Origin of the sequence: Brumimicrobium oceani, from assembly GCF_003143775.1 — a bacterium.
GTDB classification, from domain to species: domain Bacteria; phylum Bacteroidota; class Bacteroidia; order Flavobacteriales_D; family Crocinitomicaceae; genus Brumimicrobium; species Brumimicrobium oceani.
The window spans coordinates 173,015-230,685 of the sequence record NZ_QFRJ01000006.1 but is presented as its reverse complement, the minus strand read 5'-3'; the positions used below and the strand labels follow the sequence as shown (position 1 = coordinate 230,685).

38 protein-coding genes (2 of these 38 running past the window's edge) are annotated in these 57,671 nt (G+C 36.2%); 26 read left to right on the top strand and 12 right to left on the bottom strand.

Annotated elements, in window-relative coordinates:
• From DIT68_RS09715 to DIT68_RS09670, 10 genes are all read left to right on the top strand, one after another.
• On the top strand, positions 1-598 hold the 3' portion of the coding sequence (locus DIT68_RS09715; RefSeq protein WP_109359600.1) for a DUF58 domain-containing protein. It extends 275 nt beyond the left edge of the window; 598 of the gene's 873 nt are visible here — the last part of the coding sequence; the start codon falls outside the window, past its left edge; the stop codon is at positions 596-598.
• Positions 595-1,542 (top strand): protein BatD, encoded by a 948-nt coding sequence (locus DIT68_RS09710; protein ID WP_146194179.1) that lies wholly within the window; start codon positions 595-597, stop codon positions 1,540-1,542. Before DIT68_RS09715 ends, DIT68_RS09710 begins: the two co-directional genes overlap by 4 nt.
• The gene (locus tag DIT68_RS09705) at positions 1,532-2,566 is read left to right on the top strand and encodes a vWA domain-containing protein (RefSeq protein WP_109359598.1); all 1,035 of its coding nucleotides are present in this window, start codon (positions 1,532-1,534) and stop codon (positions 2,564-2,566) included. The genes DIT68_RS09710 and DIT68_RS09705 overlap by 11 nt, the downstream gene beginning before the upstream one ends.
• A complete protein-coding gene (locus DIT68_RS09700; RefSeq protein ID WP_109359597.1) occupies positions 2,559-3,722 on the top strand; it encodes a VWA domain-containing protein in 1,164 nt (387 codons plus the stop codon). The genes DIT68_RS09705 and DIT68_RS09700 overlap by 8 nt, the downstream gene beginning before the upstream one ends.
• Positions 3,715-4,473 (top strand): tetratricopeptide repeat protein, encoded by a 759-nt coding sequence (locus DIT68_RS09695; protein WP_109359596.1) that lies wholly within the window; start codon positions 3,715-3,717, stop codon positions 4,471-4,473. The genes DIT68_RS09700 and DIT68_RS09695 overlap by 8 nt, the downstream gene beginning before the upstream one ends.
• The gene (locus DIT68_RS09690) at positions 4,467-6,185 is read left to right on the top strand and encodes a BatD family protein (protein WP_109359595.1); all 1,719 of its coding nucleotides are present in this window, start codon (positions 4,467-4,469) and stop codon (positions 6,183-6,185) included. The genes DIT68_RS09695 and DIT68_RS09690 overlap by 7 nt, the downstream gene beginning before the upstream one ends.
• On the top strand, positions 6,182-6,922 hold the full coding sequence (locus tag DIT68_RS09685) for a hypothetical protein (RefSeq protein WP_109359594.1): 741 nt from the start codon (positions 6,182-6,184) through the stop codon (positions 6,920-6,922). Before DIT68_RS09690 ends, DIT68_RS09685 begins: the two co-directional genes overlap by 4 nt.
• A gap of 422 nt (positions 6,923-7,344) precedes the next feature.
• A complete protein-coding gene (locus tag DIT68_RS16430) occupies positions 7,345-8,628 on the top strand; it encodes a hypothetical protein (RefSeq protein ID WP_199223405.1) in 1,284 nt (427 codons plus the stop codon).
• A gap of 71 nt (positions 8,629-8,699) precedes the next feature.
• Positions 8,700-11,591 (top strand): TonB-dependent receptor, encoded by a 2,892-nt coding sequence (locus tag DIT68_RS09675; protein ID WP_158276159.1) that lies wholly within the window; start codon positions 8,700-8,702, stop codon positions 11,589-11,591.
• A gap of 426 nt (positions 11,592-12,017) precedes the next feature.
• The gene (locus DIT68_RS09670) at positions 12,018-13,391 is read left to right on the top strand and encodes a saccharopine dehydrogenase family protein (protein ID WP_109359592.1); all 1,374 of its coding nucleotides are present in this window, start codon (positions 12,018-12,020) and stop codon (positions 13,389-13,391) included.
• A gap of 184 nt (positions 13,392-13,575) precedes the next feature.
• Here DIT68_RS09670 and DIT68_RS09665 read toward each other — a convergent pair whose 3' ends face one another.
• The 3 genes from DIT68_RS09665 to mnmD form a co-directional block, all read right to left on the bottom strand.
• Positions 13,576-14,175, bottom strand: coding sequence for a hypothetical protein (locus tag DIT68_RS09665; protein ID WP_109359591.1), 600 nt, complete (start codon positions 14,173-14,175; stop codon positions 13,576-13,578).
• 6 nt (positions 14,176-14,181) lie between these two features.
• Positions 14,182-15,228 carry a tetratricopeptide repeat protein gene (locus DIT68_RS09660; RefSeq protein ID WP_158276158.1) on the bottom strand — a complete coding sequence of 349 codons (1,047 nt, stop codon included), beginning with the start codon at positions 15,226-15,228 and terminating at the stop codon, positions 14,182-14,184.
• Positions 15,229-15,332: 104 nt separating this feature from the next.
• Complete coding sequence (gene mnmD, locus DIT68_RS09655; RefSeq protein WP_109359589.1) at positions 15,333-15,998, bottom strand: tRNA (5-methylaminomethyl-2-thiouridine)(34)-methyltransferase MnmD; 666 nt, start codon at positions 15,996-15,998, stop codon at positions 15,333-15,335.
• A gap of 263 nt (positions 15,999-16,261) precedes the next feature.
• Between mnmD and dnaB the strand changes: the two genes are divergently transcribed.
• The 7 genes from dnaB (at position 16,262) to DIT68_RS09620 (ending at position 26,421) form a co-directional block, all read left to right on the top strand.
• Positions 16,262-17,806, top strand: coding sequence for a replicative DNA helicase (gene dnaB / locus DIT68_RS09650; RefSeq protein WP_199223409.1), 1,545 nt, complete (start codon positions 16,262-16,264; stop codon positions 17,804-17,806).
• A 48-nt stretch (positions 17,807-17,854) separates the two neighbouring features.
• Positions 17,855-19,114, top strand: a complete 1,260-nt coding sequence (locus DIT68_RS09645; RefSeq protein ID WP_109359587.1) for an asparagine synthetase B — start codon at positions 17,855-17,857, stop codon at positions 19,112-19,114.
• A 5-nt stretch (positions 19,115-19,119) separates the two neighbouring features.
• Positions 19,120-19,572 carry a hypothetical protein gene (locus tag DIT68_RS09640; RefSeq protein ID WP_146194178.1) on the top strand — a complete coding sequence of 151 codons (453 nt, stop codon included), beginning with the start codon at positions 19,120-19,122 and terminating at the stop codon, positions 19,570-19,572.
• Positions 19,573-20,208: 636 nt separating this feature from the next.
• Positions 20,209-23,805, top strand: a complete 3,597-nt coding sequence (locus DIT68_RS09635; protein ID WP_109359585.1) for a S8 family serine peptidase — start codon at positions 20,209-20,211, stop codon at positions 23,803-23,805.
• A 12-nt stretch (positions 23,806-23,817) separates the two neighbouring features.
• The gene (locus DIT68_RS09630; RefSeq protein WP_146194177.1) at positions 23,818-24,570 is read left to right on the top strand and encodes a hypothetical protein; all 753 of its coding nucleotides are present in this window, start codon (positions 23,818-23,820) and stop codon (positions 24,568-24,570) included.
• Positions 24,571-24,592: 22 nt separating this feature from the next.
• Positions 24,593-25,453 (top strand): hypothetical protein, encoded by an 861-nt coding sequence (locus DIT68_RS09625; protein ID WP_146194176.1) that lies wholly within the window; start codon positions 24,593-24,595, stop codon positions 25,451-25,453.
• The gene (locus DIT68_RS09620) at positions 25,450-26,421 is read left to right on the top strand and encodes a TolB-like translocation protein (RefSeq protein WP_109359582.1); all 972 of its coding nucleotides are present in this window, start codon (positions 25,450-25,452) and stop codon (positions 26,419-26,421) included. Before DIT68_RS09625 ends, DIT68_RS09620 begins: the two co-directional genes overlap by 4 nt.
• A gap of 201 nt (positions 26,422-26,622) precedes the next feature.
• On the opposite strand, the gene tsaB is transcribed toward DIT68_RS09620, so the two are convergent.
• The gene (gene tsaB, locus DIT68_RS09615) at positions 26,623-27,300 is read right to left on the bottom strand and encodes a tRNA (adenosine(37)-N6)-threonylcarbamoyltransferase complex dimerization subunit type 1 TsaB (RefSeq protein WP_109359581.1); all 678 of its coding nucleotides are present in this window, start codon (positions 27,298-27,300) and stop codon (positions 26,623-26,625) included.
• 125 nt (positions 27,301-27,425) lie between these two features.
• On the opposite strand from tsaB, the gene metK reads away from it, so the two are divergent.
• Positions 27,426-28,682 carry a methionine adenosyltransferase gene (gene metK / locus DIT68_RS09610; RefSeq protein ID WP_109359580.1) on the top strand — a complete coding sequence of 419 codons (1,257 nt, stop codon included), beginning with the start codon at positions 27,426-27,428 and terminating at the stop codon, positions 28,680-28,682.
• Between the two features lie 189 nt (positions 28,683-28,871).
• On the opposite strand, the gene DIT68_RS09605 is transcribed toward metK, so the two are convergent.
• On the bottom strand, positions 28,872-30,902 hold the full coding sequence (locus DIT68_RS09605) for a S9 family peptidase (RefSeq protein WP_109359579.1): 2,031 nt from the start codon (positions 30,900-30,902) through the stop codon (positions 28,872-28,874).
• Between the two features lie 540 nt (positions 30,903-31,442).
• Between DIT68_RS09605 and fbaA the strand changes: the two genes are divergently transcribed.
• The 4 genes from fbaA (at position 31,443) to DIT68_RS09585 (ending at position 40,166) form a co-directional block, all read left to right on the top strand.
• Complete coding sequence (fbaA, locus tag DIT68_RS09600; RefSeq protein WP_109359612.1) at positions 31,443-32,510, top strand: class II fructose-bisphosphate aldolase; 1,068 nt, start codon at positions 31,443-31,445, stop codon at positions 32,508-32,510.
• A 51-nt stretch (positions 32,511-32,561) separates the two neighbouring features.
• Entirely contained in the window at positions 32,562-33,407 is an 846-nt protein-coding gene (gene accD, locus DIT68_RS09595) for an acetyl-CoA carboxylase, carboxyltransferase subunit beta (RefSeq protein ID WP_109359578.1), read from the top strand.
• 236 nt (positions 33,408-33,643) lie between these two features.
• The gene (locus tag DIT68_RS09590) at positions 33,644-36,712 is read left to right on the top strand and encodes a glycine-rich domain-containing protein (protein WP_146194175.1); all 3,069 of its coding nucleotides are present in this window, start codon (positions 33,644-33,646) and stop codon (positions 36,710-36,712) included.
• Positions 36,713-36,902: 190 nt separating this feature from the next.
• Positions 36,903-40,166, top strand: a complete 3,264-nt coding sequence (locus tag DIT68_RS09585) for a T9SS type A sorting domain-containing protein (RefSeq protein ID WP_109359576.1) — start codon at positions 36,903-36,905, stop codon at positions 40,164-40,166.
• A 118-nt stretch (positions 40,167-40,284) separates the two neighbouring features.
• Here the strand turns inward: DIT68_RS09585 and DIT68_RS09580 are convergent, their stop codons facing one another.
• A complete protein-coding gene (locus tag DIT68_RS09580) occupies positions 40,285-41,766 on the bottom strand; it encodes a cation:proton antiporter (protein ID WP_199223404.1) in 1,482 nt (493 codons plus the stop codon).
• 386 nt (positions 41,767-42,152) lie between these two features.
• Between DIT68_RS09580 and DIT68_RS09575 the strand changes: the two genes are divergently transcribed.
• Entirely contained in the window at positions 42,153-43,229 is a 1,077-nt protein-coding gene (locus DIT68_RS09575; RefSeq protein ID WP_109359611.1) for a cytochrome-c peroxidase, read from the top strand.
• Between the two features lie 72 nt (positions 43,230-43,301).
• Positions 43,302-44,474, top strand: coding sequence for an oxygenase MpaB family protein (locus DIT68_RS09570; RefSeq protein ID WP_109359575.1), 1,173 nt, complete (start codon positions 43,302-43,304; stop codon positions 44,472-44,474).
• Between the two features lie 775 nt (positions 44,475-45,249).
• On the opposite strand, the gene DIT68_RS09565 is transcribed toward DIT68_RS09570, so the two are convergent.
• The 5 genes from DIT68_RS09565 to DIT68_RS09545 all read right to left on the bottom strand — a co-directional run bounded on the left by DIT68_RS09565 (position 45,250) and on the right by DIT68_RS09545 (position 54,265).
• Complete coding sequence (locus tag DIT68_RS09565; RefSeq protein WP_109359574.1) at positions 45,250-46,125, bottom strand: pirin family protein; 876 nt, start codon at positions 46,123-46,125, stop codon at positions 45,250-45,252.
• A 53-nt stretch (positions 46,126-46,178) separates the two neighbouring features.
• Positions 46,179-46,778, bottom strand: coding sequence for a Crp/Fnr family transcriptional regulator (locus DIT68_RS09560; RefSeq protein ID WP_109359573.1), 600 nt, complete (start codon positions 46,776-46,778; stop codon positions 46,179-46,181).
• 110 nt (positions 46,779-46,888) lie between these two features.
• On the bottom strand, positions 46,889-47,527 hold the full coding sequence (locus tag DIT68_RS09555) for an HdeD family acid-resistance protein (RefSeq protein ID WP_109359610.1): 639 nt from the start codon (positions 47,525-47,527) through the stop codon (positions 46,889-46,891).
• A gap of 524 nt (positions 47,528-48,051) precedes the next feature.
• Positions 48,052-48,876, bottom strand: a complete 825-nt coding sequence (locus tag DIT68_RS09550) for an ion transporter (protein WP_109359572.1) — start codon at positions 48,874-48,876, stop codon at positions 48,052-48,054.
• Positions 48,877-49,147: 271 nt separating this feature from the next.
• Positions 49,148-54,265, bottom strand: coding sequence for a T9SS type B sorting domain-containing protein (locus tag DIT68_RS09545; RefSeq protein WP_109359571.1), 5,118 nt, complete (start codon positions 54,263-54,265; stop codon positions 49,148-49,150).
• 129 nt (positions 54,266-54,394) lie between these two features.
• Between DIT68_RS09545 and DIT68_RS09540 the strand changes: the two genes are divergently transcribed.
• The gene (locus DIT68_RS09540) at positions 54,395-55,879 is read left to right on the top strand and encodes a tail fiber domain-containing protein (protein WP_109359570.1); all 1,485 of its coding nucleotides are present in this window, start codon (positions 54,395-54,397) and stop codon (positions 55,877-55,879) included.
• Between the two features lie 238 nt (positions 55,880-56,117).
• Here DIT68_RS09540 and DIT68_RS09535 read toward each other — a convergent pair whose 3' ends face one another.
• Entirely contained in the window at positions 56,118-56,687 is a 570-nt protein-coding gene (locus DIT68_RS09535) for a pentapeptide repeat-containing protein (protein WP_109359569.1), read from the bottom strand.
• Between the two features lie 73 nt (positions 56,688-56,760).
• On the opposite strand from DIT68_RS09535, the gene DIT68_RS09530 reads away from it, so the two are divergent.
• A protein-coding gene (locus DIT68_RS09530) for an AAA domain-containing protein (protein WP_109359568.1) crosses the window boundary here: on the top strand, positions 56,761-57,671 show its start. 1,021 nt of this gene lie beyond the right edge of the window; the window shows 911 of its 1,932 coding nt (coding positions 1-911); the start codon lies at positions 56,761-56,763; its stop codon lies off the right edge, out of view.

Here is a 57,671-nt window from a genome sequence, read left to right as displayed (position 1 = left end):
AACTAAAACGAAATCTAAAAGGGAATTAATGCTGGAAGTTGCTGCAGTTCTTGCTTTTTCAGCAATAGCAAACAATGATAAGGTGGGGGCAATTTTCGTTTCCGATCATGTCGAAAAGTTTATTCCTCCTAAAAAAGGCCGATCACATGCTTTGATGATTTTGCGAGAGTTAATTTTGTACACTCCTAAAAGTAAAGCGACACACTTAAACGAAGGTTTAAAATTCTTTAGAAACGTCGTGAAAAAACGCAGTATTTGCTTTTTAATCAGTGATTTTTATGACGAAAATGATTATTTCGAAGGATTAAAAATCGCCAATAGAAAGCACGATATGGTGGCACTAAGATTATTTGATCCGGCGGAAAAAGAATTGCCTAATTTAGGATTAATTAAAATGTTTGATGCAGAAAAAGAAGTCATCAGATGGGTGAACACAAGCTCGAAAAAAGTGAGAGAAAATTACACTAACCGATTTGTAGAGTGTCAAAAGGATTTGAATACTAAGTTCAGAAAGGCAGGTGTTGATTATGCTTCTCTATCCACCGATGGGAAATATTTGGCTGAATTAAGTAAACTCTTTTTAACCCGAAGTAGATGATGAGGTGGAGCTTACATATCATTTTTTTATTTTGGATATCATTTTCCTTTGGTCAAAAATTAAACCTTAATCTAGACAAAGAAGAAGTGCTTATTGGTGAACCTTTTACATTGACCTATTCCGTAATTAGCGAGGTGGAATTGGATAGTATTGTCTATTTTGACTACAACGATTTTTTTCCTGGAAAAAACAGCCAAAACAGTCAAACTGATGAGGTAAACAGTTCTTATGAAATTGAAATAAGCGCTCCTTTCGAGGACACTGTATATCAAGAAGGAGATGAGTTTATTTGGAAAGGGAAATACAAACTCGTGGCTTGGGACAGTGCTTACGTCATTATTCCGCCAGAGGTCATCTCAATTAAGGATAGTATGCATGTTTTTCCGGCAGGATTAATTCATGTTCTGAGTCCTGCCATAGATGGTACAAAACCAATTTATGATATAAATGAAGTCTTTACATCTCTTCCTGAGAAAAACCCTATTTATTTATTTTTAGAAAAGCATTGGTGGTGGCTTGCTATTGCTTCGGTAGTGCTAATAGCGATAGGACTTCTTCTCCTAAGAAACGCGCGAAAAGAGCCTACTCCCTTAAGTTTGAGAGAGAGAACGTTGGCGAAAATAGATGACCTTGAAAAGGCTAAGGGCTACGAGTCTGATTTAAAGGAATACTATTACAATTTGTCGGTGATTTTACGAAGATTTTTTGCATCACATTATCAAATTCAAATAATGGATAAAACGACATCCGAAATTGAAATTGTGTTGGCAAGAAATGGTCTAGATAAAGAAAAAATACTTTTGACACGCCAATTGTTAATGCAATCAGATATGGTGAAATTTGCGAAATCTACTCCAGAATTAAATGAGATTATGAGCGTGACCAATGATGCAAGAAAAGTAGTAAATGAAATAGTTGATTTAGACGAGGTCAATGAAAAATAGTTTGTTCTTCAATATCAATATTTGGGAGTATCAATTCTTCGCTCCACATTGGTTGTGGCTACTTCTGCTGGTTCCTGTACTTCTTTTTTTTAGGTACAATAAACTAGAGAAAAGCGAAGGTGTTTACAAGTTCTCTCAACCATTGAGTCAGTTAAAAAACATCGAGTTCAAACCAATTAAATGGTTGGTTTTAACCATTTACACTTTTCTTGGAATAGGTCTGTCCTTGTTCATTTTAGCGATGGCTTTGCCAGTTTCGCCGTTTTCAAATGACAACAATAATCAATATGATGACGGTATAGATATCATGATTTCAATGGATGTCTCTTTGAGTATGTTGGCTACTGATTTTTTGCCCAACAGATTGGAGGCAGCCAAAGAAGTAGCAAAGGAATTCGTGGATGGAAGAACTTCTGACAGGATTGGATTTGTGGTTTTTGAAGGAGAAGCATACACGGCTTGTCCGCCTACAAGGAATTACGACTACTTGAAGCAAACTATTGATGAAATTCAGTCGGGTAAAATGGAGCCCGGAACTGCGATTGGGACAGGTTTGGGAACAGCCGTTGCACGATTAAGAAGCGATACTATCACTTCTAAAGTAATTATACTCCTAACAGACGGAGATTCAAACCGGGGAGAATTGTCTCCTTTATCTGCTGCTGAGTTGGCGAAAAATAAAGGAATAACAGTTTATACCATCGGTGTTGGAAAGAAAGGAATCGTAAAAATGCCAATTAACACCCCGTTTGGTCAAATTTACCGAGAAACTCAAGTTAATATTGATGAAGACTTGTTAGAGGAAATAGCAAAGTCTACTGGAGGTGCGTATTTTCGGGCAACCGATAAAAACTCTTTAAGGTCTATTTACGATACCATCGACGAAATGGAAACACGAAAAATGGTAAATAATACAACGAAAAGAGAACCACCCTATGAGCCTAAAAACTTCCTTTTATTTGGACTGCTATTTATTTTTGTAGGTTTTGTTACAGAACAGTTATTATTAAAGAAAAATGCCTAAAAGAAAACTAAGATATCGCTATCGTTTGCCATTCTTTACGGGATTAGTACTGGGGTTTGAATTACTTTTTTGGTTCATTACCTGGCAGTTTTTGAGAATATTTGGAGTTTTTTCCCCAGATTCTGCTGCGGAGAGAATATCCTTTATTGCCCCAAATTACGTTTGGTGGTTTCTCTTGCTGCCGCTCATCGTTGCTGTTTTCTATTTTCAATTGTATAGAAGGAATCAATTGGTGGAAAACATTGGAAGTTTAAAAACACTACATACTTTTCTGAAGCCTGTTTATACCAAAAAAGTGTTTTGGAGGTATTTTTTTATAAGGAATGCAGTGGTTTTTGCTGTTTTCGCCTTGATGCAGCCCGCCTTGGGTAAAAAGAACGTAAAAGGACAAAGCAATGGAGTGGAAATGATCTTTGCTGTTGATATCTCTAACTCCATGAATACCCGAGATATTAAAGGCGGAGAAACCAGGTTGGAAGTGGCAAAAAGAGCAATGAATCAGTTGGTTAATCAATCCACATCGTCGCGTGTTGGTTTGTTGATTTTTGCAGGAAACGCCTATCCTCAATTACCTTTAACCGCGGACAAGGAGGCTGTCAAAATGTATGTTGATGAGCTAAATACTAATTTTATTTCTAATCAAGGAACAAATATAGCCGCAGCTCTAGAAGAATCAAGTCGATTTTTCTCTAAACAAGAAGCTAAAAAAGTCTTGGTTTTAATTACAGACGGTGAAGACCATGAAGGAGGTATGAAAGAAGCTTATGCAGCGATTAGAAAGAAAAATATTGACGTTTTAATTTTAGGGATTGGTACTCAGGAGGGAGGAATTGTTCCACGAAGTGATGCGCCCAACTCCGTTTCATTAAAAGACGATTTGGGAAGATCTGTTATTTCAAAAGTTGATTTAGCCATGCTTGAGGAGATTTCTAAAAAGCTAAAAGGTAAGGTAATGTTGTCCAATGATTCTTTTCCGAACGTTTCTAAACTTTTAACTCAAATTAACAGCACATCAGCTTCTAACACCGTAAATTTGGACTTCAAAGTGAAAGAGAATAGATATCAATGGCCTTTATCATTCGCAATTTTATCGATACTGATTTTATTTTTCGTTGAATCTGTTCCACGATCAAACAAAAAAACAAATAATGCGTAATTTTTTACTTATTGCTTTAGTTTTCTTAATGACAGGGTTCTCAATAGGGCAGTCATGGGAAGATTCTTTGCGTTTGGGTAAAAAATACTATCAAGAAAAACAATTTGATAAAGCATATAGTGCCTTATTAGAGGCTCAAAAGTTGGCCCCAAGTCATATTGATTTGTCTCAAGATATAGGAAATGCCGCCTACAGAAACGAAGACTTTGAAATGGCGGAAAAGGCCTTTCGTGCAGCTGCTTCCAAAAAGACAGATCCCACCTTAAAGGCTAAAAATTGGCACAACCTTGGAAATAGTCAAATGAAGGCGAAAAAGTATAAAGAGGCCATTGAAAGTTACAAGCAGTCTTTACGCGGAAACGCTAACGATGATAAAACAAGGTACAATCTCGCCGAGGCACAAAGAAGATTGAAGATTCAAGAAGAACAACAAAAAAAACAGAATCAGGAAAATCAAAAGGCGAACGAAGATCAGCAAAACAAACAGAATTCTCAAGAAAGTGAACAGTCCCAGAAGGGAGAGGAAGGACGTGAAGGAGAAAAAAATGAAAGCCAGAATCAAAATCCTACGCCGAAGGGAGGAAACCCAAATGAACAATCAGAAGCCAAACCAGAATCAAAATTGTCTGACCGTAAAACGGAACGCTTATTAGAAGATTTGTTGAAGCAAGAAATGCAAACGAAAAAGAAGGTGCGAGGGGCAGAATCTGGTCAGAACCAAGAACAAATTAAATCAGGAAAAAGATGGTAAGGGCATTTATCTTACATATCATTTTGTTTTACACTATTGGTTTCAGTTTTGCACAACAACCCATAGTAGAGTTGGAGATAAATCCAAAAACTGTCGAAAGTGGCCAGTCTATTGCTATAACGATAAAAAGAAATATTGACGGCCAGTTAGACATGAAACTACCCGATGAATTTATCCAGTCGGGTGCGGTTCAGTCAGGGATGTCTTCTTCTTTTGTAATTATAGATGGAAAACAACAATCTGTTCGTTTTCATTACCAATCTTTCACCGGATATTTTGAAGGTGTTGGAACCTATGAAATTGGTCCCGCAAAAATAATTACAAGGAACGGTGAGTTTTCGTCCGAATCTCACAAAGTAAAGGTCATTAAGCGTCAGAACATGATCAGCGAGGACCCAAGTAAGAACATGCACCGAATGATTTTCGGAACAATACAACAATCCAAAAAAGAGCTTTGGGAGGGCGAGCCGCTTGTATTAGAAGGGAAAGTTTATTCCCAAGTTGAGGTGTTAGAGGTGCAAGGCTTTAAACCATTTGAGTTTGATGGGCCATCTGATGATCACGTGATTGGTAATCCAAATCAGACCAACAGCTCTTATGACGTAATAAACGGAAAGAATATTCAAACATTCAGAATTGGAAAGCAAGTTATTTTCCCTGAAAAGATTGGGACTTATGCAATAAAACCTTTTCAATCTGTTCTTTTGTATAACGATCCACGCACCAATTATCCCGAAAGAGCCAAAATTGTTTCTAATGAAGCAGCGGTAACCATCAAACCACTACCAACAGGAATACCTAAACATTTTATAGGAGGAGTAGGGAAGTTTGGTATTTCTGCACATCTTTCCAATACCCGATTGGATCAAGGAAAGGTGGTTGAACTTCGAGTAAAGGTGAGCGGAACAGGAAATTTACATAATATTGAAAAACCAAAAATTTACTTACCAAGTGGACTTGTTTTTTATGGCGATGCAGAAGTTGTAGATTCAATTGTTTACTCTTCTAGAGGTTCGGAAGGTAGCAAATCTTTTACTTACTATATTCAAGCCAATCGCGCTGGAAATATTCAGATTAATCCGATAAAGATTGCTTATTTTAACCCCAAGACGGAAAAGTACGAGCTTGCTGAGTGCAGCGTAAAAACCCTAAATATCAAATCTAATGGTGAGGAGGTTATTCCACTTCCAAAACCCAAACGAGAGGAGGTAAGAGAACCAAGTATGCAACCTTATATTACAGATAAAATTGGTGTAGATCGTTCTACCAATCCATTGTTCTGCGGTTGGAAGGGCGCAGTTTTAATTTTCTCACCAATTATGTTAGGTCTCTTTTTAGGTTTAGGTGTGCGCATTAGAAAGGAAAAAGTAGAGAATACCATCACCAAAAAAATGTCAACACAGCACAGATACGAAGCGCTGGCTGGAATTGGGAAATTGAGAGAAGAGAATAATAATTCAGATAAAATTAATGAGCTAACCCGTTTATTAGTTCGGTTTTTAGCCAGTGAATTTAAAGTGAATAACGGTGAGATTTCTAGAGACTTTCTGAAAAATAAGGTGCCTGACGAACTTCCAGAAACAATCTTCGATAAAATAATTTATGTGTTCAATGAGTTAGATGAGATTAAATACGGAGGGAAAATTGAAAATTCTGATGTTACACTTTTGAAAGATGAAGTGGAGTTCATCGTAAAATCATTTGAAGAATGAGAAATACAGTATCATTTATATTGGTTTTTTTAGTTTCGTTTAGTAGTCTAGCCATCGACTCTTTGTTCGAGGAGGGCTTGGATAATATAATGAAGAAAGACTTCAAAAAAGCACAAATGGGATTTTTGAAGGACGCAGAGAAACAACCCTCTTTTTCTGCATTTTATAATCTTGGAGTAGCTTCTGGTAGCTTGGGAGAATGGAGTAAAGCAAAATGGGCTTTTGAATCTTCATTGAAGTACAAACCCCTGAGCGGTGACGCACAGTTTAATGCGAAGTTTGCTTCACAAAAGCTAAGTCAAAATAATCTTTGGGAACATCCCTACCCATGGCATGAACGCCTTATACTTGGTTTTGGTGCTACAACTTGGAGCGTTTTAGCGATAGTTACCTCCTCTTTTCTGGGCTTGCTTATTTTTAATATCCTGACAAAGAAAAAGTCGAAACTTAGAAAATGGTGTTTGCGTTTAATTGCACCCGCAATATTGCTTTTTTTAGTTTCTTTTTATGGTGTAAATTCCATAAACAAGCATTATAACGAAGAACGCTACGGAATTATGAAAGCTGTGGATGTTCCTTTTTATATCTCTCCAAATGGAGTCCAAATTCAAAATGAAGTTGATCCAGGGAGTCGATTGGAAATCAAGAAGTATTTTAAAGATAGCACTTGGGTTCAAATTAAAGCTCAAAGCAGCAACCTGTTGTGGATTGAAAACAAGAATTTGTACACTTACTAAAATGATTGTCTTTAACCTTTAGATAGTGATTGGTCCTAGCGCTTCCTTATTCACGCTTGTACCAAATTTAAAAATAATAATAGCTCCTACTTTTGCGTATGCCTTGAAGCCCTTAAACTGGTACGAACGAATTGTATTCACCTATCTAAATACGAAGGAAATCCCCAATATCTAAGCCCCAATCCACCTGAAAAAGCATTTCCACTTGCAGTCAATCGACATTCAAACTTCCCTTATTTGTAGAGTTCATCTGGTCTTTTAACACTATCCAGAGATTAGTTGAGTGATAATGGAGGCATTAAAATACTCAATATTGAATACTCAAGCCCTCTTAACATCAATTTAATATAGCTTTAATTTACCCTTAAAAGGAAAAGCGTTTTTCATCCGCACCTTTGTTCTAAATAATTAAAGAACGAAAAATGAAAACTAAAAAATTAAGAGTAGGCGGCTTATTGGTCTTGGCAACACTCACACTAGCAACTACATCTTGTAAGAAAGAAGGATGTACAGATGAAACAGCAATTAATTATAGCGAAGAAGCTAAAAAAGACGATGGTTCGTGTAAATACGAAGAAGTAATAAATGATGGTTCTACAATAATTGTTTCAGAAAATATTTCAGAAAATACTACGTGGACAAATGACAAAGTCTATGTTTTAAATACACGAGTTACTGTTCTGTCAGGAGTAACTTTAACAATAGAGCCAGGAACGATAATTAAAGGTGAAGTGGGTACAGGTCCAAATGCCACCGCTTTAATTATCGCAAGAGGAGGAAAGTTAATGGCAGAAGGAAACGCAACTTCACCGATTATTTTTACCACAATAGCCGACGAAATTCAACCAGGACAAATTGATAGTCCAAACATGAGTGCTGACTTAGATGGACTTTGGGGAGGGTTAATCGTTTTAGGAAACGCGCCAATTTCAGCAGATAATCCATCGGTACAAATTGAAGGAATTCCGCCATCTGACCAAAATGGATTGTACGGAGGTTCTGATGCAACAGATAATTCAGGAGTTTTAAAATATATTTCTATTCGTCATGGAGGAGCAAATATTGGAGAAGGAAACGAAATTAATGGATTGACACTTGGTGGAGTAGGTAATGGAACAGTTGTCGAAAACATAGAAGTGGTTTCAAACCAAGATGACGGAATAGAGTGGTTTGGCGGTTCCGTGAATGTGAAAAATGCAATTGTTTGGAATGCTGGTGATGACGCCTTAGACACAGACCAAGCATGGAGCGGAACATTAGATAATTTCATCGTTATTGCGGGAGAAACCACAGACCACGCACTTGAAATTGATGGTCCAGAAGGATCAGCCCTTGCTGCACATACGATTAGAAATGGTTCTGTAAAAGGAGCTTCAAATACTGAATTGGCAGACTTTAGAGACGGTGCAAGAATTAACTTAGCAAACACTTACTTCTTTGGTTTCCCAGACCCTGCAACTGATGGTCGAGGAGATTTTTCATTGAGTGGTCAAGCTTCTATAGATAATTTCACCAACGGAATTATCAACTTTTCAAATCTTGAAATTACACTTGAAAATGGAAGCATGTTAACAGATGTTTTTAAAGACGGAACTGATGCCAATGCTTCAAGTGTGATGCTCAATGCAAATACAGTAGGAGCGGATGTTACCCCTTTCTTAGGGTGGACATTGTCTGACAAACGCGGAGAATTATCAAATTTCTAAAACTTTAAACTCCAAAATGTCCCATTGCACTCAGGCTTTGGGATGTTTTGATTTTTTTAAAAATGATTTTTATGAAATTACATTTACTTTTTATCACTTTTATTTTTGTTGGGACATCTTTTGTAATGAATGCGCAACAAGGATTTATCACAGGTCAAATTACGGATGGAACAACAGGAGAGCTACTTCCTGGAGTTCGCGTAATGGTGAAAAACCATAAAATTGGAGCCTACTCAGATTTAGATGGTGGAATTTCTATTGCGGTGGAGCAGGGAATTTATGATTTGCAAGTGACTTACATGGGCTATGATACACTAATTGTAAATGCCATTGAAGTAAAACCTGAACAAACAACTGCATTAGATTTACTTCAAATTCAATCTGAAGCAAGTGACTTTGAGGAAGTGGTAATTTCTGCAAATCGAAAAACGAATACCGAAAATGCAATTCTTTCGTTAAAGCAAAAATCCAGCAATATGATTGATGGAATGTCTTCTGCGAAGTTTAAGAAAACAGGAGATTCTGATGCCGGTGCAGCTATGAGGAGAATTCCCGGTGTTTCTTTAAGCGATGGGAAATACATTTTCATTCGTGGAATTGGAGACCGATACAGTAAAACATTGCTGAATGGATTAGAAGTTCCAGGTTTAGATCCTGATAGAAATACTGTTCAGATGGATATATTCCCTACAAAAATGATTGATAATATTGTAGTTTATAAGTCAGCTTCTGCCGATTTACCAGCCGACTTTACAGGAGGACTAATTGACATTTCTTTAAATAGTGCAGCCACAGAAAGTACAAGAAGTATTGCGATGAGCACCGCTTTTAATCCGAATTATCATTTTAAGGACAATTATCTTACCTATGAAAAAAGTGGAGCTGATGCCTTGGCTTTCGGAAAAAACTCTCGTGAAATTCCAGCAGAAAATAATATCCCTTTTTTCGCAGAAACAATTGCCAACCCTGATGGAGCGAAAGCAAAACGATATCAGCAAATTTTAGGTTCATTTGACCCAACCCTTGCAGCAATGGAATCTAATTCCTTAATGGATATGGGAATCGATGCAAATGTGGGAGATTTATTTAAGAAAAAAGGGTACACAATTGGCTATAATTTTAATGTCTCTTATAAAAATGAAACCAAGTTTTATGAAGATGCTTTGTTCTCAAGATATGGCTTGTCGAATGATAGAAATGAAACAAGCATGGAGATGAGAGAAATTCAAGAAGGTAACTATGGAGAAAATAATGTTTTGCTGAGCGGAATGTTAGGTTTAACCTTGAATACAGCGAAATCGAAGTACAATTTTAATTTGTTACACTTACAAAACGGAACATCCACTGCAGGAATTTTTGATTATGACAAAACAGATCAAGGTGCAGTTTTCTCTGGATTTCAACACAATTTAGAATACGCAGAACGTGCTTTGTCAACAGTAATTGTTTCTGGAAGTCATAAATTGACCAACAAGAATCTTGAGTTAGATTGGGCTTCATCGACTTCACTTTCTTCAATTGATAATCCAGATATTCGATTTACACGTTACGAAGAAAGAAATGATGGAAGTTTTAATATTGGAACAGAATCTGGATTTCCAGAAAGAATTTGGAGAGAATTGGATGAAATAAATACTTCAGCAAAAGTTGATTTAAAGAAGAATTTAAAGCTTTTTGGAAATGAAGCGCAATTCAAGATTGGCGCAATGCAAAGTTATAAAAAGCGTGAATTTAAGATTCGTTCTTTCTCTATAAATGTCAGGAATGTGGAGTTAACTGGAGATCCTAACGAATTGTTTGCCGAGGAAAACCTATGGCCATACAACGGAGATATTTCGAAGGGAACAACTTTTGAGACTCCATTTATACCAGTAAATCCAAATCAATTTGAGTCTTCTGTTTCATCAACTGGTTTTTATGGTTTAACAGAAATTTCACCAGTTAAACAGTTGAAAATTATTCTAGGATTAAGAACAGAAATTTATTCTCAAAGATACACTGGAAGAGATCAATTGGGAACAAATGTCTTGAATGACGATGTTGTTTTAGAGGAATTGGGATTATTTCCTTCAATGAACTTGGTATATTCCGTTTCAGAAAAGCAAAACATTAGAATTTCTTACGGAAAAACTACGGCAAGACCTTCATTCAAGGAATTGTCTTACTCTGAAATTTTGGATCCAATTACAGGAAGAACTTTTATTGGTGGCTTATTTAGAGATGCCAACGATGTTTCCGGAGTGGAATATTGGGATGGAAACCTACAAAGTACTTCCATTCATAATTTTGATTTGAGATGGGAAATGTTCCATGGAAGAGGACAAACTTTCTCGATCAGCGGATTCTACAAGATGTTTGAAAACCCTATTGAAGTGGTACAGTTTGCTACGCAATCTGGCGCTTTTCAGCCAAGAAATGTAGGGGACGGAACTGTTTTAGGACTAGAGTTTGAAGCCAGACAGTTACTAGGATTTCTCTCGAAAAACTTAGATAACTTCGCTTTTGCAATGAATGTAACCCTAACACAGTCACAAATAGAATTGAGTTCAACAGAATACGAATCGAGGGTAAACAACGCCAGAGCAGGACAAGAAATAGAAGAGTACAGAGACATGGCTGGACAAGCACCTTGGATTGTGAATGGAGGAATCGAATACACGGGTGAAACTGGATTTGGTGAAAACTTAAATATTGGAGTTTACTACAACGTGCAAGGAGAAACGCTTTTGTTTTCAGGAATAACCGACCGACCAGATATTTATACGGTTCCTTTCCATGGAGTAAACATGAATATTTCAAAACGATTCGGAAAGAAAGATCAGTTTAACGCTGGAATTATGTTTAAAAACATCTTAAACAGTAAAAAAGAAGCAGTTTTCAAATCCTTTGAAGCAGAAGATGAACATTTCTTCTCACTTCGCCAAGGAACTACAATGAGTTTAAAAATGAGCTGGAATTTTTAAGCTCTTTTGCGCAAGCGCAAAAGCCTTCGCCCCGTACGGACGATTTGCAAATCGTCCGTCCAGGTGCGAAGGAAAACACCCCATCCCTAAAACCCAAATCCCCAAACCCATGCTACCGCGAGATTTTTATCTCGTGGTTCTAAACTACCGCGAGATTTTTTTTCTCGTGGTTCTAAACTACCTAGATTTTTTTTCTCATAGTCTCTAGCAACCCCTAATCTGCCACCACCCATGCTGCCGCGAGATTTTTTTCTCGTGGTAGCTAGTTTTTAACCATAAATTACCAAAACTAAAAACCAATTTACTTGATAAATACCTTGATTTTCCTTTGTTTTGTTACTTAATCAAATAGAGAATGCGTTTGAATTTTGAACTTCAAAAAATGGTTTTATTTTTAATACACGCAGGAACAAAAATTATCAAACAATGAAAAATATTTTAATATTAGGAGCAGGATTATCATCTTCCTCACTAATACGTTACCTTCTTCAAAATGCTGAAAAGGAACAATGGCACTTGAAAATTGTAGATCAAAACAAGGAAGTCATTGAGAAAAAAATCAACGGATCCAAGTTTGCAACTGCAATGGTTTTTAATGCTCTGGACCCTATCGAAAGAAAACCGGAAATTGAAAAAGCAGACATCGTCATTAGTATGTTGCCCGCTCGTTTTCATGTCGATGTAGCAAAGGATTGTATTCAAATGAAAAAAGATTTGATTACTCCTTCTTACGTTTCCCCAGAAATGAAAGCACTAAATGAAGAAGCGAAAGAGGCCGGAATTATCATTATGAATGAAATTGGTGTTGATCCGGGGATTGACCACATGAGTGCAATGCGTGTGATTGATGAAATTCGTGATGCGGGTGGAGAAATGAAGATTTTTGAATCATTTACTGGGGGGCTTGTAGCTCCAGAAAGTGACGATAATCCATGGAATTATAAATTCACTTGGAATCCAAGAAATGTTGTTTTGGCAGGGCAAGGTGGCGCAGCGCAATTTATTCAAGAAGGACTTTATAAGTACATTCCTTACTATAAATTGTTCCGCAGAACAGAAATTATCGATATCGAAGGATACGGTCGTTTTGAAGGCTATGCCAACAGAAATTCATTAATGTACCGTGAATTATATGATTTAGAAGGAATTCCAACCATTTATCGTGGAACATTGAGAAGAGTTGGTTTCTCTAGAGCTTGGGATGTTTTTGTTCAATTGGGAGCAACAGATGATTCTTACACTTTAGAAGGAAGTGAAAACATGACCAATCGTGATTTCATTAACTCATTTTTGCCATACAATCACAGTGATTCGGTTGAATTAAAATTGCGTCACTACATGAAAATCGATCTTGATGATTCCTTATGGGACAAGTTGGTTTGGTTAGGGATTTTCGATAACGAGAAAAAAATCGGATTAAAAAATGCCACTCCTGCGCAAATGTTACAACACATTTTGGAAGCGAAATGGCAATTGAAACCAGATGATAAAGACATGATTGTGATGTATCACAAATTTGTTTATAAACTGAATGATGAATTAAGAGAAATCACTTCTGAAATGGTGAATATTGGTGAAGACCAAACATTTACTTCGATGAGTAATACGGTAGGTTTGCCTTTGGGAATTTGTGTAAAGAAAATTCTAAACGAAACGATCCAATTAAAAGGAGTGGTTATTCCAACCCACAGAGATGTGTATAATCCAATTTTGAAAGAATTGGAAGACTATGGAATTGTGTTTAAAGAAAAACAAATTGATCCACCAAGATTGTACAACACAGAAGAAACATGGAAGTAAAGGTTAGACAGGAATGATATAATTGCAAAACAGTAGAGACGCGATGCATCGCGTCTCTACTGTTTTGCAATTTCAACCAATGTCTTATAATTTTCATACAAATAACTGTAAAAAAATCCGTGAAAATCTGCGTTGCTTGCATCCGCATCATCCGCGTTCCATTACAGCGTATAACAAACGCTCTCTAATGCGCTTGGCTTTTCAAGTCCACATAAAATTTCACTCCAACAATCACTAAAACATAAACATAACCAGGAAGCAAAATTAAGTTTGCTAATCCAATTGCCAAACCACCTCCAGCCAGTGCGATGAGCAAGGCTTTTCTTCTTGCGAAAATCAAGTTTTTCCATGACGACATCTGGTAGGCGCCTGTCTTCACAAACATGGCTTTGTATTGCTGGAAATTTCCTAAAACAACCAAAGGCAATAAAATATAACCTTGTGGAATAGGGATTCCCGCTTCTTCGTAGCTCAAGAATTCTATGATTTGATTCGGAAAATCTATACCTGGAAGGATAAAATAAACCGCAAGATGTGCAATTACAATGACTAAAAGCATCAACACGGAGTTGAATATTAACCTACCATAGCTTATAGAAAAAGGGAAGTTAATTTTTTGAAACTGAATGATTTTTTTGACTTTGATGTAGACAAAAACTTCGGTTGCAACTAAATCAATAAAATAGAACAGTAAAATGAAGTAAATACCCCAGTCAAAAAACACCAATCCCAAAATAGGAATTACCGCCTCACTAATCGCATGGATTAATTTAAAACGATGCATTGAAAACTAGTATTTACCACGCAGTTTTTGTGCTGCTTGTTTGGCTTCTTCAAAGTTTTCGTCTATCTTGATTGCTTCGGTGTAGGCTCTACCTGCTTCCTGAAATCTATCTTGTGCATAGTACAACTCTCCCAATTGAAACCAAGCCCATGGATATTCTTCTTTGACATCTAAAGTTTTATCATAAAAATAAGCCGCACTGTCTAGTTCCTTTTGGTAGTAATGCTTGATCACCCCTTGATTGTAGTATGTAATGTGAAATTCGGGTTCAATTTTTCCAAGTTTTCTGTACTCCTTCAATGCATTATCATACTCACCTAAATCTTGTAGACTTTTTGCAATTCCATAGATTGCGTTTAAGTTTTCTGGTTTTAATTCAACCGCGTTTTGGTAGTATTCAAGCGCTAGTTTATGATTCCCCATTGAAGTCAGTAACCAAGCTGTGTTTAAATGACCAATAAAAAATTCTGGATCAATTTGAAGTGCCGTTTGATAACTGGAAACGGCCAAATCGTTTTTCTCTAAAGTTTTATAAATTGAACCTTTCAAAACATATCCGTCTCGGTATCGTTCGTCCATTCTTAGTGCGTCATTGATATATTTTATGGCGGTTTTAAAATCTCCTGTTAAAGAATAAGTATTCGCCAATTCTACCAAAGTTTGTGGATCTTTGGGTTGAAGAGAAAGCACATACTGATAATGGCGTTTCGCTCTTTCAATGTCTGATCTTGGTGTTTCAGGTTTATTGATTAATGTCCAAGCATACAATTGGCGTGCTTTTATATTTGTTGAATCAATTCTAAAGGCTTTCGCTCCGGCATTTAAGGCACACGAAAAATTAAGATTTTCTTTACAAAGCTCTCCCTGACGAATCCATAAATCAATATTTTCAGGATTGTTTTCTAAACTGTCGGAGATTTCAGCTAATTCATCTCTTTCCGTGCTTACTTCCTCTTTTACAAAGAATTGTTCCTCTTCTGTGTTTTCTTCGGAGGTACAAGAGAATAGCATACCAAGTCCTAAAAGGGCAAATATATAACTGTTTTTAATCATAATTTTCATACTTAAAGGAGCAAAGATAAGTAAATCTTCACTCTTAGGGTTTACTTTAATTGCAGAAGCTTAACTGAAATCTACGTTTAACTCAATGGTTTGCTTTATCTCTTCCTCGCCCTCAACATCTCTCTTTTTCCTGGAGGTCCGGGGATTTTTTCTACTTCAAATCCTAAAGCAATCAAACTTCTGCGGACATCTCCCTTAGCACAATACGTAACAAAGATTCCATTGGTTGATAAAGCATCATACATTTTCGATAAAACTTCATCTGTCCACATAAAAGGTTGCGCTCTGGGACCAAATGCATCGAAATAAATAAGGTCGAAACTTTCCTTTTTGGGAACAAAATCTTCCATTTTTTGCTGAATTTTCTCCAAAGTAAACAATTCATTAATCTCCTCTGGAACATCCCATTTTGTAGCATGCATCTTGTTGAATTCCGTTTTTACGGGTTCAATATCTTCCAGTTCTGCATAACCCAATAAATCAACCTCTTCTTGTGTTACGGGAAAAGCCTCCAAGCCAGCGTAATAAACCTTTTTATTGTCTTTTAAACTTGCATTTACTGTGATTATTGCATTCAATCCAGAACCAAAACCCACTTCTAAAATATTGACATGATCCTTTTCAATTTCATCCCAACCACTTTTTATGAAAACATGCATTGCTTCTTGAAGCGCCCCGTGATTGGAGTGGTAATGTTCGTATAAGTCTGGAAGATAGAGCGTTTTTGATCCATCTTTTGTTGTAATTATTTGTCTTTTCATGTTTTAGTCTATTTCTAAAAATCAATTTTCCAATCTTTCTCTTTTCGAACTTGTTTATCGTAACTTTGTATGTGCAAAACTAATGATAGTTTTTTGTAATTATACTATTAGTTGAAAGCACAATCAAGGCTCTGGCGAAATAAAAGTTATACACCAAAATAGAGTTTTACACAATCTTAAAAGATGATACCCTTAAAGCCAACTTTCGAATTGGTTTTAAATATATTTGCAATATGGAGAAGCAGGATAAAAAAGAAGGAAAAATGACAATGAGCAGAAGCACACGTGGAGCGAAAAGCCCTATGGATGTTGGACGAATCCCACCACAAGCCACTGATTTAGAACAGGCTGTTTTGGGGGCCATGATGATCGATGGTACTGCCATGAATAACGTTATTGATATTCTTAGAACCAAAGACGCTTTCTATGATCCTAAGCATCAGGCCATTTTTGAAGCCATGACGGAATTGTACAATACAACAACTCCAATTGACCTTTTAACAGTCACTGAACAACTCCGTAAATTAGGAAGTTTAGAAATTGCTGGTGGCGCTTATTACTTGTCTACCTTAACCAATAAAGTTGCTTCAGCTGCGCACGTTGAACATCACGGTAGAATTATCATTGAGAAATATATTCAACGAGAAATTATTGGAATTTCTAGTGAGATTCTAAAAGAAGCTTACGACGAAACCAAAGATGTTTTTAGTGTGCTTTCAAAAGCAGAGGAAGATTTGTTTGCCATAGCTCAAAACAACATGAAAAAGAGCTACGACACCATGCAAACTGCTATGAAAGGTGCCATAGAAGAGATTGAAAGTGCACGTGGAAATCAAGATGGGGTTTCCGGAATTCCAACAGGTTTAAAAGCATTAGATAAGCTAACTTCTGGTTGGCAACGTTCGGATATGATTGTAATTGCCGCACGTCCTGCAATGGGGAAAACGGCTTTCGTACTTTCTATGGCAAGAAACACAGCGGTAGATTACAATATGGGAGTTGCCTTTTTCTCGCTTGAGATGTCAAGTGTGCAATTGGTAAAACGTTTGATTTCTTCAGAAGCGCAAATTGATGCTGAGAAATTAAGAAAAGGTAATATTGAAGACCATGAATTTCAAATGATTCATACCAAAATTGCGCGTTTATCCAAAGCACCAATTTATATCGATGACACGCCAGGAATTTCGATTTTCGAATTGCGTGCTAAGTGCCGTCGAATGAAACAAAAACACAATATTGAATTGGTAATCATTGACTACCTTCAATTAATGACAGCTGGAACAAATAAAGGTGGGGGAAACCGTGAGCAAGAGATTTCACAAATTTCTCGTTCGATTAAAGAAATTGCAAAAGAATTAAATATTCCTGTTATTGCCTTGTCTCAGCTGAGTCGTTCGGTGGAACAGCGTGGAGGAGATAAAAGACCAATTCTTTCTGACCTTCGTGAATCTGGAGCAATTGAGCAAGATGCCGATATCGTTTCATTTATTTACCGTGCCGAATATTATGGTTTGTTGGAAGATGAAAAAGGGCCAACACAAGGAATGGGAGATATTATTATCGCAAAACACAGAAATGGTTCTACGGATACAGTTCGTTTGAAATTTATAGGGAAATACGCCAAGTTTGCTAACGTTGAATCTTTCGGAATGGATGAAGAAGTTCCGCAACTGGGTGCAATGCCTGTTGGAAATGAGTTCGATACATCAGCTGCCGAAAATCGCATGGTAATTTCTAGTAGAATGGACGATATCGATGATGATGATTTTGATATTTCACACAATGATAGCGGTGAAGCTCCGTTTTAATTGTTGAGTCGGTAAATTTTTTATTACTTTGTTCTAAACGAAATAATTATGCGGTACATTTTTACAACAATAATAGCACTTTTAATAGGGTTTCAAGTTTTTGCAGCTTCCATTTTAGTGCCTATGGATAAAGCACAAGCCAATCATTTAAAAGCGTATGGAATCGCTTATTTCGTTTTAGAAAATGGTGTAACAATGGAGTGGTTGCTCAATTATAGAGGTGGTTCTTTTCTTCTGCCACAACTTTCAGCCATAGAAAATGAATTGGTCATTCGTGGGGTGAGCTATGAAATTTTAGCCGATGGACAAGTGAATAACATAAAAAGAAATATTTCTTCTCCTGAAGTAAATCAAGAAGTGGTGCAATTAGAAGTAGCACCAAAAATTGCAGTTTATACGCCAGGAGGAAAACAACCTTGGGATGATGCCGTGACTTTGGTTATGGAATATGCCGAAATTCCTTATGATAAAGTCTATGACAGCACTGTAATTGCAGGTGGATTAAAAGACTACGATTGGTTACATTTGCACCACGAAGATTTCACAGGTCAATACGGTAAATTTTATGCTGCCTACAGAAACGCACCATGGTACAGAGAGCAAGTTGCAACCCTAGAAGCCAGCGCAAAAAGCATGGGGTTTGCCAAAGTCTCTGATATGAAATTAGCAGTCGCAGAAACGATTAAAAGTTACGTTTTTTCAGGCGGATTTCTTTTTACAATGTGCAGCGGAACAGATAGTTTTGACATTGCTTTAGCAGCCCACAAAACGGATATCGTTGAACACATGTTTGATGGAGATGGAATGGATCCCAACTATAAATCAAAAATGGACTTTGAAAATGGACTTGCCTTTGAAAATTATGAAATCAAAGAAAATCCAATGGAATACGAATATTCTACTATAGACGGGACAGATAGGCACAGACGAATTGGAGAAAAAGACGATATTTTCACATTGTTTGAATTTTCTGCAAAATGGGATGTTGTACCTACAATGTTAACCCAAAATCATACAACGATTATCAAAAATTTCTATGGTCAAACCACAGATTTTGTAAAGGAATACATTAAGCCTTCTGTTACAATTATGGGAGAATCAAAAGCCATTGAAACCGTGAAATATGTGCATGGAGAATTAGGTTTAGGAACTTGGACTTTCTATGGTGGGCATGATCCAGAAGATTATCAGCACAGGGTTGGAGATCCGCATACAGATTTGAGTTTGCATCCCAACTCACCAGGTTATCGTTTAATATTAAATAACGTTCTTTTTCCAGCAGCGAAGAAGAAAAAACGTAAAACATAGAAATTTTGGGCTTCCTCTTTAAAAAAGAATACCGTTTAGGACTTTTTCTTGTGCTCGTATTTGGGATTTTCCTTTTTTACGCAGATCAAACCTCTGAGCAAATAGTCACCTATTTCACCAATACGATGTTTCGTTATGAAAAACCAGCCTTTTTGAAATTGGTCTATCTTGTTTTATTAGTGGTAACCATAGCAATGTTAGCGACCCTAAATAAAAGCGAAAAATCAACAATAGAAGAAAAGAAAGATGCTTTTAATTCATTTGTAATTTCCAGTGTTTCGTCCTTCTTTTCAGGCTGGGCTGTGCATTTATATTTTGTAGTAAAAACTGTAGAAAACAGAGCGAGTTTCATGCAACTCGAAGATCAATTCTGGATTTATCATTGCGCCGATTTAACCTTGGTGATTGGTTTTGCATTTGCAGGATTTATGAAATTGAGACCGGCGATACATAGGTAATTATGAACGGCGAAGCCCTCAACGAAGTTAATTACGAATTGGGGAGTAAGGGAGAGGATTTTTAAAGCAGTTGGTGGGTAATATTTTTAACCTTAATGAATTGCTTTTGGTGACACTCCTAAAAACTAAGTGTTTCGTTATCATTGGAACAATTTAACTCCGAAACTTCAGATAAGAATATCTTAAAGTTCAAATATCTGTATTAATGCAGCGGTTGATGATTAAGTGCAATTAAACTGACAAGCTCTTTAAAAGCACATTCGATTAAGCCAAACAATTGTCAATTTTGCACTCCATTACATCAAATAATTTATTAACAATTTTTAACAATTCTAAGTTATCTTTTAATATCTTTGGGTTTTGGAGTGTTATTATTGATTTAATAATTGAGGAATATAACGAATATTTAACTCTTTTTTAGGTTTTACCAAAAATGTGTTTTAGCTTTATAGAGAATTAAATACTACATATTATGAAAAATCTTAGCAATTTTGGTTCAAATTCTTTGAACTCAATACACACTGTTTCGCATTTATCAGAAACAACTCTTAGTACTGTATTTGACTGGACACACACACACACACACACAGCTTTAAGGAGCGAATTAAAAGGGTTTTACCATTAATCTTCTTACTTATGTTTACTCCATTTCTAGTTTTCGGACAAGATCAAGTTTACTTTTCTGAAACTTGGAATCAAGATGGAGGAGAATCTGCTTTGTTTTATAAAAACTCCAGTACAACAGATGATGCAGGGAATGTTTATATGGCTGGTTCTGCAATCAACATAAATAACAATCACGATATAATCATTCAGAAATTTGACCCAGATGGAGGTCTTCTTTGGGAAGAAATATTTGACGGAGCAGCAAATATGGATGATTTTGCAGCGGATATTTTTGTAGATGACAATTATGATGTTTTCATTACTGGGTCTTCTGTAAAACTAGCCGCAAATGATCAAGATTTGGTTGTTTTAAAATACAATAGCTCGGGAGTTTTTCAATGGTATTCTTATTATGATAATGGCGGAAGTCCAACTCCAAAAGATTTTGGAACTTCAATTACAGGTGACAACAATGGAAGTGTTTATGTGACTGGTGGAAGTTTTGAAGCTACAAGTAACTCAGATTTTATAACGATCAGCATTGCTTCAAATAATGGAGCTCAGTTGTGGGAAACAAGATATGATTTTGCAGCATTGCAAGATGTAGCAGCGAAAATTAAGTATGATGGAAATAACTTGTTTGTGTCTGGTGGAAGTCAAATTAATTTCAATAGATGGGAATTAGCCACCTTAACCTACAATCCTTTAAATGGAGATCAACTCTATGAAAGAAGAAGCCAAGGAAATGCAACCCAAGGAATAGATGAAGTATATGATTTAACGGTGGATAATCTCGGAAATGTTTACATTGCTGGAGCGGTTAGAAATTTAAATTCAGGCTACGACATGAGTGTTTACAAATTAGATCCACAACTAAACATAATTTGGGAAAATCACCATGATGGTTATGGAGCCGATGATAGAGGAAAGGGGGTTAAAGTTGACGATTTAGGTAATGTTTATGTTGCTGGATTTGTTTCCAACCCAAATGAAGGAAAAAACTATTCTCTTTTAAAATATAACTCTTCAGGAGTTTTGCAATGGGCTAGAGAATTTAATGGACAAGCTAATCTTGATGACGAAGCTGTTCAATTAGTAATCGCTAGTAATCAAGACATTTTTGTTACTGGAACAGCTAGAAATAACGCTAATGCAGATTTTCAAACTTTAGGTTATAAACCGAATGGTGAGTTGTTTACCCAAGCCATATTTGAAGGAGTAAATGGACTTGATGATATGCCAACTGGAATTGCAATTGATTTGGCAGAGAATATTGTTGTAGTTGGAAAAATGAGGGAAGCAAATGGGAATTATAAGGATGTTACTGTTAAGTATAGTTTGATAGAAAGAAGCGGAATAGCTATTACACCATCTAACGGTATAGGGAAGTATTTAAATAACAATGTTATTGTTAAATTTGATAAATCACAATTAAATATATTAAATATTGATAGGAAAGCTTTTACTGCTGGTCGATTGGATGAATTTGTTGACATTAATTTAATTGGTCAAATGAGTAAATTAACTGGTTTTAATTGGAATAGACTTACAACATATAAGATTCATCGTAACGCTACTTCTGCCGATTCGTTGTCCTATACTCGTTTAGGTGATACCATTAGACTACCAGAATTTTGGACCTCATTAATAGTTGAGATTCCTGAGGGATATGATGAGCTTTATATAGCTGATACATTAAAATCAATTTTTGGTATTCATAATGCTCAATTAGAATATATTTATCATACCAATAGTGTCCCTAATGATGATTTTTATGGCAATTACCAATTAGGACTTTATCCAAATTCAATTTATCCAAATGCTGATATTAATGTTGAAGGAGCGTGGGAAATACTTGATAATAATGCTACAGATATAGGTTCTAGTGATGTTAAAGTTGGAATACACGATCATTTAATTGATTATTCCCATTTTGAGTTTGGACCTACTGGAACTTTGCAAGATTCTAAAATTAGGGGAGGCAAGAATTATAAATTGAATACCAACAATATTGTTAATGCAAATACACTAACAATTAGTCATGGAACTCAAGTCGCTGGTATTATTGGAGCAAACAGAAACAACGACGCTGGCATAGCAGGTATCGCAGGAGGGGATTTTGCTGCCGACCCACTGAATAGAGTTGGAGTGCAATTGTACTCACTTGGGATCTTTTATTTAAATTGGAATACTCCAAGCTCTATGGTTGCTGAAGCAATGATAGAGGCTTCTTTAAACACTAATACAGGTTACGGATTTGGATTGGATATATCTAATCATAGTTACGGAAAATTTGAGACTGGTGATAAAACTGTTAGGGATGCTCTAAAAATAAGTTGGAAGAATAACACTATTAATATTGCCGCAAGGGGTAATAATGGTGCTGATGCTAATCATCAAAATATAATTGAGTTCCCGGCGTGTTATTATGATCCTATGGTAATTAATGTAATGGCTAGTGGCAATGATGGTGAAATAAAAGATTTATCCAATGGTTCGGGAAATTGGGCATCATCTTATGGAGTCAATGGGAGTATTCCATCTCCTAGTTGTAAGGTGGATATAATGGCGCCAGGTACAAATTCACTTGTTTCTACTACTTCCAACAGTTTAGATGCTAGTACACAATCAACTTGTAATGTGCCAAATTCTCAAAATAACAGTAATTACTCATGCTTTGATAGAACCTCCGCCTCTACGGCCATGGTTACGGGGGTAGCGGCGCTAATGTACAGTGCTCATAGACCTGAAACTCATTGGAGGTATAAAAATAAATTAACTGTTGAAGACATCGAAAATATAATGCAAAAAACCGCTTCGAACCAAAATACTTACTCGATTAATAACGGTTATGGATTACTTGATGCGAGAGAAGCTGTCAATCAAATCACAAGTCCTTATACAGTAAGACACCGAAATTTCTATAGTTGGGAGGCAAACTCAACGAATATGGGTGTTTTAAATAACTTTAATGTGTCAAAATTTGGAGAGTATGGAATTCCTGAGGGGACTCAATTTAGTTCTGCAAACAAATTTAAGATGGAATGGGATGTAAGCTACACCCCATCTAACGGAAATGAGATTATAGATTGGTGGGAATCGGAATCACTGCAAAAAGGTGGTGCGAGTAATTATAATATTGCAACCTCTAATGTGTATAATTATGAAATTAATGGTGATTATTTTTGGGAGAACTATACTGTTGATATACCGAATAATACTGTTTCTGGAACAGTAACTACATTCTATTATTTTATGAGTCCAGGCGCTCCGTATGCAGATTTTTGGTTTCCCTGTCCTCCAAATGAGATAAAGTATTCATACTCATTACATTTATTAAACCCAACACTTAGTACTTCAAATCAGGAATTTAATAGTAATATTACAATTTATCCTAACCCTGCAGAGTCTTCTATAACAGTTACAAATATTCAAGATTTTGGTCAAAAACGAACAATTCAAATATTCGACGCCATGGGAAGAGAAATGAGGTTAATCAATTTTGATAATAATACTGATAGCGCTAAACAACTAAATATTGACATTAACAGCATGAGCAAAGGAATTTATTTCCTAAGACTAGATGATGGATCAAAACATATTATTAAAAAATTCATTAAAGAATAAAAGATGAAAATAATGATTTTTTTAATAGTACAAATACCTTTCTTTCTTCACTCACAAGAAAAAGGAACTCTAAAATTTGATCTTGATGTTGGTTTTCGAAATTATCAAATGGATGAACTCAATCAACGAATAAATGACACTTCGTATATTGAATCATTTTTGTATGAAGAACTAATTGACGTGTCTATAAATAAAGGGATTGGATTTGGTCTTTTTGCAACTTATCAGCCTTTTAAATTATTTAACTTAGGATTATACGGAAGTTTTCAGAGTGGTTTAGCTGAGCGAGATTTAAGAGTTATTTTGTATCAATTTGACCCATTCACATCAAATGATACCCTTATCGGAAAACGAACCAATGAAGTCTATTCCATGATTTTTGGAATTACCTCCGAATTTTTAATTCATAACTTAGACTTTTGGAAGCATTCAACTTTTCTTTCAAGAATAGAAAGTACAGTGAAATTGAACGGAGGTTATTCGAAAGCCAAGATGTTTTGGAGCGATCAGTTTTTAGTAAATAATAATACCATTAAAAGAATTTATAAATCCAATGGCTTTCACCTTGCTGCGAGTCTAAAATTAGGTTTTACTATTTTGAAAAATCCTATTTTTTCAAATATCGGTTTTAGCATGGGTTATCAATATCTCCAAACATCGAATTTACAGTCTGTTGAAGGAGCGTTTTTTCCAGAAGAATCGAATAAAACAAACCTTGATTTTTCGGGAATAACTGCAGGGTTATACCTTACTGTGGGGAAATAAACTAAATATAAACTTGAATTCTATGGCTTCAATTTTAAATAAAAATATGTTATTGCTATTCATAAATATTCTTCCCCGTTTTAATATGATGGAGCTGAATGCACTATTTGAGGATGTGATACGAAAAATAGTTTTTCTTATACTTTTAGTCATGCCTTCACTGCTTTTTTCACAACAGAAGGAGACTATAAAAATTGAGATAAACACAGGTTATCAGCAGTTTGAAATGACAGCTTTCAATGAAAGAATAAATAATCCTGATAACTTTGGATTTCTATCGGATAAAGCTCTGAATGATATTTCGATTTCATCTGGATTCAAGCATGGCTTAATAATTTCTTATCAAACGTCACCTTATTTTTCTTTAGGTTTTTATGGAAGCTTTCAAAATGGAAATGTAATTAGAGAAATTAATTATTCTTCAGAACTACCTTTTGAGCCATTTTTTGATACCGTTATTGGAGAGCGCCGATATGAAATAAATTCAATAAATGTTGGGGTTTCATCTAGCTTCTTATTGCACAATTTAAACTTTTGGCAAAAGTATCCTTCTCTTGCGAGAATAGAAAGTGCAATAACTTTTCAAATAGGGTATGGCTTCGCCAATATGGGGTGGTATGATGTCCATAAATATACTGTTGATGAAGTTTTGATGCGCAAGTTCAAATCAAATGGGCTAGATTTGGGGGCTTGTTTAAGATTAGGATATATATTATTGAACGATAACCTTTTTTCAAGTATTGGCTTTTGCTTTGGTTATCAGTATTTCATCACAACTGATTTGAAATCTGAAGGTGGCAAGCTATTCATTGATGAATCTAATAAAACACCACTTAATTTTTCTGGATTTAATGCTGGAGTTTACTTGACAATAGGAAAATGAAAAACTATTTTATAATTATTTTGCTGTTTATACTTGGAGTTTTTCCGACCTCATGCAGAAAAGATAAAATGCAGTTGTTACCCATATTGAATAATGAGGCCGACACCTGTTCATGTGTTGCTGTTCCTCCAATAGAAGGTTATGGTGCTGGTTATAATTATGTGCAAGATTCAAACTATTTGAACTTCCCAATATTTAACCCAAACAATGAGAATGAAATTATTTACGGTAAAAATCTGCCTAACGGCAGTATGTCGCTCATAAAATATAACCTTGTTACAAAAACAAAAACGCTTATTTTTGAAGGACAAATTTTTGGTTATCCTTCATGGGGTAAATCAAATTGGATTGTTTTTGTAAACGGTTATAATGGTTTGTATAGAATTAGACCTGATGGCTCACAACTATCTATGATTGTGTCAGGTGGTTTGCAATTCCATCCTAAATTTAATAAAGATGGAAATCGATTTGTTACGTATCATGGTTTTTTGCAAAACTCAATTTATTCTGGAAAAATATGGAATTTAGACGGTGAATTATTAGACTCTATAAGCTATTATGGTTCTAAAAATCTAGATTGGAACATGCAAAATAATATCTCTACACAAATAGGTGATTCACTTTTTATAATTAACCCTGAAAATAAGGAAAGACTTGTGGGTTATAGTGCTTTGTTTGACGGAACAAATTTCATGAATGAATTTGTTTGGATTAACCAAAATGAAGCATTGATAAGATTGTCTAATGAAAATTACAAATTTAATATATGGACAGGTGCTTTTAAAAAATTATTTTGCAGTTGTAGCTCCAGAACTTATGTGCAAGGAAATATCAACGGAGATGCAACTAAGGTCATCTATAATAAATTATCATACAAAAAAATTGATTATATGACTTTATTGGTAACTTCGAAAGCTGTTGTTTACGATATAGAAAATGATGAGATGGTAGAGTATGTAATTGAGTGATTTAAGCAAAGGTGTTTTTTCCAGTTTGTGATTGGTTTATAAATAATTACGAATGGCGAAGCCCTCAACGTAGTTAATTTTTGGAATTGTGCTTTAATTAATAATCGTATCCTACAAAACAAAAATCCGTGTAAATCCGCGTTCGAAGATCCGCGTCATCCGCGTTCCATTGAGTCAACTAACCATCCCAAGAATTATCACTTAAAAAGCCTTTTTCTTCGAAGGAGTAACCACAAAATCCTTCAAATACTTCGGTTCAAAATATGCCACATCTTCAAATTCTTCATTTTTGAATTTCTCAAAAGCAATTTCTACTTGTCCAGCAGCACTAGAAACAATTGTTTCATCAATAATTAAATCACGATTCATCCAGATTTCTTTTGTTTTGGAAGCTCCATCTCCGACGATAACTAGTGGCAAGAATTCTTCGTATGTTTCCTCTTCTAGAATGTCAGCTGAAAGACTTTTGATCACTTTAAAATCTGCATCAAAAATCGTAGAAAAAACCTCCATTCTTCTGGCATCAATCATCGCACAAATTGTTGAATTAGGATGTTGTTTTTGTGCCAAATATGCAATGCTTTCTAAAGTGTTTACAGCTATCATTGGAATGCTCAAAGCATAACATAAGCCTTTCGCAGTTGAAACACCAATTCGTAAACCTGTATATGAACCAGGGCCGCTAGTAACAACAATAGCAGCTAGTTCACTCAGTTTCCATTCGTTCTTCTTGCAAATCTGATCAATAAAAACAGTGAGTCTCTCGGAGTGGATATACGCATCTGAACTCTCCTCTAAAAGATCGATTAATTGTCCATTTTCAGAAAGCGCAACAGAGCATACTTTTGTGGAAGTTTCAATGTGAAGAAATTTTGCCATATTATTTAATTCGTTTTGCAAGAATAAGGTTTTTATACTTAATTGGATTTAAATCTGTCAAATTTAGGTCGCATTTGGTGAAGTATTGCTATTTTTGGGAGTTCTAATTTAGAAAATATTCAAACATGTCATATTTATTTACATCCGAGTCAGTTTCGGAAGGACACCCAGATAAAGTAGCGGATCAAATTTCCGACGATTTAATAGACCACTTTTTAGCATTTGATAAAGATTCTAAGGTTGCTTGTGAAACTCTTGTAACCACAGGATTAGTAGTTTTAGCAGGAGAGGTAAATTCTAGCATTTATTTAGATGTTCAGAAAATTGCTAGAGATACAATTGAAAGAATTGGATACACAAAAAGTGAGTATCAGTTTGATGCTAAATCTTGTGGTGTAATTTCTGCAATTCATGAGCAATCAGAAGATATTAACCGTGGTGTTGATCGCGGAACTCCAGAAGAACAAGGAGCTGGTGACCAAGGAATGATGTTTGGTTATGCGACTAATGAAACAGAAGATTATATGCCTTTGGCACTTGATTTATCTCACCGCTTGTTGATGGAATTGGCTGAATTGAGAAGAGAAGAAAAAGAAATCACTTATTTACGTCCAGATGCGAAAGCTCAGGTGACAATCGAATACAGTGACGACAATAAGCCACAAAGAATTGACGCAATTGTACTTTCTACGCAGCACGATGAATTTGATGCAGACGAGAAAGTAATGTTGGAAAAAATTAAGAAAGACATCAAAGAAATCTTGATTCCGCGTTTGATTAAAAAAATGAATGATCCAGCAATTGAGAAATTGTTTACAGATGACATCACCTACCATATCAATCCAACAGGGAAATTTGTGATTGGAGGCCCTCACGGAGATTCAGGATTAACAGGAAGAAAAATCATCGTTGATACATACGGAGGAAAAGGTGCACACGGTGGTGGAGCATTCTCAGGAAAAGACCCTTCAAAAGTAGATAGATCTGGAGCTTATGCAACACGTCACATCGCAAAAAACCTTGTAGCTGCCGGATTATGTGATGAGGTATTGGTACAAGTTTCTTATGCAATTGGAGTTGCTGAACCAATGGGACTTTACGTAAACACTTACGGAACTTCAAAAGTAGATATGACAGATGGTGATATCGCTCGTGAGATTTCAAAAATGTTTGACATGCGCCCAGCGGCAATTGAAAAACGTTTAAAATTAAGAAACCCAATTTATGGTCCAGCTGCGGCTTATGGACACATGGGAAGAAAACCAGAAACGAAAACTGTAACTTTCGAAAACGGTGGAAGAAAAGAAACTTTAGAAGTTGAATTCTTTACCTGGGAGAAATTAGATTTCGTTAATCAAATTAAATCTGAATTCGGTTTGTAGGAAACGGTTTTATATGATATTAAAAAAGGTCGACAATGTCGACCTTTTTTTGTTTTTGATAATTATAATATCACGATTTTTGAAAAACATGTAGAGCCACACGACCGTGTGGCTCTGCATGTTTTTCAATACCGTGTGGCTCTACATGTTTTTCAATACCGTGTGGCTCTGCTTATTTTTAAACAATCCCTAATTCTTCAAGGTTTCATCCAACCAACCGAAAAATTCTTTTTGCCAAATCATCGCATTTTGGGGTTGTAAAATCCAGTGGTTTTCTTCTGGGAAATATACCATCTTTGATTTTATTCCTTTTAATTGTGCCGCTTGGAAAGCCTCAAAACTTTGTCCTTCTGGAACACGGAAATCTTTTCCTCCTTGGATGATAAGAATAGGAGTGTCCCAATTATTTACCAATTTGTGTGGGCTAAATTCAGTGTAAGATTTTTCATTCTTTTTATCCCAGTAAGGACCTCCAATATCCCAATTGGCAAAGAATAATTCTTCTGTTGTGCCGTACCAAGAAGTCATGTTGAATAATCCAGCATGGGCAATTAAAGATTTAAATCTTCCTTCATGGACTCCTGCTAAATAGAATACAGAATAACCACCATAAGATGCTCCAACAGCTCCAATTCTATTTTTGTCAACGTATTTTTCTTTGCTCACATCATCTATTGCAGCTAAGTAATCACGGATAGATTGACCACCCCAATCTTTAGAAATAGCATCGTTCCATTTTTGACCAAAACCAGGCAATCCTCTTCTGTTTGGTGCCACAACTACATAACCATCAGAAGCCATGAGTCTGAAGTTCCAACGGAAAGAGAAAAATTGACTCACTGCAGATTGTGGTCCACCTTGACAATAGAGTAGCGTTGGGTATTCTTTGTTTTCATCAAAGTTGGGTGGTAAAATTACCCAAGTCAACATTTTCTTGTCGTCTGTAGTGGTTACCCATCTTTTTTGAATTGTTGGTGCACTGAACTGTTTCAGGGCTTCATCATTGGCATGCGTTAATTGAGTAGCGGCTCCCGTTTTAATGTCCACTTCGAACATTTCATTGGGATGCAACATCGATTGGCGCATAGCAATTATCTTTTTGTTGGCCAATGATAAACTCCCGTAATTGTGGTCGCCAGTAGTGACTTGTCTGTGTTTCTTTGTTTTAACATCCAATTCAAATATTTGGTAAGTGGCCTCGATAACTGCCAGGAAATAAATTTTGTCTCCTTTCTCATTCCAAATAAAGTCACTCACTGTTAAGTCTATGCTTGCCGTTAAATTTCGATCTTCTTGCAATTCAATATTTCTTACAATAATGTCGTTTTTGTCAGACTCAAATCCATCGTTGGCCATGCTTAACCAAGCTAAGTTTTGAGTTTTTTCATGTACTTTTGGGCTGGAGTCGTAACCATTGTATGCTTCGGTCCAATTGCTTGTTTCATTTTTTTCAATGTCGTAAACATATAATTCTGAATCTGTGCTTGTAGCGTAATCCTTTCCTACTTTCTTTTTTGAAGCGTAAACAACATGCTTTTCATTGATGAAAGTCACATTTTCTAATCCGCTAAATGGTTTCATCACTCCATCGTACGGTGTGTTGGCCAATAAATTAATGCCTTCAGGATTTGCTTTTCCATTCTCAATTGTGTACAAAAACAATTGATCGCTGAATTCATCTTGCCATGTATCCCAGTGTTTGTAAAGTAAATCATCATAGACTTGAACATTCGCTTCCGGATATTCTGGATAATTATCCAAAGTAGTTTTTCGTGTTTTTACGCGTTCAAGGGTAATAATGTATTTGCCTTTTGGACTAATTTTAAAATCGATCAAATCCTTTGACGATTTAGTCAGTAGTGTTTTTATTTCAGGTGAATCCAATGAAGAACTTACAATCTTCGTGTTTTCTCCGTCTGTAATTTTTCCTGCAATTCCATCTTCTGTCCAATGTAGACCTTTAATTTTAGCATTCTCACCAGTTATTTTCTCATGTGATTTTTTCTTTAAATTATAGATGTGGTATTCACTCTTACCCGAGTTTTTATCCATTTCATAGACAGAGGATTTGAAGAGAACATTTGATTTATCGGGAGAAACATTTCCTCCACTCAATCTTTTGAGCTCCCATAATTTTTCTGGGGTGAAATTCTGTTGTTGCCCAAATACGAATGGAGCAACCAGCAACAATAGTCCGCTTGTAATTTTCTGTAAATTCATTTGTTGTTCTTTTAAAAAAAGTGAAAATAGAAATAATTTGTCATGATGAGAAGCTATTTTGGAACAAATGACATAAAGCGAAAGGATTTTTTAAATTTATTCTTAAAAATGATTGAATGGGAAAACCAAAAGTTTAAATGGATCCTTATGTATTAATTTTATCGTTTTTCTTTTCGGAGCTGCTTTGTTGTCTCCTGAAGAAAAATGCTTTCTCAAATTTCCTAAAGTAGACTGTCGTCCAGGATCTCCATCAGATAAGCGCATAACAACATGATTGAATAGATAGATTATCTGGTAAGGTAACTTTATTTAAAAGAACTCTCCAAATCCATACTGTTTGTGAAAGTTGTTTTTTTCGACCAAGTATTTGGCAGAGGGGGAACAGCGTAATTTCACAAAAGGGAAAAAATAGTCAAAACAGTCCGCACTATTTGCAAGGAGTCTGGAATTGTGTATTTCTATTTCGAAATTGAATCTTTAATTGGCAATTCGAAATTGATTATAATTCGTATCTTTGCTCACCTAAAAAACATTAAACATATGTCACACTCTATAAAGCCCGGTGTAGCAACTGGAGATGAAGTTCAGAAAATATTTAAGCATGCCAAAGAAAATGGCTATGCATTGCCTGCTGTAAATGTTGTAAGTTCAAGTACGATTAACGCGTGTTTAGAAACTGCAGCGAAAGTAAACGGACCAATTATCATTCAATTTTCCAATGGTGGAGGTTTGTTTAATGCTGGAAAATCACTTTCAAACGAAAATGAACAAGCAGCAATTGCAGGAAGTATTGCTGGTGCTCGTCATATTCATTTGTTAGCAGAAATGTATGGTGCCACTGTGATTTTACATACAGATCACTGTGCTAAAAAGCTTTTGCCTTGGATTGATGGATTGTTGGATGCCAGTGAAGAAGAGTTCGCTAGAACAGGGAAGCCTTTGTTTAGCTCTCACATGATTGATTTATCGGAAGAACCAATCGAAGAAAACATTGAGATTTGTAAAAAATACCTTGAGCGCATGAGCAAAATGGGGATGACTTTAGAGATTGAGCTTGGAATTACGGGTGGTGAAGAAGATGGTGTTGACAATAGTGATGTTGATGTTTCAAAATTATACACACAGCCAGAAGAAGTAGCCTATGCTTATGAAGAGTTATCAAAAATCAGCGATAAATTTACAATTGCAGCTGCTTTTGGTAATGTACATGGAGTTTATCGTCCTGGAAATGTGGTGTTAACGCCAAAAATCTTAAAAAATTCACAGGAATTTATTCAAGAGAAATATAAGACAGGTGAAAATCCAGTAGACTTTGTATTTCACGGAGGGTCTGGTTCTACAGTTGAAGAAATTCGTGAAGGAATTAGCTACGGAGTAATTAAAATGAACTTGGATACGGATATGCAGTATGCCTTCAATGAAGGAGTTCGTGATTACATGGTGAAGTACAACGACTATCTGAATTCTCAAATTGGAAATCCAGAAGGAGATGATTTACCGAATAAAAAGTACTATGACCCACGTAAATGGTTGAGAGAAGGTGAATCTGCTTTCGTTAAAAGACTAACGAAATCGTTTGAGGATTTAAATAATATTGACACCTTATAATAACTTGATTTAAAAATATCACTTAATTTAGTGATGAAAAAATAGAAATTAATGGTTTGGTTTAAGAGAAAATTAGAAGGAATTCAAACGTCTACGAAGGACAAAAAAGAAACTCCAGAAGGATTGTGGTACAAATGTCCAAAGTGTCAGACCGTAGTTACAACAGAAGATCATATTCTTAATTTTTTCGTTTGTGAACGTTGTAGTTTCCACGAACGTGTTGGCTCTGAAGAGTATTTTCAGCTCTTTTTTGACGATGCAAAATACAAAGAAATTGACAAAAAGTTAAAGTCGGGTGACCCGCTAGAATTTGAGGACACCAAGAAATATGTAGATAGAATTAAGCAAACTCAGAAGAAGTCAGGTCTTACTGATGCAATTCGAACAGCTTATGGGAAAATTGATGGTCAAGATTTCGTTATTGCGGCCATGGATTTTAGTTTTATCGGTGGTTCTTTGGGTTCTGTGATGGGAGAGAAAATTGCTAGAGCAATTGACAAAGCCATCAAACTAAACGCCCCATTCATGATCATTTCAAAGTCGGGTGGAGCAAGAATGATGGAAGCAGGACTTTCATTAATGCAAATGGCCAAAGTCAGCGCGAAATTGAACCAATTGTCGGAAGCTAAATTGCCATACATTTCATTCTTAACTGACCCAACAACAGGAGGGGTAACAGCTTCCTTTGCAATGTTGGGTGATATCAACATCGCAGAACCAGATGCATTAATCGCATTTGCTGGGCCGCGTGTTGTAAAAGAAACAATAGGTAGAGAATTACCATCAGGTTTCCAACGATCAGAATTCGTCTTAGAACATGGTTTCTTGGATTATATCGTTGATAGACAAAACCTAAGAGCAGAAGTTTCTAAATCCGTGAGAATGTTTATGAATTAAGGAAAGTAAAATATAATATTTCTAAAAGCCCTCAGGATTGAGGGCTTTTTTTGTGGCGGTATGAATAGGATTTTGATTACTTGTGAATCAATGTATTTATCTTTAGTTTTGAGTAATCATTTTTGACAGATTTAGTTAAGTAAATGAAAATAGCTATGATGATAAAGTTGAACAAAATACGAGTTAATTTTTTTTTAAGATATAAAAAGTGTAATACTATTTTTCTACTACTGAGTTTGCTTTTTATTTCAGTATTTAATAATTCTTTTTCTCAAGAAGTTTCAATAATTCGTACTTCTGGGAATTCATGGACTATTCCCTCAGATGCAGATCCTTCCTCTATAACCGTGGAGTGTTGGGGAGCTGGTGGAGGTGGTGCGTCCAGTTCTAATTCAACAACTCCAGGCGGAGGTGGAGGGGGAGGTGCATACGCTCGAAAAATATTTAACTTTTCTCCTGGCCAAACTTTAAATTACTCTATTGGTGTAGGTGGTTCTTCTACAAATAATGATGGTGGTGATACTTGGTTTTTTGCAAATAATTCTTCAGGAGTGAAAGCGAAAGGGGGAAGAGGTGCGGCAAACAATGATATGAATGGTGCAGCTGGTGGTGCAGAAAGCACTTCTATTGGTAGTGTTAAATATAGTGGCGGAAATGGCGGAAAAGGCTCTTTCAGTTCTGGAGTATTTTGTGGAAATGAGATAGCATCTGGTGGTGGCGGTGCTGGTGCAAGTACTTCTTCGAATGGTGCAAATGGAGGTAACGCAAGTACTGTAACAGGTACTTTCTGGTGTTGGGGTAATTATTCCTCAGCAGGTAATGGAGGGGATAATATTTTATTTTCAGGCCACACTAGCAAAGGTGGCAATGGTACAGCTAATTATGGTAGCGGAAGTGATGGAGTTTTCGGCGGTGGTGGCGGTGGAAGCATAGCCAATAACAATGGAGGAAAAGGTGGCAATGGTTTAATTAGAATTACCTATAGAAAACTATATCACGCTACCTTTGAAGGCATCAGCGCAAGTCCTTCAACAGCATTGTCTTGGTGTCATGGTGAAACACGAACTGTTTCTATAAAAGTACGAAATACAGGAACACGGACTTGGTTTGCAAATGGATCAACCAGTTGTTCAAATTCTAATCTCAAGGTAGCGGCAAGTTTTAAATGGAATGGAGATCAAGACTTTGATGTTTACACTCAGCCTCCGTTTTCCAACAGAAACCCTATTCCCAATAATGTGTCGCCAGGGCAATCTGTAACCATTACTTTTCCTGTTGCTTCCCCAAATGGAGACCCAATAGGACAGAATAATTTATCAATAAATTTAATTGCGCAAGAATGTCAATGGTTTGATCCAGTAGTTTATGTTTCACCACCTATAGATATTAATCCAAAACCTGTTGTTAATGCAGGCTCCGATATAGAAACTTGTAGTGGTAATGTGGAGTTAAATGGTGTCAATAATTCACCATTAATTACCCCAACTTATATTTGGTCAGGCGGACCAATAGTCAGCGGAGCAAATACTTTAACACCAATTGTTAATCCTTCTGTAAATACAGTTTATACTTTAACTGCAACGAGCAATGGGTGTTCTGTAACGGATGATGTTTTGGTAACCATCTTACCTCCCCCTGGCAACCCATCTGCCTTTGGTGACAACATTTGGAATGTTTACGGATATAATGGAAACAATAGAGATTTAAGCGCAAACGATTACAGAGGTTTTTATGAACAGCCTGATTTAGGAGGCGGAAATTACGGAGTTGATACAGAAAAATTTTGGCGACCTGATAAAAGTCCTGAAATTGCGGGAGCACCAGTAAACACGGGTAATTTATGGAAAGGATGTGATGTGAGCGATAACAATCACACCTTTGTTCACAAAAGAAAAGGTTTTCCTTGTGGAAATTACAATTTTAAATTTAAAAATTGGGATGATGAAACTAGATTGTATATTGATGGTAATCCTGTCTGGGGATGTTCCACTTGGGATGCAAATGGTGGTGCAAATGGAGGTACTTCTATAAATGCTATTTATAGTTGTCCTACAAGAGACTTTACTTTTGCATTGAATGCAGACTCTGAAGTTGAATTTCAAACATTTGAAAATAGCGGGAACTCTGATTTAGGCGTTGTAATTACCAAAATTACTCCTCAAACTCTTGCCTCAACAGCAATTTCTGATAGAACATGCCCAACAAGAGGTGCGGATTGGGTAGACTTTTTAGACGATGACAATAAACTAATCGCGTCTATTAACCCAAATAACAGAGATTTAGGAAATGTAACGATTAAAAGTTATTTGAGTTCTCCACAAGTGATGAAAGATTGTGATATACCAAGTAATACGCTTTACCACACGGCTTATATGGGAAGAAGTTGGGTAGTGGTTTCAGACGCTTATCCTAGCGGTGCAGATTTTAACAGCGACGTTAGTATTCGTTTGCCTTTTACCGAGGCAGAGTTAGCTGATTTAAACACGACGGCTCAAAATACCACCACAGGAAATCCATTGGACGGAGGAACGAGTAATCCTGTGACACCAAGTAATCTTATGCTAACTAAAATTACAGGACCTACAGAGAATGGTGTAGCCAATCAAAATGATTGTGTAAGTACGATTCGTGCGGTTCAAAGCACTGGAAATGGATCATATTTATCGATAAACAATGCAAAATATGTAGAGTTTGATATCCAACAATTCTCAGAATTTTTCCTTCATAAAAACAATGATGGTTCCGCCCTCCCAGTCGAACTAACCAACTTCTCTGCTTCTTGTGATAAGCAAAGTATTTCAATCAACTGGACAACAGCCTCTGAGTTAAATTCAGATTATTTCGTAGTTGAAAAAAGCCGTGATGGACAAAACTGGGTTTTCGTAGCAGAACAAAATGCTGCTGGAAATTCTAGTGAAGTAATCAATTACCATCAGTTGGATGAGAATATATCTGGTAGCTTAATTTATTACCGATTGAGACAAGTTGATTTTGACGGAAAAGAAGAAGTTTTTGGTCCAATAAGCGTTTCTTGTGATAATGAAAAATCTACTAATATGATGGTTTTTCCAAATCCAAATAATGGTGCTTTTACCCTTGAAGTTTCGAGTGAAAAGTCTTTTTCCGATGTACAACTTACGCTAAGTGATCTTTCAGGAAAAGTAGTTTTTTCAGAAAAAGTCAATATCGATTCGGGTAAAACGCAATTTTATTTTAATGAAATTGGATTGCAAAAAGGAGTTTATTTAATTTCATTAAATGGGCAGCAACTTTCGACTAAACGTATTAAAGTCATGATAGACTAAATTATTTGATCGACAAGGAGTTGTCGTTGTTCTGATCTGATTGTAAGTTTTCAATAAAAAAACCTTTGCTGAGTAACAGTAAAGTTTTTTTTATGATTTAAATGTAGGTTTTTCCTAGTTTTTATTCTTATTTTAGGTTAAATAATTCCGAAAGCAAGCACTTAGCTTTTGAAGACAAACAAGGTTATCTATGAAAATAACAACTAACACATTTTCGATTTTTCAGGCATTTAAATATTTTACCCTTCCATTCAAGTTAGGAGGATTCTCATTATTAAAAATTTGCTTTTCTATTTTGGGTTTGGCTTTGAGTTTTAATTTTTTCGGTGCTAATATTCTTTATGCACAATCTTGTTCAAATTATAATCCAAGCGCTTACGCTAACAGTCAATGGTTGGGACACGTGTATAAGCATAATGGTAATGGTAATCCTGTAACTAATCCTTTTAATAATTATGTAGGTTCTTACCTTGAAAGCACAATTGTTTTTGATAGGGATTGGGGAGGAGGCAGTCCTGGTTGTGCAAGTAATGATAAGTTTGCAGTCCGTTATAAAATGAGAGCAAATGTTGCTTGCGGGTTATACAAATTTACAATTGGGGGTGATGACGGTATACGCTTAAGTATTGATGGAGGAGCTACTTGGTTGGTTGGGATTTGGAGTGATCACAGTTATTCTACAGTAACCTCACAAGTGGTTCATCTTAATGGAACTGTAAACTTCGTTTTGGAATATTATGAAAAGAATGGACAAGCACGTGTCTCTTTTGATTATGCTGGTCAAACAGGATCCATAACAGCTGGAACAACACAGCTGTCATCTAATTCTGGACCGATTAATTCAATAGTAAACGGTTCGGTAATTAACGGAAGTGTTGGAACAGGTTTTAATTACCAATGGCAGTACTCTGATGATAATGGTTCGAGTTGGACTAATATATCGGGACAAACATCTGCAAATTTAACTACTACAGCGCAAGGTAGTGTAGGGACTCGTCAATATCGAAGAGAAACTAAGTGCTCAGGTTCGGTATCCTATTCTGCAGGAGCTAGTTATACTACTGTAAGTCCATGTGCTTCCGCAGTGAATATGTCTTGTGGTACAAACTATTCAGCAACTATCGGAACATCAGGGGGGTGGAACTCATACAATGGCTGTGGATGGCTCGAATCTGGCGGTGAAAAGGTTTACACTTTCACTCCTTCAAGCTCTGGAAGTTATACTTTCTCAGCAAATGCAACAGCTGGTGACCCTGATTTTTTCTTGATGAGTTCTTGTGGACCAAACGGTACTAATCTCAATCCAGGTTGTTGGAATAGTGGAAATCGAACTGTTAACTTGGTGGGTGGGACAACATATTATCTTATTGTAGATAATTACTCTAACACAAATTCTGCTTCTTTTACTGTTTCAGTTTCGTGTTACGTACCTCCATTGTGGCAGAGTGAATGGGTGTCAATGGATACTGGCTCGCCTGATTGGTGTTCTGGTGAGACAAGATCAATTACAGTAACTGTAAAAAATATAGGAAGTGCAACTTGGTGGAATTCTGGCCCTGACATTAATATTGGTGTTTGGTGGGATAGTCAATCCAATGCATCAGCAATTAAAACGAATGCCAATGGATTAGTTTCTGGAGCAACTCAGACCTATACTTTCAGTGTAACAGCTCCTATTACACTTGGAAATAACAGATTGATTTTTGACGTTATTAATGAAGGTAGTTTCTGGTTCTCAGATAACAACAGTGGTGGTGGCCCAGGGAATGTGCTATATCAAAGTGCTCCAATTAGTATCGCTCAATTTGGTAATCCAGCGCTTTTTGGAGATAATGTTTGGAATGTTTACGGATATAATGGAAACAATAGAGATTTAAGCGCAAACGATTATAGAGGTTTTTATGAACAACCAAACTTAGGAAATGGAGATTTTGGAATTGATACAGAAGAGTTTTGGAAGAGTGCTAGTAGTCCAAGTTATGCTGGTGTTTCATTAAACAATGGGGATTTATGGAAAGGGTGTGATGTAAGGGATAATGTGCATACCTTTGTGTCTAAAAGAAAGGGCTTTCCTTGCGGAAATTATAAGTTTGAATTCGAAAACTGGGATGATGAAACTCGATTGTTTATTGATGGTGCCAAGATTTGGTCTTGCGGAGTTTGGAACGGAGCTCCTGGAAGTTATAGCAATTCTATTAATTCTCAGTACAGTTGTCATGGTTCATTAACTTTTACGGTTAACTTAGATGCGAATTCTGAGGTAGAGTTTCAAACATTTGAAGATTATGGAGATTCTGACTTAAAAGTGGTGATAACTCAAGTCCAGCCCACATCTTTAGCTAATAATATTAGTGCTGAAAAAACATGCTACGTAAAAGGAAATGATATAATTTATTTTCTAGACGAAACAAATAATGAACTAATTGCTGCAATAAACCCAAATGGAAATGATTTAGGTTTAATGAATATGAGAAGTTTTGTCGAACCTCCAGTATTAAGTGTTGAAGCGTGCGGATATCCAGGAAATACGGATTATGCTACGGCAACTTTAGGAAGACATTGGGTAATGAGCACTCAGAATGCACCAATAACACCTGTCACATTGTATTTGCCTTTCAGAGATTCAGAATACAATGATTTAGTGAATGTAGCAAATGGAAACCCAAATCCTGAGGATAATATACTGACAAATTCTGATCTGAAACTAACAAAGTACAGTGGTCCAAATGAGAATAATGTTTTTTCAGACAACTGCGGTAATGGAAATGTTTTACTTCAATCTCATATTGGAGTAGGATCTGTTTCAAGTGTTCTACCCACAATTTCAAACTCAAGTTATGCTGCTTTTTCGGTAAATAGCTTTTCTGAGTTTTGGTTACATGGTCAAAGCAACAATTCCGCCCTCCCAGTCGAACTAACCAACTTATCTGCACGTTGCGAAGAAAACACTGTAATTAACTGGACAACCGCCTCGGAGTTAAACTCAGATTATTTTCTTGTAGAAAAAAGCCGTGATGGACAAAACTGGATTCTGGTTGCTGAACAAAATGCTGCGGGAAATTCAAATGATTTCATCAATTACAGCTTAATCGATTCGAAACCGTGGAGCGGAGTTTCCTATTACCGTTTACGACAAGTTGATCTTGATGGAAGAGAAGAGGTTTTTGGACCGATAAGTGTTTCTTGTGAAGGAAATGAAAACAGCATGAAGATTTATCCGAATCCAAACAATGGAAACTTTACGGTTGAAATATTGAGTAGTGAAAATTATCCCAACACGCAAATGCTGTTGACAGATATGACGGGTAAAATTATTTCCTCTAGACAAGTCGATATTTCAGCGGGAACGAATCAGTTTATGGTGGGGGATTTAGCTTTGTCCAAGGGGGCTTATCTGCTCTCTTTATTAGGAGCTAATGCGGTATTGAAACCTTTGAAAGTTGTGGTGTATTGATACAAACAGTAGATTAACCAAAGAAAACTGAACATTAATTATCAATAATGAAACTAAATAGCTGCCTTAGACATAACTGTTAGGGCAGCTTTTTGTGGTAAGTATTTCCTAAACGGTTTTAAGTTTTTGTATCCGAATTGTCTTTTGGATTTTGAGCATCTTCATCATCAGAACTGTCTTTTTCTTCGCTTTCCTCGTTGTCTAAAACATTTGAGCCTATTTCCTTAGAAACCTTCTCGTCAATTAAATCCTTGGCCTGATTAACGGTTTCCGCAAGTTGTGTTCCTTCTTTAGTAGCACCTTTGCTCTTTTCCTCCTGACTCACTTCCTTGCTCTTATTTGACCCCACATCAGCAATCGCATCATTGGGTCCCATTGCCATTTTCTCCTTAATTTTAGAAAAGAATGTCTCATCTTTTTGCTTGTCGAACATAAGTCCAATCATCATTATGATAACGGAAAGCAGAATGACTTGAATTACAAGTGATTTGTTTACTAAGTCAATGCTGTCTTCAGGCGCGATGTAGAGGAACAGTAAGATGGTAATTAATCCCCGAGGTGCAACGAACATCAAAGGCATCACAGGAAGTTTCGATATTTTGAGTTGAACGAATCGAATAAGAAATACTAACCCAATGATTCCTAAAGCCCAATAAAATGTTTTTTGATTTAATAGTTCTTCAGTTTTGATCAAGAAACCAAAAAGTAAAAAGAACATTACACGTATTAAAAATGTACCCTCTCGTAAGATTTCATGAAACTTTCTAACCTCATTATCCAGTTTCTGAGGTTTAAGCTTTTCAATAAATTTAATTCCTTTTATTTCATCTAAGTTTCCAATAAACATTCCAAATAGCATGATAAATATTAATGCGGGAAGGTGATATATTTTGGAAACGGTGTAAATGAGGATAACCAAGATAATAATTGGAATAAACTTAATTTGATGGTTTATCTTAGCCAATAAATAGGAAAGTCCCATTGTAGCGATAAATGAAACGACTGCAATGATGACTATTTGTAAGAGAAATACCCAAAAGGAATGAAAATCTATCGTGACATTTCTTAGAACAAAATCAAAGAAGAGAACACCTAAAATATCTGAAAGACTACTTTCGTAAGTTACGAATTCTTTGTTCTTTTTCCCTAAGTTCACTGCACTCGGAATGGCAATGGCAGAGCTAATCACAGTTAAAGGTATTGCACCGAGTAGTGCTTTTCTAAAGTCAGGATCGATATCCCCAGTGCCATAATTTATTTGGTAATAATAAAAGGCACCAGCGAGAATAAATCCAAGTACCATCATAGGAATCAGCGCAACAATAATGGATTTTCGGATCAAGGGGAGTTTTGATTTGTTGAGCTCTAACTCCAAGGAGCCCTCTAAAACGATTACAATCAAACCAATGGTTCCTAAAATAGGAAGTAAGCCATCGAGGTTGGGTATATTGATATTAAAAACATCTGTAAATTGTTGTAATCCCCAACCCAGAATCAGTAAAAGAATAACCGAAGGTATTTTTGTTTTTGCTGTGGTAAGATCAAATATGTAGGCCATAATGATCAAAACACAAAAGGCAATAATAAAAGTATTTGTCATGAATCAATTTTATATGTTTTTCGTCCATTTTTTTGCAAAAGCCTTTCCATGAGGCGAAATTCATTTCCTTAAATATAACAAGAATTGAAAAAAAGGACGTGAATTCAGTGTCAATTTTCAAGGTTTCATAAAATTGATTTTGAGAAGGTCTTTTTTTATTGTTGCTTATGGATTGTACCTAAGTGTTTTGGCTTTTTTGTTCTACTAAAAGTTTATGGAGGAAATCAAGAAAAGCTTGCTTTAAATCTTTACTTAGAAATAATATAAATACATAATCATTTGTGATAGGAATTGCTAAAATCGCTTCTATAATTCTTATCTTTGTTTTGGAGTTGATTTTTCACTTCCAGAGATATGAATCGATTATTCACTTAAAAAATAAATATATGTTTAAAAATAAAGGAGGTATCATTTATTTGGTATTGCTTGCCATTACGATTATTGTAGTCATCTTTTTGTATTTTCAATATGGAGGTGATTCTGAGGTAAACGAACAACTAAGTAACAAGGCAGAAATTACGACATTTGATGCCGAAAAAGAAAAGGAATTAAAAGAAAAAGCAGATATTTTTTTCGCCTCTGTTTCTTCATTGCCAAAACAAGACATCTCGAGTGAAAAAGTAGCTCTAGGTAAAAAATTGTTTTTTGACAAAAGACTTTCCAAAAATGAAACGATAAGCTGTAATTCGTGCCACAACATGAATACATACGGAGTTGATAATATCGCGCTTTCTCCGGGAGATACCGAAGAGTTTGGAAATAGAAATTCTCCAACTGTATTTTATGCGCACATGCATGCCATGCAATTTTGGGATGGTAGAGCAAAAGATGTTGAAGAGCAGGCAGGAGGCCCAATTTTAAACCCAGTAGAGCACAACATACCTTCCGAAGCTTTCTTGGAAGAGCGTTTAAGAGGAATAGAAGAATATCAAACGATGTTTGCAGCTGCTTATCCTGATTCCGCTGAAGCTATAACTTTCGCCACTATAACCAACGCGATTGGAGCTTTTGAAAGACAATTGAACCCGGTAAGCCGTTTTGATGAATGGTTGGATGGAGATTCGGAAGCAATGACGGCACAAGAAAAAGAAGGTTTGACAGTTTTTATAAACAATGCTTGTATTACTTGTCATAATGGTGCTGCATTGGGAGGAAATATGCTGCAAAAGTTTGGTTTGAATGGAGATTATTGGGAACACACCATGAGCGAGGTTATTGACAATGGGGTCTATGATTTAACAAAAGAAGAAAGAGATAAATTCAAGTTTAAAACGCCAGGTTTAAGGAATGTGGAAAAAACCTATCCTTACTTTCATGATGGATCGGTTGAAAAGCTAGAAGACGCTGTGAGAATTATGGGTAAACTGCAAGTCGCAAACGAACTCACTGAAGAAGAAGTTCAAAGTGTAACCGCTTTCCTGAAGGCATTGACAGCTGATGTTGATGACGAATTTAAGGAGTAGTTTATAGTTAATTGGAAATTAGGAATTGCGATTGTTTATTTCGTAATTCCTAATTGATTTTATTTTTGTGGAATGGCTTTAGAACCGAGGTATAAGGACGCAACCCATTTCAAATCCTATTGGGAAAAAGGAAATGGTAAAGAGATTGTTGATTGGAGCGGGGCTGAACTCACTTTTGAAAATTTTGACCACAAAGCAAAACTGTATTATCAAGTAGATAAACTCGGAGATCGTGTAATTCAAGACTTTTATGTAGATCAGCCATTTCATAAGGCAAACCAGAAGATTGAATCCTACATTAGAAATGGAATTCCAAAAGATGATGAAGTCGCTCAAAGCGTTCAAGAGTTATTTCAGTTCAGCGAACAGGTTCCGGATTGGTTAGATCAGAAACTTCTTAATTTGGGCGCGGAAGCCTGCATGAAAACAGGAAGGGATGCTTTGCTGTCCTTGCGAGATTATTCTTTAATGGGTGGTTACGACTATGCCTATCTTAACAAACCACTTGTTTTTACTGGAGCATTTAAGAAAGGAGCACTGAAAAGGTTGTCGGAAACTTTGGATTTTTGGATTAATGTTACCAGGAGAGACGCCATGGGAATTCATCAGAAAGGCTATGGATTTGCGATAAAAACAAGATTAATTCATTCCTATGCTCGATTTCATCTCAAAAAGTATGTCAAAGATTGGGATGTTCAAGAAATGGGAGAGCCCATTAATTTGTGGGACATGACTGCAACCGCCAATGGTTTTAGTTTGGTTTTACTTCATGGACTTAAAAAATTGGGAAATGAATTTACTGAAGAGGAGGAATTAGGAATGTTTCATTTGTGGAAATATATTTCTTATCTGATGGGAATACCAGTAGAACATTTGCCAGATCATAAAAAAGAAGCCACAGAGAATTTTTTTCTGTGGACTTCCGTTCAGCCGCCTTCGGATAAAGATTCTGTTTATTTAGCGCAGTCTTTAGTCCAAGAATCATTAGAGAATCCATTATTGAAGCATCAATTTCAAAGAAACTTCTTGAATTATATTCATGTCTCCAGTTCACGGTATTTGCTTGATCAAGAAGTTTTTGAAAGACTAGAGCTGCCTGAACTTTGGAATGCGAATTTTATACCCAAGACACTAAAACTTGGAAATAAATTCATGCAAAAATACTTGTCCAGAGAAACACAAATCAGACGTGGGAATAAACTGCAAATGCATATTTTAAAACAATACTTAGAAATTGCGAGTTAATTCGTAATTGAAAATTGATTATTCTAAATGCCTATCAGAGACTTTACTCGTAGACAAATCTAATCAAGTATGTGATTAAGCGGTAAACTGGCAAGTTCCTTCGCAAATTTCTATTTTCAACAAATTGAAGAAGAAATTTGCTTTAGGATGACATTAGGCTAGGGGCATATTTCGGGTCAGTTTTAAAAGTTGGGGATTAAGTTTTTTCTTGACTAAGAATCCCTGTATAAAAATTAGTCTTATCCTATCTTGAGTTCATCTTTTAGACTCTGTAAAAGATGAAGTGCATAAAAGAACAAGACTAAAACTTTCCCACAAGATATACCACGAAGTAGAACATTAGGTAACTAAAGCGTTACCACAAGATTATATCTTGTGGTAACTTTTTTTTACTTCTCGGTCTAATTCCACATCGACAAGCCACAAGAAAACTTATAGCTAAATGTCGACCTTATTTCGAAATGAAGCATAAATTGAAAAAATATTGACGTGATGTTAATTGTAATTGACGTTTGGATATTAGCTGGCCATTGTTTTATAATAAAACATATCCCCACAAATTTAATGTGACCCCATATTTCAAACGAGAGGAAAAAACAAAAGCGCTTTGGTGCTTTCGTTTTTTCCTCTCGTTTGCCCCTTTACACCAACAACTGTCATCCTTCCATTTTTGAAAATTATGATTTTCAAAAATGGAAGGATTTTGTCAAATTAACGGGGAAACCATTTTCTATTGTAATATGTTAAACTGTTGGTAAAATTCCCTACAAGAAGTTTATTCCAAAAAACCAAACTTCCCTTCATTAAAATCATTGAAAGCCTCAATTAATTCATCTCTCGTATTCATTACGAAAGGACCATGCGCTGCTATAGGTTCCTTAATTGGCTCTCCACTTAATATGAGCACAATTGATTTTTCCATGGCTTCAATTTCAAAATGTTCACCATCTCTCGCCATTAATGCCAAATGATCTGTGGGCAGTACTTCCTTACCATTTATTTTAATTTCGCCTTCAATAGCTAAAATTATTGTCGTGTAATTCGCAGGGAAATTAAATCTTGCTTTTCCATTTTTAACTAGCTTGGCATTCATCAAATGGATAGGTGTAAAGGTAGTTGCCGCTCCTTTTGTTCCTTGATATTCTCCTGCAATTACTTCAATGATTCCTGCATTTTCAGGTAATTCCACGCGATTTATCATGTCGTAGCTAATGCCTTGATATTTTGCTGGCGTGCTTTTATCCTTTTTCGGGAGATTGACCCAAAGTTGCACCATCTGAAATTCTCCTCCGGTTTTGCTCCATTCTTTCTCATGGAATTCTTTATGCAAAACTCCGTTTCCTGCGGTCATCCATTGCACTCCGCCTTCATCAATTACTCCACCGCCACCGCTACTGTCGTGATGTTCGATTTTCCCTTTGTAGGCAATCGTAACTGTTTCAAAACCTTTGTGAGGATGTACGCCAACACCTTTTGGTTTGTCTGTGGGAGGAAATACAAATTTTGAGTTGTAATCTAGTATAATAAACGGATCCATACTCTTCATATCCATTCTAGGAACACTTGGAATAAAATTATGAACCCGGAAACCATCTCCTACAAAGTGTGGAGGATTAGGTTCTGCTATAATATCTATATTTTTCATTTTCATTTCTTTTTGAATGTAAAGTTAAGCATGAAAATTGCCTTGCGCATTGACGTATGTTAAGAAGTTTTTTTAAAGTTTTTTGCGACGAGTTCCTTCCTTACGCGACTCAAACTTTCTGCAGTAATTCCTAGGTAGGACGCCACCATCCATTGGGGAACACGTAAAAGTATATCGGGATACATTTGAATGAAAGTCAAATATCTCTCTTCAGCGGTGGCGCTCAACAATAAGTTGATCCTGTTTTGAAGATGTCGAATGTGATTGTTTAGCAATTCTGTATTGAAAGTGGAAAAACTTGGAATTTCTAATGCTAATTGGTCAATAACCTTTTCGTCTAAAATAAAAACATCCGTGTTCTCTAAGGCTTCAATATAGTATTTCGACGGTTGATTGAAGTACATGCTCTCCCTGTCGTTGAGCAACCAACCCTCTGGTGCAAATTGTAAAATATGCTCTTTTCCTTTCTCGTCAATTGAATACTGTCTAAGCACTCCTTTTTCAACAAAAAAGATATGCGAACAATTGGCTCCAGCTAAAATCAGAAAGTCGCCTTTTTTATAACTTTTCCGTTGACACCTCTGCAGAAGTTGAGTTATTACTTCTGGGTCTGCTGATATGTTAGAGGTTAAGAATTCTCTAAAACTAAAGTTTCTCATATGAATTGATTTTTTCTCCGATGCGATACGGATACAAGCATGAAAAATACAAATTTTCTAGTTAAATTAATTCGCAATTTCCATATGAATGTTAATTCGATGTTTAGGGATTAATCATAAATCTCCTCTCTGATTTCTTTTGAGATGGCTTCAAAACGATCGCGTAATCCTTTTGAAATTTTCTTAGAAATATGTTTAACTTTTCTTAGTCTTAGAGATAAAACAATACTAAAAACGCCCACTGCTATGAATGAAATAGCTGTCCATGTAACGATTGTTGCGCCAGCAAAAACTGGATTAACAAGGAGAATGAAGGAGAAAATAGCACCAATTATACCTATTCCAAGCAAGAATCCCCATTGACCAACACCGTAATTTTTGATTTCAATTGCGAAGCTGATGGCTGCAATTGAACGAAATAGGAGAGTAATCCCTACAAAAACTGCAAGTGTAAACATAGAGAAAGCGGGTTGCATGGTCATAGATAGCCCAAAAAAGAAAGTTACCAATCCAAAAACTAGAGTCCAACCCCAATTGTCCATAGATTTTCTATTGGATATGGCGAAGATGACTTCAAACATTCCTGATACCAAAAAAGATGTGCTAAAAAGTAGGGAAAGTGCCAAATAAGAAGATATTGGCGAGGCAAAGGTGAAAATTCCAGCACCTATAAATAAAACCCCTACGATTAGAGGAATGTACCAGTTTTTGACAGTGTTTGTCAACGATTTAAAAATTGAATTACTCATAGCTAAATAGTTTAAATGAAGCACCTTAGATTGATTACCTAGGTAATTACAAAGATAATCTATTTAGTGTTTACTCTACATTACTCCTTTGAAAAAGAGCTAATTATTGTGAAAACTGAGATAAATCATTTATTCCAGTGGGTTGATTAAAACAAGATGTGGTTACCCGCTATCATACCAGTTCTTTATAATAGAAATAACTAGCTAAAAATTATGACTTTGAAACCAAATTAATATTTAAAGATAATCAAAAAGAGATTCCTCAGTCGTTTAACTCCTTCGGAATGAAATGTGTTATATATTATTGATTGGGGAAAGTTGCTGAAGCAAAGCTTCAGCAACTTTCCCCGCCTAACCAACCTATCGATTGTCATTCCGAAAATACCGAGTATTGAGGAATCTCCTTTGTTGATTAGAAAATCTTCAATAATTCATATTAAACTAATCTTAAGGATTTTAAATTGAAATTAGTGGTAACTTTAAGTGGAATCAATAAACCAAAAGATCACTTATTCTTTTTTGGATTAATCGATATCTGTGTCTTCTCTAATTTTCTTCTTTTTTTTGACTGGTTTTAGTAGCTTAGTTCCATATTCATCTTCTTCTTCCTTTTCATTTCTCTCAGTTTCCAATAAAGCTTCATCTTCAATTTGTCTGGCTTTCGTGAGCGCACTTGCAACGAGACCAGCAGGAATGGTAACAATGCCCACTCCAATCATAAGCATGAAAAAAGTAAAGATTTTTCCACCTACAGTTATCGGGTAAACATCTCCATATCCTACGGTTGTAAGCGTAACAATTGCCCACCATCCGCCATGGAATATAGACTTGAATAGCTCTGGTTGCGCCTTGTTTTCAAAGTGGTAGATTCCTGCGGAAGCTAAGAAAATAAAAATTCCAGTTACAATAAGAAACAGAATAACTTCTTCACGAATAAGTTTAGCTACTAAATGAAAACGATTGAGTGCTTTGTTGTAGCGTATCAATTTAAACGCTCGAAAAACTCTAAATATCCTAAACGCACGCAAGGCTAAAAAGTCATGTGTGGCAATCATGAAGAACGGAAGTATGGCGAGGAAGTCGATAATGCCGTAAAAGCTAAATATGTACTTGAATGGTTTTTTTGCAATGTAAATTCTTAGAATATACTCTGCCGTAAACAATACGATACATACTGTTTCTATCCAAAATAAAACTTTGCGTATTTCGGGAGAAATGTTGGGCAGAGTTTCCACGGCGTACGCAGTAAGCGAAGTGAAAATCAAAAGTTGAACTATATTATCAAAGATTTTCCCATTTTTGGTGGTATTGTCATCAACAACCTGCCTTATTTTCTCTTTTATCGCCATCCAAACGCTGATTTTATGAGTGTAATAGGTAAAAGTATATTTTATTTGCTAAAGTCGAAATATTTGATGCCGTGAAAATGGATATTTTGGGGATATTTATTTCTTCTATTGATAATGATCTCTCTTTGATAATGTGGTGGGGACGATTGCGAATCGTTCTGGAACTATCTCTTCGGATAATGATCTCTCTTTGATAATCTGGTACGGACGTTTGCAAAACGTCCCTACATTATCTCTTCGATCAATGTTTTTTGTTGGGATGATGATCCGATTATCTCAATAAGCTCACACTCCCAATGATCTCTTTGCTTTCTTCGTTTCGCAATTTTTTGAAGCTGATCTTCCAAACATAAGCGCCTTCAGGGGCAAATTTTATCTTGCTCGCTCCATAAGTGCCGTCCCAACCATAATTTGCATCATTGCTTTCAAAAATCAATTCTCCCCAACGGTTATAGATTTGCAATTTGTAATCTAAGGGATCAAATCCTGAGGTGAAAACGGGCTTGAAGGTTTGGTTGTAGTCATTTCCATCTGGCGTAAAACTATTTGGAATAAAATAGACCAATTCCTCGAAAAATGGAAGGTCTAAATTGAAAGTATCTTGACAACCTAAGTTGCTCGTTGCGATGAGTTGGACATCAAAAATAGCTTTTTCTTTGATGGTGTTTACTGAATATTCGTGGGTTGGGTTAATTGCGTTTGAAATGTTTTCATCTCCAAAATTCCACTCATAAGCTGTTGCTCCAGAAGATGTGTTGGTGAACTCTACCGCGTTGTAAATGTTGGTGATTTCTTCTGGATTTACTGTGAAATCTGCAATTGGGTAATCGTCAATGCAAATGTAATCTGAAACGGTGAAATCATCGGTACAGCCGTTTGAAAGTTCAACTTGCAGCGTGACGTCATAACACCCAGCATCTTCAAAAACATAATTTACGTTGCAACCCGAAACTTGGGCGATATCGCTAATGGAGAAAAGACACTGGTTTCCAACTCCAGGTGAAGTGCTAATGAAGTTGATTTCCTGCGGTGCGCAGCCAATTGTTTGGTTCGCTGTAAATGAGATTTCTGGTGAAGTAATGACTTCAACATCGACTTGGTCTGTGTTTTCACATCCAAAAATTGATGTCCCAACAACAGTATAGGTTTGGAGCCCCAAACTCGGCGTAAATGGAACTCCATCAAACACACCATTATCCCAAACATAAGTATCTGCACCAATTCCTGAAAGCGTAGTTTCATCTCCATCACAAACCGTAAAATCATTTCCAGCATCAACAATTGGCAAAGGATTAACAGTAACTTGAACTTGGTCTGTGGTAAAACAATTTACTTTTTCCGCGGTGACAGTGTAGGTCGAAATTCCAACAGGAGAAACAAATCCAACACCATCAGTAACTCCATTATTCCACGAAATATTTGCGTTTTCTGGATTGAATGCTGTTAAAGTAACAATGTCGTTTTCACATGCTACAACATCAGTTCCGGCATTTACAACTGGGGGGATTGGATCAGTCAATGTCATCGTTACGTTTTGGGTTGTGCTACACGTTGAACAAGTCGATTCTGTAAGTGTAAAACCTGTGTAAGTTCCTTCAACTAATCCAGTAATGGTGTATTCTCCAGTTCCATCAGTGGTAATCGAAAACGGCGTTCCGCCATCAAAACTCAATTCATAATTTGAAGATGGAATTAAGCCTGAAAGTGTAATTGTGCCCTCGTTTCCTTGGCATGTTGTAGGATTTGTGCTAGAAAGGGTAAACACAGGGTCAGATACTTCTACAACAATTGTTTGCGTAACATCAATCGTATTTCCACAATCATCAGTAACGCTGTAAATCCTTGTGATTTCTTCAATGTTACATGTATTTCCATCGGAAGTTTCAGAAACAAAAGCCACTGTTGGATTTGCCGTGCAATTATCTGCTTCGTCTGTCACCACGGAAATATCTGGAAGTGGAACATCTGCCAAACAATCTACAAAAATCGTATCAGGATTACTAGCGGTTGGCAGAATAGTATCGTTTATCGTAATCGTTTGAACCACATAAATATTATTCCCGCATTTATCTTCAATGTTGTAAGTTCTTGTAATGATTTCTGGACAAGTATTTCCATCTGAAACATCAGAGATAAAAGTTACTGTTGGAATATCAGCACAATTATCTGCTTCATCCGTGATTAAATTCACATCAGGAAGAGGAACATCACCAATACATTGAACTGTTGTGTCATTTGGAGCGGTTCCATTAGGAAGAATAATTTCGCTAATTACAATATTCTGAGTACATGTTAAAGTAACTCCACAAGTATCAGCAATTTGATAAGTTCTTGTGATGGTTTCCGGACAAGTAATTCCGTCAGAGACTTCGCTTAAAAGCATAAATGAGGAAGAATCAATAACACCACCAACTGGAATTGTTGCAGAACCTCCAGCAGCAGTAAATGCATTGAAATCAGCGTAAGGTGCTTGCTCTGAAATAGCACATGAAGCGGTCAAATCTGATGGACAAGTAATATCTGTAATTGCTGGTGAAACGGTAATCATAATTTGATCTGAAGAAAAGCAGTTTACCCTTTCAGAAGTTACGGTATAATATGAAACACCAACTGGCGGAACAAAGCCAACTCCTTCGGTAATTCCATTATTCCACGATATGTTTGCGTTTTCAGGATTAAAGGCATTTAAGATTACAGTTGTTCCTTCACAATATTGTGCATCAGGACCGGCGCCGATAATTGCGGCTGTTGGATCGTTGATGTTTATGGAAACATTTTCTGTGGTTGCACATGAAGGACAATCGGCATCTGAAATGGTGTAATTGGTGTAAGAGCCAGCAGAAAGTCCAGTGATAACGTAATTTCCTGCTGCGTTGGTAGTAATTGGATTTGTCGTTCCACCATCAAAACTCATCAAATAATTGGTATTTGGAGCTAATCCAGAAAGTGTAATTGTTCCGTCTGTTCCATTACAAGAATTTGTTCCTTGTCCTGAAACTGTGAAAGTTGGAGTATAAGAATCAACAATAATTGTGTGAGTAATATTTATGTTGTTTCCACAATCATCTGTAACGCTGTAAATACGTGTGATTTCTTGACCATTGCAAATATTTGCATTGGTACTTTCAGAAACAAATGCCACTGTTGGATTTACTGTGCAGTTATCCGCTTCATCCGAAACTATTGCAATATCTACCGCTGGAACATCCGATAAACATTGAACAGTTGTGGAGATATTGCTGGCAGTTGGAGGTGTATCGTCGTTGATGGTTATGGTTTGTATTACATCAATATCATTTCCATTATCATCTGCAATGTTGTAAGTTCTTGTTATTATTTCTGGACAATTATTTCCATCTGAAATATCGGAAACAAAAGTAACCGTTGGAATAGCAGTGCAATTATCCGCCTCATCAGTGCTTAAATTTACATCGGCAGGAGGAACGTCTCCAATGCATTGAAGTGTTAAGTCTGCTGGTGCTGTTCCAGTTGGATTTATAATGTCAATTATAGTTATCGTTTCTGAAATACTCGCTGCACAGCCATTGAAAATTGAATTAGCAGCTGGCGTAAATGTATAATTTGTTGTGTTTTGATTGTCAAAAGCAGGCGACCAAGTTCCAATTATTCCGTTGTTTGAAGTATTTGGAAATGTAAAACTTGCGCCCGGACAAAGCGAATCTTGAAAAGAAAAACTAGGCACAGTTTGCGGAATAACCTCAATTAATTGTTGAACGCTTGCAGGACAATTTGCTGAAACCCCCGAAGAATCTGGTGTAAAAGTATAAGTTGTTGTGTTTTGATTGTCAAAAGCGGGCGACCAAGTTCCGTTTATTCCATTATTGGAAACTGTTGGAAAAACAAGCGTATCATTTATGCAAATAGAATCTGGTAAAGTAAAAGTTGGAGCTATTTCTGGAACAATTTGCACGGTAAGTTGAACTGTATCTGCACAGAATAAACTTGATGGCGTAAAAGTGTATATCGTAGTTGCTTGAGTATTGAAAACTGGCGACCAAGTTCCTAAAATACCATTATTAGAAGTAGTTGACAGGACTAAATTTGTTCCTTGACAAACAGGCGGAATAGAATCGAAAATTGGTGTTATAACTGGAATTAAACTCAGTGTTGTATCTGCAGAATTGTTGGTTAAATTACTTTCTGCAATAATGCCCAATTGCGTAGCATCTTGGTTGGCAATAACGCTCAAATCAAAAGGACTGGCTACATTTGCTGGAATAGTAACGCTTGTTGACATTGCTAAACTATCTCCGATTAGAATATCTGAGGGAGTGAGAATAGTTCCTAAAAATATGCTATCGTTTACAAAAACAGAAATGGGTGTTCCTTGTGGTAAAGTGTCGTTGGAATTTATGTTTAGGACTGTGAAATCTATGTTTAAAGTTTGGTTGTCGCAAAGTTCTTGACCGGTGATGGTATCAAAAAAAACTGTGGCGTCTGAGAGTTCGGAGGGGATGGAGGTGATGATGTTGGAGATGAAGCGGAGGTAGGAGGCGTTAACTACAATTGTAGCATTTACATCGCCAACATTAATCGAATTACTTATGTCATAAGTATCCACATCCATGTTCCAACTGCTATTGCTTCCCGTAAAACTATTTGTGCTGTTGAAAGGGTTGTTGGAGGGGTTTTGAGAATTATTTAAAGTATCACCATTGATTAAAATTGATTGTGCTAAAAATAAACTTGAACTCCCATTCCATGATAATAATGTCATATTAGCATTTGTGGTATTTGTTATATTAAGATTATTAATTGGGAAAGTGATTGAACCTAATTGACCAGTTCCAACAAACCTAAATCCATCGTATATATTTAATTGAGTGTTAGTTACGGAAGGGTCGGAATAAACAACTATAATGTTCCAGCCTGAATAGTAAACAGCATTTGAGCAATAATTTGACAGCAAAGGATTTAAGTTGAAATTACTGATGTTGTATAACCCATTACCAGTAGTTTGAACGTATGTTGTAATATCTTTTACGGCAGAAAAATATGGTAATGGTGAGAAAGATGAAGGATTCACATTAATTGAATTAATAAAATCAGGGGTTTGGACAATGCCATTTAGAGTAACGGTTGTTCCTGAACCATCTTCAATACCACTCCAAATTAAAAAAGCACCGACAACATTTTGAGCGGCGGACAGATTTAATGTTGCGGATGAACTCGTTAACATTTGGCAAGGTGGAGGGGGAGTTTGCCAATTATCAAAGGCGTTGTGGGTATTCCCGATAATGGTGTAATCAAATTTGCCATTAAATTGCTGGAATAGATTTAAGGTAACATGAGTCTGAGCAAACAATGTACTTGGTAAAATTATTACAAGCAGTAAAAAGCTGAAAATTTCCAAAAACCAAGACTTCATAAAACAAAAATATATAATTGCCCTGACTTTAAATGTTGCTTTCAAGACAAAACAATTGAAAATATGTTAATAATTGTTTATATAAGCGTGTTTTTATCTAGCTTCGAATGAACAATAAAAAATCACATTATGAAAAAGCAATTTATTTTTTTAGGAACTTTACTTTTATCCTTAACTTCTATGCATGCTCAAAATCGGTCTGATGGAACTGTTTTACCATTCACGGCGCCAGCCACGCCTCCCACTGCAACACAGCAACTTCTTACAAACGAGGTTTTTCGTTTCTTACCAGGAATAGTAACTCAAGGAACAGCCTTTGGCTTTAATGATCAATGGTTTGCATTGGGCGAAATAACTTCAGGTCAAACTTTTTACGGAATGCGTTTTCAGCAAGCTAATAAAGGTTTAACAATGGGTTACACAAGTGCCACTCCAAATAAGCCTCGTATTGAATGGATTCACGATGGTGGATCAACAGCGGATTATTTAGAGTTCCGGGTTGGTAACGGTTTTGGTAGTCCAGGTAGTCCAGGAGCAAATACCTTGGTAGCTTCAATGTCACCTCGACAGGGTAATACATATTTTGGGGAAATAGACCGGTTAGGAAATCCTTTCGATGATAATTTTGATGATTCACCTAAGGTAGGTATTGCTACTCGGGGTCAATTAGGCTTTAAAATATTTAGTGACAACCAGTCATCTAGCATAGGCTCAAATATAGGAGCCGAAATTAGAGTAAGACATGTAAACACAGGTACTGGAATGAAAATAAATGTTGATCAAGGTCAAAGTTCAACGGGCATTTTTGCAAGCGTCATTAGTTCACAAAACTCAATAGGCGTGCATGCTCGAACAAATTCTAATACTACAAACAGCAGAGCAATTTTAGGCGATGCAGGAAGTACAGGTGGTAATCGATTTGCGGGTATGTTCAATGGTGATGTAATGATAACAGCTGGGACGTTCACAGTTTCCGATGGAAAATTGAAACAAAATGTTGTGAATGAGAAAAGCGCTCTTGAGAGAATTTCGTTACTTAGACCTGTGACATATACCTACAACCAAACAGATGGTATTGCGCTTTCGGAATTAGACCAACACGGTTTCATTTCACAAGAAATGGCAGAAGTATTCCCAGAATTAACCAAAGACGTAACTCAACCGGTTTTTGATGAAGACGGTAAAATAGTTTCAGATATATCTTACAAAGCAATCAACTATACAGGATTAATTTCTGTATTAACAGCTGGAATTCAAGAATTAAACACAGAACTTTCAGCAGTGCGCGATGAGTTAGCAGAATACAAAGCCAACGACAAAATAAGACAAAGTCTAGTTCAAGACAGTCGTGAATTAACAGATTACTCAATGGAGCAAAACATTCCAAATCCTTTTAATGATAGAACGGTGATTCGTTATCAATTGGCGCCTGAGGTTAATCAAGCTTCAATTACTATTTTCAACTTAAACGGAGGATTTGTGAAGGATTATCCAATTAACGAAAGCAAAGGAGAAGTTACAGTTTTGGCCTCTGAGATTGGTAAAGGAATGTTTATTTATTCACTTACAAGAAACGGACAAGAGATTATGTCTAAGCGAATGATTGTTAGGTAGTAGTGGGATTTTGACTTTGATAATGTGGTGGGGACGATTACTCCCTTTGGTCATGAGATCGCTTCGCTAAGTTTACGAATCGTCCTTACATTATCTCTTCGATTGATGATCTTTGCTTTGATGATGGAGCAGGGGACGATTTGCGAATCGCCCTTGTATCATCCCTTCGGATAACGATTTTTGTTTGTTGATGGAGTGTGAGGAGGTTTTGGATTCGTAATTTTTTAATGTTTTAAAATCATTCTACTTTTATCTGATATTTATTCAGTAATCCCACTACATTTTGTTGAGAAAACTGCGCTCCTTTCATTCTGTTTTTTTCCGGGTCAATAGAAAGATTGATGGCTGTTCTAAAATCAGCCTTGGCTAAAGTACAATTGGTAAATGTTGCTCCAGAAATATCACTTTCATCAAAAAGGGCTGAAGTTAAATTGCAATCGGTAAAATCTACTTCTTGTAATTTGCAGTATGAAAATGAAGTTTTGACCAATTTATTGGAGAAAAAAGAGGAGTGATTCAACTGACAATTATCAAAAGATACTTGAAAAAGAAAATCGCTGCATTCATCAAATTGAATTCCAAGCATTTTACAATTGTTAAACCGAACATCTTGAAGTCCTGCACCACCTAGCTTAACACCAGTTAAATTACAATCAATAAATTCACAATCAATAAAACGGATATTGGTTAAATCAGAATTCGAAAAGTTACAATTTTTAAAAGTACAGATTTCATAATCTCCTCGCTCTAAGAATTCTAAGGTAAAATCTTCTTTTTCGAATGTTTCTTCTTCAACAAAATGTGCCATTTCTTGCGTTTTGGTTTAAATACAAAGTTAAGCGAAGAGTAAGTGAAAGCAAATAAAACAATGGAAATAAAGCATGGGCGGAATTAATCTTTGTTCTTTCACTTTTCACCTTCACCACTCTGAGGCGATTCCTCGGAATTTAACTATTTTCGTGCAGGAAAATTTAATTTCAACTATGGAGGTGAATACGGTAATTCAGGAAATGAGAGAACTCTTGCGATTGGAAGAGGAAACGCAAGAAAAAAAATGGTTTGAAAAGGATGTTTCTCTTAAAGAATTACGGAAAGAAGGAGCAATTCTTCATCCTGTGAAAATTCAAAATAAAAGCTTCGGATATACAGATCAGCCTGTGATTACTGTGACTTTTCATACGCCGGGGGGAGTCAATAATTCTTTTTATAGTCAAGGAACTCCAGTGGCTGTTTTCCTGCCTTCTTCAAATGCAATTTGTAATGGGCAATTGCTTTCCATTTCAGATAGAAAAGCAGAAGTTTTACTGTACACCGACGATTTTCCAGATTGGATTGACGAAAAGAATATCGGAATTAAAAGATTGCCAGATAATCGCACTTTTCAGATGATGCATGGTGTTTTAAAACGCATTGTTAAAGGTGAAGACAAAGCAATTAAACAGCTTTTTGAATATGTCCATGGAATAAAAAAGCAAAAAGAGCTTGAAAATGCTGAATTGAACATTAATGTTGGAGACCATTTGAATGAATTTCAAGTGAAAGCGGTGGAGAACGGAATGTGTGATTCGCAATTACAAATTATTCACGGACCTCCGGGAACTGGGAAAACCACTACAATTGTAGCGCTAATTCAAGCACTACGAAAGCAAGGGTTAAGCATTGTGGCTTCGGCTCCTAGTAATGCAGCCGTGGATCATTTGGCGCAGCAACTACTGAACAGCGGATTGAAAGTTTTGCGTTTAGGGAACACTGCGAAAGTCAACAAAGTGGTTTGGGAGCATACGCCAGAAGG

Coding starts and splice junctions, on each gene's coding strand:
- DIT68_RS09710 (WP_146194179.1), top strand. CDS start 595: ATGATGAGGTGGAGCTTACATATCATTTTTTTATTTTGGATATCATTT.
- DIT68_RS09705 (WP_109359598.1), top strand. CDS start 1,532: ATGAAAAATAGTTTGTTCTTCAATATCAATATTTGGGAGTATCAATTC.
- DIT68_RS09700 (WP_109359597.1), top strand. CDS start 2,559: ATGCCTAAAAGAAAACTAAGATATCGCTATCGTTTGCCATTCTTTACG.
- DIT68_RS09695 (WP_109359596.1), top strand. CDS start 3,715: ATGCGTAATTTTTTACTTATTGCTTTAGTTTTCTTAATGACAGGGTTC.
- DIT68_RS09690 (WP_109359595.1), top strand. CDS start 4,467: ATGGTAAGGGCATTTATCTTACATATCATTTTGTTTTACACTATTGGT.
- DIT68_RS09685 (WP_109359594.1), top strand. CDS start 6,182: ATGAGAAATACAGTATCATTTATATTGGTTTTTTTAGTTTCGTTTAGT.
- DIT68_RS16430 (WP_199223405.1), top strand. CDS start 7,345: ATGAAAACTAAAAAATTAAGAGTAGGCGGCTTATTGGTCTTGGCAACA.
- DIT68_RS09675 (WP_158276159.1), top strand. CDS start 8,700: ATGAAATTACATTTACTTTTTATCACTTTTATTTTTGTTGGGACATCT.
- DIT68_RS09670 (WP_109359592.1), top strand. CDS start 12,018: ATGAAAAATATTTTAATATTAGGAGCAGGATTATCATCTTCCTCACTA.
- DIT68_RS09665 (WP_109359591.1), bottom strand. CDS start 14,175: ATGCATCGTTTTAAATTAATCCATGCGATTAGTGAGGCGGTAATTCCT.
- DIT68_RS09660 (WP_158276158.1), bottom strand. CDS start 15,228: ATGATTAAAAACAGTTATATATTTGCCCTTTTAGGACTTGGTATGCTA.
- mnmD (WP_109359589.1), bottom strand. CDS start 15,998: ATGAAAAGACAAATAATTACAACAAAAGATGGATCAAAAACGCTCTAT.
- dnaB (WP_199223409.1), top strand. CDS start 16,262: ATGACAATGAGCAGAAGCACACGTGGAGCGAAAAGCCCTATGGATGTT.
- DIT68_RS09645 (WP_109359587.1), top strand. CDS start 17,855: ATGCGGTACATTTTTACAACAATAATAGCACTTTTAATAGGGTTTCAA.
- DIT68_RS09635 (WP_109359585.1), top strand. CDS start 20,209: ATGTTTACTCCATTTCTAGTTTTCGGACAAGATCAAGTTTACTTTTCT.
- DIT68_RS09630 (WP_146194177.1), top strand. CDS start 23,818: ATGATTTTTTTAATAGTACAAATACCTTTCTTTCTTCACTCACAAGAA.
- DIT68_RS09625 (WP_146194176.1), top strand. CDS start 24,593: ATGGCTTCAATTTTAAATAAAAATATGTTATTGCTATTCATAAATATT.
- DIT68_RS09620 (WP_109359582.1), top strand. CDS start 25,450: ATGAAAAACTATTTTATAATTATTTTGCTGTTTATACTTGGAGTTTTT.
- tsaB (WP_109359581.1), bottom strand. CDS start 27,300: ATGGCAAAATTTCTTCACATTGAAACTTCCACAAAAGTATGCTCTGTT.
- metK (WP_109359580.1), top strand. CDS start 27,426: ATGTCATATTTATTTACATCCGAGTCAGTTTCGGAAGGACACCCAGAT.
- DIT68_RS09605 (WP_109359579.1), bottom strand. CDS start 30,902: ATGAATTTACAGAAAATTACAAGCGGACTATTGTTGCTGGTTGCTCCA.
- fbaA (WP_109359612.1), top strand. CDS start 31,443: ATGTCACACTCTATAAAGCCCGGTGTAGCAACTGGAGATGAAGTTCAG.
- accD (WP_109359578.1), top strand. CDS start 32,562: ATGGTTTGGTTTAAGAGAAAATTAGAAGGAATTCAAACGTCTACGAAG.
- DIT68_RS09585 (WP_109359576.1), top strand. CDS start 36,903: ATGAAAATAACAACTAACACATTTTCGATTTTTCAGGCATTTAAATAT.
- DIT68_RS09580 (WP_199223404.1), bottom strand. CDS start 41,766: ATGACAAATACTTTTATTATTGCCTTTTGTGTTTTGATCATTATGGCC.
- DIT68_RS09575 (WP_109359611.1), top strand. CDS start 42,153: ATGTTTAAAAATAAAGGAGGTATCATTTATTTGGTATTGCTTGCCATT.
- DIT68_RS09570 (WP_109359575.1), top strand. CDS start 43,302: ATGGCTTTAGAACCGAGGTATAAGGACGCAACCCATTTCAAATCCTAT.
- DIT68_RS09565 (WP_109359574.1), bottom strand. CDS start 46,125: ATGAAAATGAAAAATATAGATATTATAGCAGAACCTAATCCTCCACAC.
- DIT68_RS09560 (WP_109359573.1), bottom strand. CDS start 46,778: ATGAGAAACTTTAGTTTTAGAGAATTCTTAACCTCTAACATATCAGCA.
- DIT68_RS09555 (WP_109359610.1), bottom strand. CDS start 47,527: ATGAGTAATTCAATTTTTAAATCGTTGACAAACACTGTCAAAAACTGG.
- DIT68_RS09550 (WP_109359572.1), bottom strand. CDS start 48,876: ATGGCGATAAAAGAGAAAATAAGGCAGGTTGTTGATGACAATACCACC.
- DIT68_RS09545 (WP_109359571.1), bottom strand. CDS start 54,265: ATGAAGTCTTGGTTTTTGGAAATTTTCAGCTTTTTACTGCTTGTAATA.
- DIT68_RS09540 (WP_109359570.1), top strand. CDS start 54,395: ATGAAAAAGCAATTTATTTTTTTAGGAACTTTACTTTTATCCTTAACT.
- DIT68_RS09535 (WP_109359569.1), bottom strand. CDS start 56,687: ATGGCACATTTTGTTGAAGAAGAAACATTCGAAAAAGAAGATTTTACC.